At 67.3% G+C, this 57,671-nt stretch carries 45 protein-coding genes (2 of these 45 cut by a window edge); 16 read left to right on the top strand and 29 right to left on the bottom strand.

The features are described 5' to 3' along the window. A protein-coding gene (locus tag AC1DXI_RS03425) for a glycosyltransferase family 2 protein (RefSeq protein WP_476937442.1) crosses the window boundary here: on the bottom strand, positions 1–102 show its 5' end (the start). 654 nt of this gene lie to the left of the window's left edge; the window shows 102 of its 756 coding nt (coding positions 1–102); it begins with the start codon at positions 100–102; its stop codon lies beyond the left edge, outside the window. 96 nt (positions 103–198) lie between these two features. Between AC1DXI_RS03425 and AC1DXI_RS03420 the strand changes: the two genes are divergently transcribed. The 7 genes from AC1DXI_RS03420 to AC1DXI_RS03390 all read left to right on the top strand — a co-directional run bounded on the left by AC1DXI_RS03420 (position 199) and on the right by AC1DXI_RS03390 (position 7,469). Next, positions 199–1,449 (top strand): polysaccharide biosynthesis protein, encoded by a 1,251-nt coding sequence (locus AC1DXI_RS03420; RefSeq protein ID WP_476937441.1) that lies wholly within the window; start codon positions 199–201, stop codon positions 1,447–1,449. 123 nt (positions 1,450–1,572) lie between these two features. Then, positions 1,573–2,325, top strand: coding sequence for a glycosyltransferase family 2 protein (locus tag AC1DXI_RS03415; RefSeq protein ID WP_476937440.1), 753 nt, complete (start codon positions 1,573–1,575; stop codon positions 2,323–2,325). Next, on the top strand, positions 2,325–2,699 hold the full coding sequence (locus AC1DXI_RS03410) for a DUF2304 domain-containing protein (RefSeq protein ID WP_018775228.1): 375 nt from the start codon (positions 2,325–2,327) through the stop codon (positions 2,697–2,699). The genes AC1DXI_RS03415 and AC1DXI_RS03410 overlap by 1 nt, the downstream gene beginning before the upstream one ends. A 9-nt stretch (positions 2,700–2,708) precedes the next feature. After that, the gene (locus AC1DXI_RS03405; RefSeq protein WP_476937439.1) at positions 2,709–3,596 is read left to right on the top strand and encodes a glycosyltransferase; all 888 of its coding nucleotides are present in this window, start codon (positions 2,709–2,711) and stop codon (positions 3,594–3,596) included. Continuing rightward, positions 3,593–4,528 (top strand): glycosyltransferase, encoded by a 936-nt coding sequence (locus AC1DXI_RS03400; RefSeq protein ID WP_476937438.1) that lies wholly within the window; start codon positions 3,593–3,595, stop codon positions 4,526–4,528. The genes AC1DXI_RS03405 and AC1DXI_RS03400 overlap by 4 nt, the downstream gene beginning before the upstream one ends. A 76-nt stretch (positions 4,529–4,604) precedes the next feature. Further along, positions 4,605–5,468: a glucose-1-phosphate thymidylyltransferase RfbA gene (gene rfbA / locus AC1DXI_RS03395; protein WP_476937437.1), complete on the top strand. Its 864-nt coding sequence runs from the start codon at positions 4,605–4,607 to the stop codon at positions 5,466–5,468. 12 nt (positions 5,469–5,480) lie between these two features. After that, entirely contained in the window at positions 5,481–7,469 is a 1,989-nt protein-coding gene (locus AC1DXI_RS03390; protein ID WP_476937436.1) for a DUF6541 family protein, read from the top strand. Between the two features lie 71 nt (positions 7,470–7,540). Here AC1DXI_RS03390 and AC1DXI_RS03385 read toward each other — a convergent pair whose 3' ends face one another. The 5 genes from AC1DXI_RS03385 to glf form a co-directional block, all read right to left on the bottom strand. Next, entirely contained in the window at positions 7,541–9,700 is a 2,160-nt protein-coding gene (locus AC1DXI_RS03385; protein WP_476937435.1) for an acyltransferase family protein, read from the bottom strand. A gap of 130 nt (positions 9,701–9,830) precedes the next feature. Beyond that, entirely contained in the window at positions 9,831–10,556 is a 726-nt protein-coding gene (locus tag AC1DXI_RS03380; RefSeq protein WP_018775222.1) for an ABC transporter ATP-binding protein, read from the bottom strand. Beyond that, positions 10,557–11,438 carry an ABC transporter permease gene (locus tag AC1DXI_RS03375; protein WP_018775221.1) on the bottom strand — a complete coding sequence of 294 codons (882 nt, stop codon included), beginning with the start codon at positions 11,436–11,438 and terminating at the stop codon, positions 10,557–10,559. It lies immediately after the preceding gene. A 1-nt stretch (position 11,439) separates the two neighbouring features. Beyond that, positions 11,440–13,437, bottom strand: coding sequence for a glycosyltransferase (locus AC1DXI_RS03370; RefSeq protein ID WP_476937434.1), 1,998 nt, complete (start codon positions 13,435–13,437; stop codon positions 11,440–11,442). Next, entirely contained in the window at positions 13,434–14,621 is a 1,188-nt protein-coding gene (gene glf / locus AC1DXI_RS03365; protein WP_476937433.1) for a UDP-galactopyranose mutase, read from the bottom strand. Before glf ends, AC1DXI_RS03370 begins: the two co-directional genes overlap by 4 nt. A 347-nt stretch (positions 14,622–14,968) precedes the next feature. Here glf and AC1DXI_RS03360 point away from each other — a divergent pair, with 347 nt between their 5' ends. Next, positions 14,969–19,441, top strand: a complete 4,473-nt coding sequence (locus tag AC1DXI_RS03360) for an FtsK/SpoIIIE domain-containing protein (RefSeq protein ID WP_476937432.1) — start codon at positions 14,969–14,971, stop codon at positions 19,439–19,441. On the opposite strand, the gene AC1DXI_RS03355 is transcribed toward AC1DXI_RS03360, so the two are convergent. Continuing rightward, positions 19,409–19,954: a hypothetical protein gene (locus AC1DXI_RS03355; RefSeq protein ID WP_476937431.1), complete on the bottom strand. Its 546-nt coding sequence runs from the start codon at positions 19,952–19,954 to the stop codon at positions 19,409–19,411. The two genes, AC1DXI_RS03360 and AC1DXI_RS03355, sit on opposite strands and share 33 nt — an antisense overlap. 254 nt (positions 19,955–20,208) lie before the next feature. On the opposite strand from AC1DXI_RS03355, the gene AC1DXI_RS03350 reads away from it, so the two are divergent. Continuing rightward, positions 20,209–20,457 (top strand): WhiB family transcriptional regulator, encoded by a 249-nt coding sequence (locus tag AC1DXI_RS03350; RefSeq protein ID WP_003804966.1) that lies wholly within the window; start codon positions 20,209–20,211, stop codon positions 20,455–20,457. 100 nt (positions 20,458–20,557) lie between these two features. Here the strand turns inward: AC1DXI_RS03350 and AC1DXI_RS03345 are convergent, their stop codons facing one another. Genes AC1DXI_RS03345 through AC1DXI_RS03330 form a run of 4 tightly spaced genes read right to left on the bottom strand, consistent with a single transcriptional unit; the run spans position 20,558 to position 28,962 of the window. Then, positions 20,558–22,027 (bottom strand): sensor histidine kinase, encoded by a 1,470-nt coding sequence (locus AC1DXI_RS03345; protein ID WP_018775216.1) that lies wholly within the window; start codon positions 22,025–22,027, stop codon positions 20,558–20,560. A gap of 36 nt (positions 22,028–22,063) precedes the next feature. Continuing rightward, positions 22,064–26,938: an NAD-glutamate dehydrogenase gene (locus AC1DXI_RS03340; protein ID WP_476937430.1), complete on the bottom strand. Its 4,875-nt coding sequence runs from the start codon at positions 26,936–26,938 to the stop codon at positions 22,064–22,066. 57 nt (positions 26,939–26,995) lie between these two features. Next, on the bottom strand, positions 26,996–28,321 hold the full coding sequence (locus AC1DXI_RS03335; protein ID WP_476937429.1) for a CpaE/TadZ family protein: 1,326 nt from the start codon (positions 28,319–28,321) through the stop codon (positions 26,996–26,998). Continuing rightward, positions 28,318–28,962, bottom strand: a complete 645-nt coding sequence (locus tag AC1DXI_RS03330) for a CpaB family protein (RefSeq protein WP_476937428.1) — start codon at positions 28,960–28,962, stop codon at positions 28,318–28,320. Before AC1DXI_RS03330 ends, AC1DXI_RS03335 begins: the two co-directional genes overlap by 4 nt. 152 nt (positions 28,963–29,114) lie before the next feature. Between AC1DXI_RS03330 and AC1DXI_RS03325 the strand changes: the two genes are divergently transcribed. Then, a complete protein-coding gene (locus tag AC1DXI_RS03325) occupies positions 29,115–29,336 on the top strand; it encodes a helix-turn-helix domain-containing protein (RefSeq protein WP_476937427.1) in 222 nt (73 codons plus the stop codon). A 14-nt stretch (positions 29,337–29,350) separates the two neighbouring features. Here AC1DXI_RS03325 and AC1DXI_RS03320 read toward each other — a convergent pair whose 3' ends face one another. Further along, complete coding sequence (locus AC1DXI_RS03320; RefSeq protein WP_476937426.1) at positions 29,351–29,920, bottom strand: hypothetical protein; 570 nt, start codon at positions 29,918–29,920, stop codon at positions 29,351–29,353. 181 nt (positions 29,921–30,101) lie between these two features. On the opposite strand from AC1DXI_RS03320, the gene AC1DXI_RS03315 reads away from it, so the two are divergent. After that, complete coding sequence (locus AC1DXI_RS03315; protein WP_476937425.1) at positions 30,102–30,911, top strand: LysM peptidoglycan-binding domain-containing protein; 810 nt, start codon at positions 30,102–30,104, stop codon at positions 30,909–30,911. 182 nt (positions 30,912–31,093) lie between these two features. Then, on the top strand, positions 31,094–31,579 hold the full coding sequence (locus AC1DXI_RS03310) for an Rv3235 family protein (protein WP_476937424.1): 486 nt from the start codon (positions 31,094–31,096) through the stop codon (positions 31,577–31,579). A 179-nt stretch (positions 31,580–31,758) separates the two neighbouring features. Here the strand turns inward: AC1DXI_RS03310 and secA are convergent, their stop codons facing one another. The 7 genes from secA to mtrA all read right to left on the bottom strand — a co-directional run bounded on the left by secA (position 31,759) and on the right by mtrA (position 42,308). Continuing rightward, complete coding sequence (gene secA, locus AC1DXI_RS03305; protein ID WP_476937423.1) at positions 31,759–34,497, bottom strand: preprotein translocase subunit SecA; 2,739 nt, start codon at positions 34,495–34,497, stop codon at positions 31,759–31,761. A gap of 103 nt (positions 34,498–34,600) precedes the next feature. Next, a complete protein-coding gene (locus tag AC1DXI_RS03300; protein ID WP_476937422.1) occupies positions 34,601–35,818 on the bottom strand; it encodes a winged helix-turn-helix domain-containing protein in 1,218 nt (405 codons plus the stop codon). 33 nt (positions 35,819–35,851) lie between these two features. Continuing rightward, entirely contained in the window at positions 35,852–36,577 is a 726-nt protein-coding gene (gene hpf / locus AC1DXI_RS03295) for a ribosome hibernation-promoting factor, HPF/YfiA family (protein ID WP_018775207.1), read from the bottom strand. Positions 36,578–36,733: 156 nt separating this feature from the next. Beyond that, positions 36,734–37,699 carry a ComF family protein gene (locus AC1DXI_RS03290; RefSeq protein WP_476937421.1) on the bottom strand — a complete coding sequence of 322 codons (966 nt, stop codon included), beginning with the start codon at positions 37,697–37,699 and terminating at the stop codon, positions 36,734–36,736. A gap of 166 nt (positions 37,700–37,865) precedes the next feature. After that, positions 37,866–39,584: an LpqB family beta-propeller domain-containing protein gene (locus AC1DXI_RS03285; RefSeq protein WP_476937420.1), complete on the bottom strand. Its 1,719-nt coding sequence runs from the start codon at positions 39,582–39,584 to the stop codon at positions 37,866–37,868. Beyond that, positions 39,581–41,509, bottom strand: coding sequence for an MtrAB system histidine kinase MtrB (gene mtrB, locus AC1DXI_RS03280; RefSeq protein ID WP_476937419.1), 1,929 nt, complete (start codon positions 41,507–41,509; stop codon positions 39,581–39,583). Before mtrB ends, AC1DXI_RS03285 begins: the two co-directional genes overlap by 4 nt. A 124-nt stretch (positions 41,510–41,633) precedes the next feature. Further along, positions 41,634–42,308, bottom strand: a complete 675-nt coding sequence (gene mtrA / locus AC1DXI_RS03275; protein WP_026538469.1) for an MtrAB system response regulator MtrA — start codon at positions 42,306–42,308, stop codon at positions 41,634–41,636. 180 nt (positions 42,309–42,488) lie between these two features. Here mtrA and AC1DXI_RS03270 point away from each other — a divergent pair, with 180 nt between their 5' ends. Continuing rightward, positions 42,489–43,220, top strand: coding sequence for a DUF4166 domain-containing protein (locus AC1DXI_RS03270; protein ID WP_476937418.1), 732 nt, complete (start codon positions 42,489–42,491; stop codon positions 43,218–43,220). A 64-nt stretch (positions 43,221–43,284) separates the two neighbouring features. On the opposite strand, the gene AC1DXI_RS03265 is transcribed toward AC1DXI_RS03270, so the two are convergent. The 7 genes from AC1DXI_RS03265 to mnmA form a co-directional block, all read right to left on the bottom strand. Continuing rightward, positions 43,285–44,328: a uroporphyrinogen decarboxylase/cobalamine-independent methonine synthase family protein gene (locus AC1DXI_RS03265; protein WP_476937417.1), complete on the bottom strand. Its 1,044-nt coding sequence runs from the start codon at positions 44,326–44,328 to the stop codon at positions 43,285–43,287. 2 nt (positions 44,329–44,330) lie between these two features. Next, positions 44,331–44,747, bottom strand: coding sequence for a chorismate mutase (locus AC1DXI_RS03260; protein WP_370123190.1), 417 nt, complete (start codon positions 44,745–44,747; stop codon positions 44,331–44,333). 209 nt (positions 44,748–44,956) lie between these two features. Then, complete coding sequence (locus tag AC1DXI_RS03255) at positions 44,957–46,660, bottom strand: ABC transporter ATP-binding protein (protein WP_476937416.1); 1,704 nt, start codon at positions 46,658–46,660, stop codon at positions 44,957–44,959. After that, positions 46,657–47,670, bottom strand: coding sequence for an ABC transporter permease (locus tag AC1DXI_RS03250; protein ID WP_476937415.1), 1,014 nt, complete (start codon positions 47,668–47,670; stop codon positions 46,657–46,659). Before AC1DXI_RS03250 ends, AC1DXI_RS03255 begins: the two co-directional genes overlap by 4 nt. 2 nt (positions 47,671–47,672) lie before the next feature. After that, positions 47,673–48,764, bottom strand: coding sequence for an ABC transporter permease (locus AC1DXI_RS03245; protein WP_026538412.1), 1,092 nt, complete (start codon positions 48,762–48,764; stop codon positions 47,673–47,675). Positions 48,765–48,898: 134 nt separating this feature from the next. Then, positions 48,899–50,527, bottom strand: coding sequence for an ABC transporter substrate-binding protein (locus tag AC1DXI_RS03240; RefSeq protein WP_476937414.1), 1,629 nt, complete (start codon positions 50,525–50,527; stop codon positions 48,899–48,901). 287 nt (positions 50,528–50,814) lie between these two features. Next, a complete protein-coding gene (gene mnmA / locus AC1DXI_RS03235; protein ID WP_476937413.1) occupies positions 50,815–51,927 on the bottom strand; it encodes a tRNA 2-thiouridine(34) synthase MnmA in 1,113 nt (370 codons plus the stop codon). A 256-nt stretch (positions 51,928–52,183) separates the two neighbouring features. Here mnmA and AC1DXI_RS03230 point away from each other — a divergent pair, with 256 nt between their 5' ends. Then, positions 52,184–53,422, top strand: a complete 1,239-nt coding sequence (locus tag AC1DXI_RS03230) for an NAD(P)/FAD-dependent oxidoreductase (RefSeq protein WP_476937412.1) — start codon at positions 52,184–52,186, stop codon at positions 53,420–53,422. A gap of 7 nt (positions 53,423–53,429) precedes the next feature. Here the strand turns inward: AC1DXI_RS03230 and AC1DXI_RS03225 are convergent, their stop codons facing one another. Then, on the bottom strand, positions 53,430–54,671 hold the full coding sequence (locus AC1DXI_RS03225) for a cysteine desulfurase family protein (protein ID WP_476937411.1): 1,242 nt from the start codon (positions 54,669–54,671) through the stop codon (positions 53,430–53,432). Between the two features lie 139 nt (positions 54,672–54,810). Between AC1DXI_RS03225 and AC1DXI_RS03220 the strand changes: the two genes are divergently transcribed. After that, positions 54,811–55,812, top strand: coding sequence for a DMT family transporter (locus AC1DXI_RS03220; protein ID WP_476937410.1), 1,002 nt, complete (start codon positions 54,811–54,813; stop codon positions 55,810–55,812). Here the strand turns inward: AC1DXI_RS03220 and AC1DXI_RS03215 are convergent. Next, complete coding sequence (locus tag AC1DXI_RS03215) at positions 55,754–56,524, bottom strand: helix-turn-helix transcriptional regulator (RefSeq protein ID WP_476937409.1); 771 nt, start codon at positions 56,522–56,524, stop codon at positions 55,754–55,756. The genes AC1DXI_RS03220 and AC1DXI_RS03215 overlap by 59 nt on opposite strands. Before the next feature lie 92 nt (positions 56,525–56,616). Between AC1DXI_RS03215 and AC1DXI_RS03210 the strand changes: the two genes are divergently transcribed. Then, positions 56,617–57,045 (top strand): hypothetical protein, encoded by a 429-nt coding sequence (locus tag AC1DXI_RS03210; protein WP_476937408.1) that lies wholly within the window; start codon positions 56,617–56,619, stop codon positions 57,043–57,045. Between the two features lie 48 nt (positions 57,046–57,093). Here the strand turns inward: AC1DXI_RS03210 and AC1DXI_RS03205 are convergent, their stop codons facing one another. Continuing rightward, positions 57,094–57,671 carry the 3' portion of a diacylglycerol/lipid kinase family protein gene (locus AC1DXI_RS03205; protein ID WP_476937407.1) on the bottom strand. It continues 316 nt past the right edge of the window, so only the last 578 of its 894 coding nucleotides appear in the window; its start codon lies off the right edge, out of view — the gene reads right to left on this strand; it ends in the stop codon at positions 57,094–57,096.

Raw genomic sequence — 57,671 nt, 5'->3', positions numbered from 1 at the left:
GATGGACGCTATCTGCTCCCGGACAAAGGCCGCACCCTTGTAGGTGGCCATGCACACGCTGGCCCTGATCTTCGGCACGCCGGGGCCATTCTCGTCGTTCATGCGAACCACTCTAGGCGACTCCTGGGCCAGGGGCCGGTGCGGGGCAATCGCGTATCATCGTTAGGTCAAGCCCCCCCAGCACGAGGACCGCACCGCATGAGACCCGTTCTGTTCAGGCTTGCAGGCTTCACCCTGTTGCCGCTGCTGGCGCTGGTCCTGCCGTTCCTGCTCCTGCCGGTCGTTTCGCGCGTCGTGGGGGCCGCCGGCTGGTCCAGCATCACCTCCGGCCAGGCCATTGGCATCTTTGCGTCCACCATCATTCTCTGGAGCTGGAACATCTCCGGCCCAGTCGAGATTGCCCGCGCCGGCGCCTTCCCGCTGCGGGCGGCCCTGTATTCCAGGAGCGTCCGTTCGCGGATCCTGATCGCGGTAATCGTCCTGCCCGTCATGAGCGTGATCGTCGCGCTCGTAGCCCGTGAAGGTTTCCGCCTCGATGCCATCACCATGGCCTGGGCCACGGCGCTGACCGGATTCTCGCCCGCCTGGTACGGCATCGGCACCGGCCAGCCCCGGATCCTTGCCGTCTACGACACGCTCCCCCGTTTCTTCGCGGCCGTCATCAGCGCCCCGGTCATCCTTCTCACCGGACAGGTCTGGACGTACGGGCTGGTCTCGGTCGTTACGACGCTGGTGGCATTGGTCGCGTTCCACCGCCGGTTCGGTGAACCCCGGACCTGGCTGCCCCGGAGCCCGCGGAAGGTCGTGCGGGAGATCGTGCCCACCGCGGGCACGGCCGGCATCAACTTCACGGGAAGCGCCTACGGCTCGTCCCCGGTTCCGATCGCGACCGCGACGGTGCCGTCGGCCGCAGCCACGGCGGGTTTCGCCTCGGCGGACGCCATCTACCGCCTGGGGCTCTTCACGATCGTGGCGCTCGGCAACACATTCCAGGGCTGGACCCTGGAACACGACGCCGCCGACCCGCGGCGCCGCCACTTCGTGGCCATGGCTGCCCACGCGGTCCTGGGGCTTGCGGGCGGGATCTTCCTGACGCTGTTCGGCCCGTGGGTCTCCGGCGTGATGTTCGGCGAAGCCGTCCGCGCGGACACCCTGACGTGCCTGTACTACGGTGTGTCCTTTTTCTTCATCTCCTCATCAACGCCCCTGATCCGGAACGTGCTGATCCCCGCCCAGCGCCAGAAGTCGGTGCTGATGTGGACCGCGGTTTCCGCCGTCGTCGGCGTGCTGCTCATGGTGGCGGCCGGACTGGCGGCCAACGTTCCCGGCGTCGCCCTGGGCATGGCCGTGAGCGAAGCCCTCCTGTTCCTGGGCCTGCTGCGTCCCTCCCTCCGGATCCTGCCCGCGGGCGCCCGCGGCCGGGGCCGGAAGGTAGGATCAGCAGCGTGATCGACAGATGCCCGCGGCCGGTCGCCGCCGTCAACGCCGCATTCCGCAGGGTGATCACCAATCCCGAACCGGACGCCGCCCACTCCGTCAGCCGCCTCCGGGCCGTTGATATATTGGAGAACTATGAAAATTCTTGACTCGACCCGTGTGCTGGTCATAATGCCGGCGTGGAACGAAGCCGAGTCCGTGGGGAACACCGTCCGGGAAGTGCTTAGTGTCGGCCGGCCCTACGATGTCCTGGTGGTCAATGATGGCTCCACGGATGCCACCGCGGCGGTCGCGAAAGACGCTGGCGCCACCGTCCTGACGCTGCCGTTCAACCTCGGGGTCGGCGGCGCCATGAGGGCCGGCTTCAAGTACGCCCAGCGCCTCGGTTACCAGCGCGTGATCCAGGTGGACGCCGACGGACAGCATGATCCCCGCAATATCCACGAGGTCCTGGCAGGCCTGGAGCACGCCGACATCTCCATCGGCGCCCGCTTTGCCGACCGCGGCGACTATTCGGTCAGCGGGCCGCGCAAGTGGGCCATGCAGCTCCTCGCCAAGGTCATCTCAGCACTGGCCAAGACCCGGCTCACGGACGTGACCAGCGGCTTCCGTGCCGCGAACAGGCGCGCCATCAACCAGTACCTGGACCACTACCCCGCGGAGTATCTGGGCGACACCATCGACTCCCTGGTGGTGGCGATCCGCTCCGGCTGCCGGGTGACCCAGGTCCCGGTGGAAATGCGCCCGCGCCAAGGCGGGACCCCCAGCCACAACCCCCTCAAGTCCGCCGTCTACCTCGGCCGGTCCGTCTTCGCCCTCATGTTCGCGCTGACCCGTAAGCGGTCCACCATTTCCGACCCCGCGCTGGCCGCCAAAGGAGCCGTCTAATGGGCAACTGGCCCGCCTTTTTCCTTGCCCTGGCGATCGTCGGCGTCGTCTTCGAGATGCTCCGCCGGAAGAAGCTTCGCGAGAAATACGCAGCACTCTGGCTCTTCGTCGGAATCGGCACGCTGGTTCTGGCCGCATTTCCGAGCCTGCTGACGATCGTGGCCGAACGCGTCGGCGTCCAGCTGCCCTCCAATCTGCTGTTCATCATCAGCATCCTGCTGCTGCTCGGTGTCTGCCTGCACTTGTCCTGGGAGCTGTCCGTGGTGGAGGACGAGACGCGCACGCTCGCGGAGGAAGTGGCCATCCTCCGGACGATGGTCGAGGGCATGTCCGCCCAGGACGGCGACGCTCCGGCAACGCCGACGACGAAGTAGGAGGCCCCGGTGGCACTGGACATCTTTATCCCCTACTGGGGCGATGTTAACTACATGAAACGGGCCGTCGACAGCGTCCTGGCCCAGACCAGCCCGGACTGGCGCCTGACGGTGGTTGACGACGCCTACCCGGGTGACGACGTCAGACGCTACGTCGAGGCCGCGGACGATCCCCGGATCACCTATATCCGCAAAGAAAAGAACGAGGGCATAACCGAGAACTTCAGGACTTGCGTCTCGCTGGCCAGCCAGGACGTCCTGGTGGTCATGGGATGCGACGACCTTCTGCTGCCGAACTTCGTGGACGTCGTGCTGCGCGCCCACGCCGAGTTCCCCGACGCCTGGATTATCCAGCCCGGCGTCCAGATCATCGACGAGGACGGCAAACCCTCCGTCCCCCTGGTGGACATCGTCAAGCAGCGGCTGGTCAAGCCGCACGGCACCGGGTCGCGGCTTGTGGGCGGCGAGCGGCTGGCGGTAAGCCTCCTGCACGGCGACTGGCTCTACTGGCCCTCCCTGGCCTTCCGCCGCGACCGGATCCGGGACTATGACTTCCGTGATGGCTTCCCCGTCATCCAGGACCTCGCCCTCGTCATGGACATGGTGCTTGGCGGGGCCGAGCTGTTGATCGTCCCCGATATCTGCTTCGAATACCGCCGGCACACTCACAGCGCGTCGTCCGCGAAACTCGTCGACGGGTCCCGGTTCGTCGGTGAGCGCGACTTCTTCGATCTGGCCGCGGCGCTGTGCACGGCGAAGGGCTGGCGCAAGGCGGCCCGCGCCGCCCGGCTGCGGCTCACGTCCCGGGCCCACGCACTCCTGATCCTCGCCGGCACGCTCCGGCAAAGTGCCTCCGGGACGCTCGGCATCCTCCTGCGGCATTCCTTCGGAAAGTGAGCGATCCCCACGTGACTGGCGAGTCCCCCGTCCCTGCCACGGGCGCCACCGGCGTCACCGGCGTCGTCACCGCGTTCCGGCCGACGGCGGCGCTGATCGGAAACGTCGAATCGCTGCGGGAGCAGGTGGACGCCGTCGTGGTGGTTGACGACGGCGGCGGCCCCGGCTACGAGCCGATCTTCGCCGCGCTGGTCGCGGCCGGCGCAGAAGTGGTGCGCCTCCCGCAGAACGCGGGCATCGGCGCCGCCTTGAACGCCGGCATCCGCACGGCCCGCCGGCACGGCAACCCGGACTACATCCTGACCGTGGACCAGGACTCGCTTCTGCCGGCGGGCTACGTGCAGGCCCTGCGCCGCGCCGCCGCGGACGCGCGGGCCGCCGGCGTCGAGCCAGGGCTCATCTCCCCGTCCAGGATCCACGGAAACCCGGTGCTCCGCGCCGGGACCCGGAACGGCGTCGCCCTTGGCCGGGAGCCGATCCAGTCGGGCCTACTGATCCCGGCCGGCACGCTGGACGTCCTTGGCGGGTTCTGGGAAGAGCTCTTCATCGACCTGGTCGACACCGAGTACTACTACCGCGCACTCGCCGCGGGCCTGCCCACCGTTCTCGCGGCGGCAGAGTTCGACCACTCCCTCGGAACGATGGTGGAGGCCAAGGTGTTCGGCCGGCCCGTCCCGGCGGGCGGCCGCCCGCTGCGGGTCCGCACCGCCGCGACCTGGCGCTACTACTACATCTTCAGGAACCGGCTCGTCACGGGGCGCCGGTACGCTGCCCGATATCCCGCCTGGGTGGCCGGCGGGATGTGGGGCGATCTGCGGCATCTGCTGATCGTGACCCTGCTGGCGCCCGGCCGCTCAGCCCGGCTCGGAGCGGTGCTCCGCGGCACCGCCGACGGTCTCCGCGGCCGGACCGGGCGCCGGCATTCCGCCTGACACCACCCGGGTCCCTGGGCCACCGGGCCCTCCACGGGTTTGGCCGAGTGCAGACTGGTAGGAGAGGATGTATACCATGCGCGGAATAATTCTTGCCGGCGGGACCGGCTCTCGTCTCCATCCCATCACCCACGGCATCAGCAAACAGCTCGTCCCGGTTTACGACAAGCCGATGATCTACTACCCGCTATCGACGCTGATCCTGGCCGGCATCCAAGACATCCTGATCATCACCACCCCGCATGACGCCGAGCAGTTCAAGCGCCTCCTCGGCGACGGTTCACAGTTCGGCATCAACCTGAGCTATGTCCAGCAGGCCTCTCCCGACGGACTGGCGCAGGCCTTCATCCTCGGCGAGGAGCACATCGGCAACGAGACGGTCGCCCTGGTGCTGGGTGACAACATCTTCTACGGCCAAGGGATGGGAACCCAGCTGCGGAAGCACAAAGACATCGACGGCGGCGCCGTCTTCGGCTACTGGGTCAAGAACCCCAAAGCCTACGGCGTCGTGGAGTTCGACGACGCCGGCCAGGCCGTCTCGCTGGAGGAAAAACCGGAGCGGCCCAAGTCCCACTATGCGGTGCCCGGCCTGTACTTCTATGACAACGACGTCGTCGGGATCGCCAAGGACCTGAAGCCCTCGCCCCGCGGCGAGCTGGAAATCACCGACGTCAACCGGACCTACCTCGAGAGAGGCCAGCTGCGCGTCGAAATCCTCCCCCGCGGCACGGCCTGGCTGGACACCGGAACCTTCGATGACCTCAACGACGCGTCGAACTTCATCCGGACGGTCGAGAACCGGCAGGGTCTGAAGATTGGCGCCCCGGAGGAGATCGCCTGGCGCCAGGGTTTCCTGAGCGATGACGAGTTCCGCCAGCGCGCCGAGCCGCTGGTCAAGAGCGGGTACGGCGCCTACCTCCTCGGACTCCTGGAGCCGTAATCTTTCATGTGGATGTCCGTCTTACCGCAGGTCCTGATCGCTTGCGCTGTCCTGGTCCTGCCCGGGCTGATCATCTCCGTTGCCCTGCGATTCAGGGGATTCAGCGCCCTGGCGCTTGCCCCCGCGATGACCGTGGGCGTTGTGGTCATCACGTCCACGTTGGCCCCGTTCCTGAAGGTGAGGTTCGGGCTGCTCCCCGTGGCCGTCGTGGCGGTGGCCCTGTCCCTGCTCGGTTTGTGGGCGGCGCGGTTCCGTCCCTCCGGCCCGGCCGCAACCGGCCTGAATCCGTTGAGGGTGCCGGACGTCCGCGGAGACCTCGCGGCGCTGGCCGGAGCCGTCATCGCCGGAGGGCTCCTCGCCGTCCACACCATCCATCTCATCGGCAGCCCGCAGGCCATTTCCCAGACGTATGACGCCGTCTTCCACCTGAATTCGGTCAGGTTTGCCCTGGATATCGGCCAGGCGTCGTCGTTGACCCTGGGTGCGATGACCGGCGGCGGCGCCTACCCGGCCGGCTGGAACGCTGTCGCCACCCTCGTCGCCATGGCAACGGGCGCGAGCGTCCCGCTCGCCGTCAATATCACCAGCATCGTCCTTGCGGCCGTGTTCTGGCCGTTGGGATGCCTCTTGTTGGCGCGGTCCGTGGCGGGGGGACGCCCGGCCGCTCTGGTCGCCGCAGGCATTGCAGCGGCGTCGCTGGGCGCCTTCCCGCTGCTCATGATGGACTTTGGGGTCCTGTATCCTAACCTGCTGGCCATCAGCGTGTTGCCCTCCAGCGTCGCCCTGGCTGCGGCGTGTGCCGGGTTGACGCCCGGACTTGTCCGCCGCGATCTCGCCTCGATACTGGCCCTGCTGCTGGCGCTCATCGGCCTGATTGTCGCCCATCCCACGACGTTCATGGCCTGGCTGACGTGGACGCTGCCCATGGTGGTGACGCTGGTGTGGCGCTCTGCGGCTGCCCTTCGGCGGAAGCAGGCCCGCGCCCGCTCGTATGTTTTGAGGCTGGCGCTGCCGGTCGCCGGGTACGCCGTCGCTTTCGACCTGCTGTGGACCAATCTGCGCCCACCGCCCGAGGCTTCCTTCTGGGGCCCGTACCAGAGCATTCCGAAGGCCATTGGCGAAGCCGTCACCATCTCGCCCGACGGCCTCGCACTGGCCTGGCTTGTGGCACCGCTCGTATTCCTCGGCCTCTGGGCCTGCTTCCAGGACCGCTGGCAGCGGGTGTGGATCGCAGGCGTCTTCGCATTGTTCACCTACCTGTTCGTCGTGGTCTCCGGCTTTACCAAGTCGGAAACCCGGGACTTCCTCACCGGCGTCTGGTACAACGACAGCTACCGGATTGCCGCCCTACTGCCGCTGGTTGCGGTCCTGCTGGTTGCCGTCGGCGTTGACTGGGCAGGGCGGCGCATCCTGGCGATGCGCGGCCGGTCGAAGGCCATCGAGCTGGCCCTTGACGGCTCTCCGCGCTGGGGGCGTGCCGGAACGGCAGCCTACCGGTCCGTAGGCATCGCCGCCATCGTGCTGGCCGCCATCGCCCTGGGACAGCAGGGCGGCCTGGAGCTGGAGGTCGAGCAGGGCTCGAGAAACTACAGGCTCGCCGGCGATTCGCCGCTGGTCTCCACCGACGAACTCCAGCTCATGAAGCGCCTGCCCCAGACTGTTCCCGAAAATGCGCTGCTGATCGACAACCCGTACACCGGTGCGGCGCTCTCCTACGCGCTGGGCGAGCGCAAGTCCGCCCAGCTCCATGTCATGAGCTACGTCTCCCCGGATGTTCAGCGGATCTACGATTCGATCGGCAATGTGACGACGGACGCCAGCGTGTGCCAGGCGGTCCGCGCGGCGAATGCCTACTACATCCTGGACTTCGGCCCGGTCGAAGTCCACGGCGGAGACCACACTCCCGCCGGCCTGCGCAATCTCGCAGCGAACCCCGGCGTGCAGCTCATCGACAGCCAGGGCGAGGCGAAGCTCTACAAAGTCACCGCCTGCGGGAACTGAACCAGCAGCCTGCCCTGCCGCCGCGGGGCAGGCTCCGCGGCATGCTCCGGCGCCTGCCCTGCGGCCGAGGGCTAGAAGCTGAGCTGCCGGGCCAGCGCCGGTGCCAGCGTCTTGGCAAAGGTGTTGGTCATATGGTTGTCCCGGTACACGAGCACGTTGCCGATGACGGCCGGGCAGATCCCCTGCCGGCAAAAGTAGGCGGACATATCGAGAACCTCGACGCCGGGCACGAGTGCTCCGGCCAGCTGCAGGGGGTCTGCGGCGGCGTCGGATGCCGTGAACTGGCACTCGGGCGAATCCCGTCCGTTGACCTGAACGCAGTCCGGCGCCGAAAAATCCGGATACGGCGTGTCAGGCACAACTGCCACGCGGATCCCGGCTTCCCGGAGCGGCTTCAAGAGCTGGACATAGCCTTTGACGAGTTCTTCCGGGCTGCCCCACGTCCAGTTGAGGGCTTCGCGGTAGCCGGCCGGCGCCATTCCCGATACCACCACCAACCGCGGCCGCAGCTGCAGGATGCGCTGCAACGTGGCCTTGTTCTGTTCGGAGCAACTGCGGTGCACCGTGGTGCCATTCATCGCCGGCGCTGCCGTGAAGGGGCACCCGTTCCGGACCATGGCCTGCACCTTCCAGCCCCCGGCTGCGCCGGCAATCACGAGCGGATCCACGTACTGCGCGGCGTGTGAGTCCCCGACGACGACCACCGTTTGAGTGGCGTCCGGCGCGCCGAAAATGCATTGGTCAGCCCCGGTGACGGCCGGATTGAATTTCCCGCACGTCTCCGTCCAGGTCAGGGGCACATCCTTCATGGCGACGGCGGGATCGGGCCGGACGGGCACGCCGTCGGGGACGGCGGCGGGCCGGACGGGATCAAACGCCGTCGCGCCAGGATAGTCACGCAAATCCAAGGCCCCATTCAGCTGCTGCGACTTGGCTTCGACGACGCCCCACGGCACCGCAGCCGCCACCGTCGACGCCACGAGCAGTCCTGCTGCCAGGACGAAAGCGTTCCGGCGCAGCAATCCCCACCGTCCAGGCCGCGGCGACGGCCCCTGGACGGCCGGCGCGTGCCGGAACTTCTGCTCGACAAGGTGGTACGAGGCGGCCGCCAGCGCCAGGCTGATGGCGACCATGGCGGTGCCCTGGAAGGCGCCCGGGGCCCGGCCGAGGTGGAAGACGTAGAACACGACGACGGGCCAATGCCACAGGTACAAGGAGTACGAAAGATCACCGATGTAGGTCACTGGCCGCAGGCTGAGGACCCGGCTTGCCGAGTAGCCGACCGGGCTGCCCGGAGTGGCCGGTCCGGCCGCCGGCGAACCGGCTGTGAGCAGCAGCAATGTCCCCGCGACGGGCAGGAGGGCGATGCTGCCCGGGAAGTCCATCGCAACAGAGAGGGTCATCGCGGAAAAGACGATCACGCCCAAACCGATCCAGCCCGAAAGCCACGCCCGCACCGGGCCCAGGCGCAATTTGGGAATCAGCAGGGCGCCGATGCCCCCGGCGCCCAGCTCCCAGATCCGCGTGGTGGTCGCAAAGTACGCCATGTCGTGCTGGGCGGACGAGAAGACGACGCTGTGGACGAAGGACGCCACCGACACCACCGCCAAGATCCATAAGGAGACGGTTTCGATCCGGAGGCGACGTTTCACCGTGACGGCCACTCCCGCCAGCAGGATGACGGGAATGATCAGGTAGAACTGTTCTTCCACTGCCAGGGACCAGAAGTGCTGCACCGGGGACACCAGGGCGGTCGCCGCGGCGTAGCTGTCCACGCTGAAGGCCTGGTTCCAGTTCTGCACTTGCAGGGCGGACATGATGACGTCCAGGGAAATGGACTGCCAACGGTTCTGCGGGAGCAGGACCACGGCGCCCAGCATGGTCGCCAGCAGAACCGTGGTGGCAGCGGGCAGCAGGCGCCTGATCCGTTTCGCGTAGAAGATGGAGAGCCGGATGCGTCCGGTACGCGCCAGTTCCTGGACGAGCGATCCCACGATCAGGAAGCCGGAGATGACGAAAAAGACGTCGACGCCGACAAAGCCGCCGGGGAGAATACCGGGCCAGACGTGATAGATGATCACCATGCCCACCGCCAGGGTGCGCAGCCCCTGGATGTCCAGTCGCCGGCCGTTCCTTCCCGCGCTGGAAGCGCCCGCAGGGCTGGCGGGGCCGGTACGCTCGGGGGAACCCTGGGGCTGGGGCAGAACAGCCGCCGACGGCAAAGAGGTCACGGTTCTCTTTCTGTTTTCAAACAACGTCATCGTTATTTTGCGCTATGTGCGCTTGCCGGGAACCTGAAGGGACCATGTCCAGTGGACATGGTCCCTTCAGCTGCGCTGCCGTCACCGGCTGCGGTACCGCCTAGGCCCGCAGCCGGGCAACGGCCTCATCAATAGGTCCGTCGAATAATACGTTGCCATGCTCGAGATAGACACCCCGGGCACAGATGCGCGACACCAGGTCAAGGTCGTGGCTGACAACCACCAGCGTCTTGCCGTGCCCGGCCAGTTCCTGAATCTTGGCTATGCACTTGCGCTGGAACGGTTCATCTCCGACGGCGAGGATCTCGTCGATCAGGAAGACCTCGGGGTCGGTGTGGACGGCCACGGAAAACGCCAGGCGCAGGTACATGCCGGACGAATAGAACTTGACCTCCGTGTCGATGAATTCGCCGATCTCGGAGAATTCGACGATCGCGTCGAAGCGTTCGTTGATCTGCTTCTCCGTCATCCCCAGGATCGCTCCATTGAGGTACACGTTGTCGCGGCCGGACAGGTCAGGATGGAAACCCGCCCCGACCTCGATCAGCCCGGCCACGCGGCCACGTGTATATACGCTGCCGGAATCCGGGAGCATCACGCCGGAGATGTGCTTGAGCAGGGTGGACTTGCCGGAGCCGTTGAGGCCGAGCAGCGCCACGGTCTCCCCCGTTTCCACCATCAGGGAGACGTCCTTCAGGGCGTGGAACTTCTTGGAAAGATCACCCTTGCGGCCCTTCACGAGCCAGACAACCGCCTCTTTGATGGAACGGGTGTGGCGGAGCACGAACTCCTTGCTGACATTGGAAACTTCAATCGCGTTTGCCATTTAGAGCTCCTGGGCAAAGCGGCCTTCAAGCCGCCGAAAAGTTAGCTGTCCCAGAGCCAGGACCACCAGCGAAATGACCATGCCGACCGGCAGCCACAGACTGAACAGGTTCGGCGGCATCGCAGCCGAACCGTCAGTTGTGGGGTACCAGAAGGCATAGTGGAACAGCTCGACGCCCACCGTGATGGGGTTTGCCTGGTAGAGGGCGAAGAACCCCGGGCCCAGCTTTGATTCCACCATCGTCCAGGAGTACATGACGGGCGACGCCCAGGTCGCCACCATCAGGAGCATGTCAACGAGGTTTTCCGAATCACGGAAATACACGTTGGCGGCCCCGAACAACAGCCCGAGCCCAGTGGCCAGGAAGCCCACAATGGCGAATCCGCCTACCGCAGCCAAGAGCTGGAATGCATCCGGATGCCACCCGGCAACGACGCATCCGATCACCAGGACAACGAGCTGGGGGAAGAAATGCACGGCCGACACCCAGACCGACGCCACCGGAAACAGCTCCCGGGGAAGATAGATCTTCTTGATCAGGTTGCCGTTGTTCACGATCGATCGCGCGGAGTTCCCGAGGGCTTCGGAGAAGAAGTTGATCAGCACGATTCCGGAGAAGAGATACACGGCATAGTTCGAGAGGCCGTCCGGGTTGCGTGCACTGCGCTCCAGGCCCAGGAAGACGCCCAAGGCCACATAGAACACGATGAACTGCACGGCCGGTTTCACATAGGACCAGAGGAGACCCAGAACGGAGCCGCGGTAGCGGACTTTCAGTTCCTTCCGGACCAGCAGTTTCAGCAGAAAACTGGACTGGCGAAGATCCCGAAATCCACCACCGAGACCCGGGCGGGTCAATTCCCCGGAAATCGTGGTTGTCACGCTACTTCACTTCGCTCTGGGTGTGTTCTTCGAAGATTTTCTTCCAGGAATCCAGGGACGTGAGCTCCGGCATCGCCGCCTTGTACTGCTTGCTCAGCGACTGCCAGTCCTTGAGCAGGGCAGCGTGCAGGCGGCTGCTCTCGGTGAGCATCTCCCTCACACGCTTGGGGTCCCGCTTGTACCAGGAAGCGCCGGTTCCCTCGGCGTTGGAGACGATGGCGCTGTCGAACTGCGCGATCCGCCACCAACGGTTGTCCTGGTGCGCAATGTTGGTCTGCGGACGCTCCGCACTCGTCTTGGTGACCGGGCGGAACAACTGGCGTGCGACCGTCTTGGCAGCCCAGGGAAGGAGAGTGACCCTGGACGGCTGCGACACGCCGTGCCCGCGGCGCGGCGGCTTGTCCATCTTGGGCGTAGGGAACTCGTCCGCGTCGGCCCGGAAAATCGAGTCCGAGTAGCCTGCCATCATCTTACGGATCTCGGGCAGCTTCGAGGGAAGCAGGTCCGGCAGATCGGACGGGCCCTTGAGCACATCCTCGAGCGCCCAGCCGCGGCCGTGCGCGGTCGCGTACTGCATCGACACGAGGTGCTTGATGTCCGCATACTGCGATTCGCGCACCACGCGGCCGCCGTGCTCGTAAGGGCTGTGGAGCAATGCCGCCACGATCCGGTTGCGGGCGTGGAAGTAGGCCTGCCAGCCCACGAGGTCGTCCTTGTCGATCCAGGACACATGCCATACGGCCGAACCCGGCAGGGAGACTGTCGGGAAGCCGTGCGCCTTGGCGCGCAGCCCGTATTCCGAGTCGTCCCACTTGATGAAGAGCGGCAGTGAGAGGCCGATTTCCCGGATGACCGAGGTCGGGATCAGGCACATCCACCAGCCGTTGTAGTCCACATCGCAGCGGCGGTGCAGCCAGGAGGTCTGGCGCAGGTTCGAGGACAGGAAGTCATGCCCAAGGACCATGTCCTCGCTCGGCAATGACGGCTGGAAGCGGTAGGGGTTGACCACCTCGCCGAACGTGTGGAGAACTGTCCGGTTGTAGAGGTCGAACATGTGGCCGCCGACGATCGTCGGGGTCTTGCAGCGGTCCGCGAACGTGAGCAGGCGGATGATGCTTTCAGGCTCCACCACGATGTCGTCGTCCATGAGCAGGACGTAGTCGCTGCCGTTTTCGACGGCCTCGAACATGCCCCGGGCAAAGCCGCCAGAGCCGCCGAGGTTCGACTGGTTGATGATCCGCAGCTTGCCGCCTAGCGACTCATGGACTTCGGCGAAACCGTCCGCGTCCTCGACCTTCTGCGTGCCCTGGTCAACCAGCAGGATTTCCTGGACATGCTTGAGGGCATCGGGGTTCTCGGCCAGCAGCCGAAGGTTGTTGAGGCAGAAGTCGGTCTTGTTCAGCGTCGTGATCTGCAGGGTGACAGAACCGGGCGTGCTCTCAACAGCGGGGCCCTGCCATTCGGCGTCGACCATCACAAGCGGTTCGGAGCCCGCCACGAGGTCGAACCAGTACCAGCCGCCGTCACCGAAAGGCGCAAGCGACAGCTCGAAGGTGTTCTCGGCCGAGCCCTCGACGCGTCGCGTGTCGACACGCTGAAGGGACCCGCGGGCGTTGGACTTGTAGACGATGACCGATCCGGCGCCCTGGGTGCGGACCTGAAGCCGGATTTTGTCCACGGTCGTCCAGCGCCGCCAGTAGCTCGCCGGGAAGGCGTTGAAGTAGCTGCCGAACGAGACCCGCTCCCCCGAACGGACCTTGGTGGAGTTGCGGGACAGGAAGTCTTCAACGTGGGCTTCCTTGGTGGAGCTGCTGAAGGACTGTGCCCTGGCCTTCTTGCCGTCGCCGCTGCCAACCGTGGGAAGCTGGATGCCGGTCGCGGTGCCCATGTCCATATACAGGGGGACCGTGTCCATCTGGCTGGCGTTGGGCAGGATGACCCGCTGGAGGGTGTCCCACTGCTGGGCGGACTCTACCTGGGTGTCGGTTGCGGCGCTCATGCGTCCACTCCCCCGCTTTCAATCTTGGCGCCGCCCTCGAAGTGCGGGCGGATCTTGTTGTCGAACATGGTCAGGGCCGAGCCGATCGCCATGTGCATGTCCAGGTACTTGTAGGTACCGAGGCGGCCGCCGAAGAGGACATCCTGCTCGGCCGCGGCCAGGTCGCGGTACTTGAGGAGCCGATCGCGGTCCGTAGGCGTGTTGATCGGGTAGTAGGGCTCGTCGCCCTTCTCCGCGGCACGGGAGAACTCGCGCATAATGACGGTCTTCTCCGTCTGGTATTCGCGCTCCGGGTGGAAGTGCCGCGGCTCGATAATGCGGGTGTACGCGACGTCTTCGTCGTTGTAGTTCACTACCGATGTGCCCTGGAAGTCCCCGACGTCGAGCACCTCTTCTTCGAAATCGATGGTGCGCCAGGACAGATCGCCTTCGGCGAAGTCGAAGTAGCGGTCGACGGGTCCGGTGTAGACGACCGGGATGTTGCCGACCACCTTGCTCTTGCTGTACTCGTGGGACTCATCGAAGAAGTCCGTGTTGAGCCGGACCTCGATGTTGGGGTGTTCGGCCATCTTTTCGATCCACGCCGTGTAGCCGTTGGTCGGAAGGCCCTCGTACCTGTCGTTGAAGTACCGGTTGTCGTAGTTGTAGCGCACCGGAAGGCGGGAGATGATGCCCGCGGGCAGGTCCTTCGGATCCGTCTGCCACTGCTTGCCGGTGTAGTGCTTGATGAACGCCTCGTAAAGCGGGCGGCCGATCAGCTGGATGCCTTTGTCGTTCAGGTTCTGCGGATCGGTGCCGGCCAGTTCGCCGGCCTGCTCCTTGATCAGTTCCTGGGCCTGCCCGGGGGTGAGGTTGGCCCGGAAGAACTGGTTGATCGTGGCCAGGTTGATGGGCAGGGAGTAGACCTCGCCCTTGTGCACGCCGTAGACCTTGTGGACGTAGTTCGTGAACGTCGTGAAGCGGTTCACGTACTCCCACACGCGGTCGTTGGACGTGTGGAAGAGGTGGGCACCGTAACGGTGCACCTCAATGCCGGTCTGCTCTTCCTTTTCGCTGTAGGCGTTGCCGCCAATGTGGTGCCGGCGGTCGATGACGACTACCTTCAAGCCCAGCTCAGTGGCGGCCTGTTCTGCGATTGTCAGGCCGAAAAAGCCCGACCCTACGATGACGAGGTCAGCGGTCACAAACTCTCCTGGTTCGAATGCGGGCAGCGCAATGTTGTGCATTGTCTGCTGGTCTAGCCTACCTGAGACCCGGCGGGTACCAGCGAATCGCGCCTCGCCCCACGGTCCGACGCCACGCCTGTCCCGGCTCCGGGAGCCCTGCCTGGCGGGGGTAGCCGCGCCGCTCCGAAGCGTTTTCCACATGGATCATTTTCCCGGACGCGGCCGGGCCGGAGCATCCCTACTGTGGAACCGGACCTGTGGAACCGGACCTGCGGAACCGGACCTGCGGAACCGGGCCTATGGAACCGGACCTATGGAACCGGACCTGCGGAACCGGACCTGCGGAACCGGAAAGGATCTTGCGGATGATTTACCACTGCACTCTCGTGCCCAGCACCCTGATCCAGAGCGCGCCCGCAGCGGGTTCGACGCCGGACGGGCAGCTCATCGAGCTGTCCGTCGAGGTCCCCGACCCGTGCCCGGGCGCGGACCTGGAGGCTGCCGTCGCCCGGCGCTACGGGACCGGTGGGCTGTCGGTCCGGGGAGCGCCGGTCGCCGCGATGACCGTTGGCATGCCTCCCCTGGTCCAGGGTGCCGTACTGGTTGATACGGCGGTGCTGGTTGAGGGTGCCGGGGTGGCTAAGGATGCTGGGCTGGTTGAGGGTGCTGGGCTGGTGAGCGGATCGGTCGCGGCATTCCGCACCGGCCCGGGCAAACCGGACACTGCCACATTGCTGCTCGCCGTGGACAGCGGTCCCGGCGCGGGCATGCTTGTCGCGCTGCGGCGGGGACGGTTCCGGATCGGACGCGGCGGCACCGAGGTCGTGATCCCTGATGCTGCGCTCTCCCGGGAGCACGCACGCCTGGACGTCACGGACTCGGACGTCACGATCCAGGACCTCGGCAGTGCGAACGGCACCAGCGTCGATGGCCGGAAAGTGCGAATGGCCCCGGTGACCACGGCGTCCTCGATCCGCTGCGGCGATTCCACCATCTCGCTCCGGCTCGGGCCGCCGGGCGTACCCCGTGCTGCGGGGGATACCGTGACATCGCTGGCCGGTTCCAGCGTTGCCGCGCCGCTGGTTGTCCGTGGCGCCGCCGCCCCAGGCCACCGGGCCGCAGTGGCGTTGGCCGCGGTGCTGCCGCTCCTGGTCGGCGTCGGCCTGGCACTTCTCACCGGCATGTGGATGTTCCTGGCCTTCACCGCAGTCTCTGGCGTGTCCGTCCTCGTCCCGTTCCTTGCGGGCCGTCGTCAGCGCCGCGAGCTCCGTGCCGCTGTGGCGGAGGCCGCCCTGCAAGACCGGGAACGACGCCGGCAGGCCGCACCCTCCGCGGCGGACCTGGCCATTGGTTGCGCGGCCGCGGTACCCCCGGCGGCCCGTGCACGTCACGGGGAACCGCCGGATGTCTGCCTGCGGCTCGGGCTGGCGGACCAGAGGGCGAATATCCGGCTCGAACCACCCGACTCCAGCTTCCGGCCACCCCCGCTCGGCCAAGTGCCCCTGACCTTGGACCCGGTCCCGGCAGTGGTGACTGTCCACGGCCCCGCGCCCGCGACGGCCGGGCTAATGCGCTCGTTCATCCTGCAACTGGCCGCCTATCCTCTGGCGGGCAGCACGCGCCTGCTGCTGCACGGCCCGAGGGACACGGTGCCGTTGCCAGCGCGTTTCCTGCCCGGCGTCACACTGTCCGCAAATGACGCCACCACCGCGGCCCTGCTGGCTGCCGGTCCGGGCGATCCGGGCGATCCGGGAGGTCCTGCGGGTCAGGGCAGTCCGGGCGGTCAGGGCAGTCCGGGCGGTCCCGGCAGTACCGGGAGTACCGGGAGTACCGGTGGTCCTCCGGGTCCGGGCGCGGGCTTCGACCGCGGGGTTCTCATTCTTTGGGACACTCCGGCGCGGTCCGGCGACCTTTGGGACACTCCGGCGCGGTCCGGCGACGCTGCCGGACCGGGCGCTGCCGGCGCCGGCCCGGCATTCAGGGCAATGGCGGCGGCACACGGGTGGAGGGTGATCGAGTGCTCGCCGGAGCCGGGTCCCGGCGTGCACCCCGGCATTGTCCTCGGACGGCGCGGAGCCCTGATCAGGGCTGGGTCCCCGCCTCTGGACTTCGTCCCGGATCTGGTCCCGGCCGAGGTCTTTGACCGCTTTTGCCGGGGGTTCGGTGCCACACGGCGCGCGCCGGCGACTCCCCCGCCGCCCATCCCGCAGCACTGCAGCCTGGCCGACGTCCTTTCCCTCTCGGCATCGGACATCTCCCGGCGCTGGTCCCGGAGCGGCGCGGAGGCCGGGCTGGGTACGCCCGTCGGCGCGGCGATCCGGGGGACCGTGCGGATCGATCTGAAGGCTGACGGTCCGCACTTCCTGGTCGCGGGGACCACGGGTTCCGGGAAGTCGGAGTTCTTGCGGACTCTTGCCGCCGGCCTCGCGGCCAGCCATCCTCCGGACCGGGTCAACCTGCTCTTCATAGATTTCAAGGGCGGCTCCGGCCTGGGCCCGCTCACCGGCCTTCCGCACTGCGTCGGCATGCTGACCGATCTGGGCGCCGCGCAGGTGGAACGCACACTGGTTTCCCTGCGGGCTGAGGTCCGGCGGAGGGAGGAGCTGCTCGCCCGGGCCAATGCACCGGATCTCGCGGCCTACGAGGCGTTACCGGCCGCCGGACCGCCCGTCCCGTATCTGGTGATCGTCGTTGACGAGTTCAGGATCCTGGTGGACGAAGCGCCCGGCGCCCTCTCCGAACTAATGAGGATTGCCGCCATCGGCAGGTCATTGGGGATCCATCTCATCATGGCCACCCAGCGCCCGCAGGGAGCCCTGAACGCCGACATCAGGGCCAATGTCACCACCTGCATCGCGCTCCGGGTCCAGTCCGGCCCCGAATCGTTCGACCTTATGGGCTCCGGGCTTGCGGCCGCCATTCCCATTGGCCGCCCCGGGCGGGCGTTCCTGATCCGCGGTGCACAAGCTCCGGAGGAGTTCCAGACGGCCGCCCTGACGCCCCGGACCGCCCCGCAGGCAGAGGGAACAATCACGGTTCGCACGGTCACGGACGAGCTGACGCGGCCACCGGCAGCCGCGGGTTCCCGCGGCGGCGGCTCCATCGGACGCGACGCTGACGACGGCGCGGCCCCGACACCGGTCCCGGTTCCGACTCCGGCACAGGGATCGGCCGCGCTCATCGACGCCGCTGTGGCCATCTGGCAGGATCTCGGCGCGCGGCGGCCCCGCCGGCCGGTGGCAGATCCCCTGCCGGCCCTGCTGCCGCATCCAGGTCCCGGGCACGCCGAGCGGGACACGGTCCGGCTGGGGCGGGTGGACCTGCCGGAACTCCAACGCGTCGCGGAGCTGGGCTGGAGTCCTGCCGTGCACGGGCATCTGGGCCTTGTCGGCGCTGAGGCCGGCGCCGGCGATCCTGTATTGGCCCTCGCAGTCGATCAGCTCCTGGCCGGCAGTGTCGAGTCGCACCTGTACATACTTGACGCCGCCGGTGCTTTCAGCGGCGCCGCGGCGGAGCCCCGGGTCGGCGCGGTGGCCGGGCTGCAGGAAGTGCGCCGGGCCGCCAGGGTGTTGCGGCGGGTCGCCGAAGAAGCCACGTCACGGCTGGGGACCCCTGCGGGCGGGCCGCGGCCCGGGCTGGTCCTGGTGCTCAGCGGCTGGGGCGCCTGGGTTTCGGCATTCCGGTCCGGGCCGCTGGCCTGGGCCGAAGACCTCGTTCATGACATCGTGCGGGACGGTTCCCGGGCAGGGATCACTGTCATCGTTTCGGGCGGGCGTGAGCTCGTGACCGCGAGGTTCTTCGCTGGCCTGCCCAACCGGATCTTCTTACCTTTGGGCTCTACCGACGAAGGCCGGCTTGCATGGCCGCGGCTTCCGGCGCTGGAACCCGTCCCCGGCCGCGTGGCCGTGTTCGGCGCCTTTGTTCCCACGCCTCTGGCGACCGGGCATGCGGCCCAGCTGTTCGAACCAGCAGCCGCGGGCGGGCGGCACGCCACGGGTGGAACCGTCTCGACGAGGCCCTTCCGGGTGGACGCGCTGCCTGCGTTGGTGACCGTGGACGAGGTGCTGGCCCAGTGCGGCAGCTCCGGTCCAGGGCAGAGGATTCCGGCGCCTGCTGCCGGGCCCAGCGCCTTGCCCGGCACGGCGGACGTCCCGGTCCCGGCGGCCACGTTGGTCCTCGGGGTCGGCGGCGACGAACTCCGGCCGCAACAGATTCAGTTGCCGCCCGGCGGCGTCCTCGCGGTCCTCGGCGGCCCCGGCTCGGGCAAAAGCACGCTGTTGGCTGCGCTGCCGGGGATGAACCCCGCTTGCGCCTGGCTCGCGCCGCGGCCGGGGCCCTATTCCGGCCAGTACTGGTCCGGACTCCACGCCAGCGCGCTCGCAGGCACCTTGGACCGGTCAGCAATTGCGCTCGCAGACGACGCCGATCTGCTCTCACCCGAGGCCAACAGGGCCCTGGCGTCCCTGAACAGTCTGGGCTGGAGGGTGATCCTCACCGCGGGATTTGGCCCGTCCTTTGGGCAACGGGTGGATCTAGCCGCCACCGTGCGTGGCCAGGGACGGGCGGTCCTGATACGTCCGCGGGGGCTCATGGACAGCGAGCCGTTCGGGGTCCGGTTCGATCCGGAGCAGAGTCCCCCGCCGGGACGCGCCGTCGTCATTTCCGACGGCCGCGCGACGCCGGTCCAGCTGGCTGCGCCCTGTTCTCCTGTTCAGCTGGGACCTGCCGTCCGGCCGGATCCCCTCCGGCCCAACGGCGGGGCCGAACGCATCTCCCCCGGGCGGCACGCCGCACGGGACGGACCGCTACAGGGCGGGCGGGGCTCCGGCTGCCCGTGAGGCGAACGCTATGACCCGCTTGTCGAACAGAAGAACGATCGCCGTCACAGCGGGGATCAGCATCGCCAGTCCGGCCACGGGATAGCCGCCGGTCAGGGTGGGGAACCCAATGGTCAGCAGGAAGAGTTGGGCCACCAGGGCACCGGCCCGAGTCCAGCGGAACCCCCGCAGCAGGAAGCGTGCAACGGCAAAGAGCCAGACGGAGAAGGCCAGCAGGAGGCAGAGCGTAAAGACGGCACCCCAGAAAGAGAGCACCGGCGCCCCGGTCAAAAGCTGGGTCCCGTACCAGGTGGCCGCCACGAGCAGCGCCGTGGCTTCCAGTGCCACGATCACGGCGATGACAACAATTCCCCCTGGCCGCACAGGGCTTCCGGCAGGGGCTTCGCCCGGATTCCGCAGCGAATCTGCTGCGGGATGCCCGCCGGCATTTTCATGGAGACTGTCGCCGGGGTTTTCGCGGGGATTCTCACCGGGGTTTTCGCCGGCATTTTCACGGGGGTCTTCAGGGTTCACAGGGGGCCTTGACACACTGGCACACTACCGGACATAGTCGTCTAGGTGTGAGGACGCCGCTACTGAATGTGATGCATCGCTCACGGTCTCGAGGCATCTTGGCCTCAATTACCCCTTGTTTACACAGCGTTAACATGACACGCTTAATCCAGATGACCGAGGGGGCCCCAATGGGCCCTTTTCTTATGAAACCTCTAGTGAATAATTTCACAAAGGCATTTAACGAGTTCCCAGGAATGGAGTGACTGATCAGCATGGATTGGCGTAACCGCGCAGCCTGCCTTGACAAGGACCCGGAGCTGTTTTTCCCCGTAGGAAACACCGGCCCTGCCCTCCTGCAGATCGAGGAAGCGAAAAGTGTTTGCCGGCGCTGCCCCGTCGTGGACACCTGCCTGCAATGGGCATTGGAATCCGGCCAGGATGCCGGAGTGTGGGGCGGCATGAGCGAGGACGAGCGCCGCGCCCTCAAGCGCCGCGCAGCGCGGGCACGGCGCGCCTCCTAAGCCTGCTGCCGGAGTGCCGGCAGCCATCGTCCTACCCTGCAGCAATGGCCGCGGACCCACAGGTCCGCGGCCATTCTCCGTTTAAGCGGGCGCCAAGCTGTCAGCGCGGCGTCAGGCTCAGGACAATCTGGACTGCCGTTCCCCCGCCATCCCTTCCCTGCCAGTGGATGGTGCCACCGAGTTCACTCATGACCAGTGTGCGGACAATCTGCAGGCCCAGACCCTCGACATACGGCGTGTCCGGCAGTCCGACGCCGTCGTCCTCCACTGTCACCGTGAGAAGTTCATCCCCGTCCTCGCTCTCAGACCGGTCGGCGAGCAGCCAGACAGTGCCGGTCCTCCCCTCCAGCCCGTGCTCGACGGCGTTCGTGACCAGTTCGTTGATGACGAGGGCCAGCGGTGTGGCGAAGTCGCTCGGCAGTTCGCCGAAGAGGCCCGAACGCTGCGTCTTGACCTGCTGCGAAGGCGAGGCGACCTCGGCCGAGAGCCGGAACTGGCGGCCGATGAGTTCGTCAAAATCAACGCTCTGCGTCAGGCCCTGCGAGAGCGTCTCATGCACGAGGGCAATGGTCGCCACCCGCCGCATGGCCTGCTCGAGTCCCTGCTTGGCCTCGTCACTGACCATGCGCCGCGACTGCATCCGCAGGAGGGCCGCGACAGTCTGCAGGTTGTTCTTCACCCGGTGATGGATTTCGCGGATCGTGGCGTCCTTGGTGACCAGCTCCATCTCCCGGCGGCGCAGCTCCGAGACGTCCCGGCACAGGACCAAGGCGCCGAAGCGCTGCTGTTCGTCGCGCAGCGGGATCGCGCGCAGCGAAAGACTCACGCCCCGTGACTCGATTTCACTGCGCCACGGCATCCGGCCGGTGACGACGAGTGGCAGTGTTTCATCAACCATGCGCCGGTCCCGCAAGAGCCCGGCAGTGACCTCGGCCAGGGACCGGCCCTCGAGCGACTCGCCGTCGCCGAGGCGGCGGAACGCCGAGACCCCGTTGGGGCTGGCGTACTGCACGATCCCCTCGGCGTCGAGCCTGATCAAACCGTCACCCACGCGGGGAGCGCCCCGGCGCGAGCCCGTGGGCGACGCGAAGTCCGGCCACAGCCCCAGGGTTCCCATGCGCAGCAGATCGTACGCGCATTGCCGGTAGGTGAGCTCGAGCCGGGAGGGCATCCGCGAACTCGAAAGGTCCATGTGGGAGGTCACGATCGCCAGGGTACGGCCGTTGCGGACCATCGGGACCGCCTCAACCCGCAGCGCCATGTCGCTGCTCCAGTTGGTCTCGTTGGAGCGCTCGATCGCGCGGCTCTCCCACGCCTTGTCGACCAGCGGCTGCAGGTCCGACCGGATCCCCTCCCCCACGAAGTCGGCGTGGAACACCGTGTGCGTGGTGGAGGGGCGGACGTGGGCCAGTGCCACATAGCCGAACTCAGGATGCGGAAACCACAGGGCAAGGTCGGCGAACGCGAGATCGGCGACCATCTGCCAGTCGCCGACCAGGAGATGCAGCCATTCGGCGTCCCCCGGGCCGAAATCAGCATGTTCCCTGATTGGGTCCGTAAAGATTGCCACAGCACCTCCATTTGCGACGCCAGGGACGGCAGCCCCTTAGCGTCGGACGATTGACCTCAAGAGCCTCAATGCTACCGACAGTGAGGCCATGTCATCGGCCTCGAGCGCATTGACCTCGTCAAACATTGACTTCGCCCGGCCCAGCTGCTCCGCGTTCTGGCCCTCCCAGACCGCCAGCCGCTCCTCCGCGGGAGTCCCGGCGGGGGTGCACTCCAGCACCGCCGTCGTCATGTCCGAGACGGTGGAGTAGAGGTCATCGCGCAGGGCTGCACGGGCCAGGGCCTGCCAGCGGTCCTCCCTCGGCAGCTTGGTGATGCGTTCGAGGAGGGAATCTGCATGGAAGCGGTTGAAGACGGTGTAGTACACGTGGGCAATATCGGCCACGGATTCCTTGCTGCCGTGGACGATCTTGGCGATGTCCAGGAGCACGAAGCTCTCGAACAGTTCCGCCCACCGGTGAGCCAGGTCTTCCGGAAGGTCCCAGCTGCGGGCCTTCTCCAGCCATTCGGCCACGCGGGCGCGGTCGTCGCCCCGGAGGTAGTCGAGCAGCCGGGCCCGCATGGGATCCATCAGCGGCTTGAATTCGGCCACGATCTCGGCGATCGGGCGGGACGCCGAGCCCTGGCCGAGAAGCCACCGGACGGCGCGGTCCAGCAGCCGCCGGATGTCCAGGTGGACGGTGCTCCAGTGTTCGGTCGGGAACGACGCCGGCAGTTCGTTGAGTTCCTTGACCATGATGTCCAGCTCGTAGACCTCGCGGAGGGCCACGAACGCCTTGGCGACGGCCGCCTCCGTGGCCGAGGTTTCCTCGATGGCACGGAACGCGAAGGTGATGCCGCCGAGGTTGATCATGTCGTTGGCAACCACGGTCGCGATGATTTCGCGGCGCAGCGGGTGGGTGTCCAGTTCGGCGTCGAACCTCTCCCGCAGCTGCTCCGGGAAGTAGGCCCGCAGCGTCATGCGGAACCACGGGTCATCGGCGAGGTCGCTGTCGCGCAGCGCGGTGGCAAGTTCGATCTTGGCGTAGGCGGCCAGGACCGACAGCTCCGGGGAGGTCAGCCCCTGGCCCTGTTCCAGGCGCTCCCGCAGCGTGTCCGTGGTGGGCAGCGCCTCCAAGTCCCGCTTGAGGTCCGCAGACTTTTCCAGCCAGTCCATGAGCCGTTCGTAGCTGGGGCTCCATTCGGAGACCCGCATCCGGTCGTTGAGGAGCAGGATGTTCTGGTCGATGTTGTCCTCGAGCACCAGCCGGCCGACCTCGTCGGTCATCGAGGCCAGGAAGTCCGCACGCTCGGCGGGCTCAAGCTTGCCTGCCGCCACCATCCGGTCCACGAAGATCTTGATGTTGACCTCGTGGTCCGAGCAGTCCACGCCGGCCGAGTTGTCGATCGCGTCCGTGTTGAGGATGACGCCCTGCAGCGCGGCCTCGATGCGTCCGCGCTGGGTCATCCCCAGGTTTCCACCTTCCCCGACCACCTTGACCCGCAGTTCGCGGCCGTCCACGCGGATGGCGTCGTTGGCCTTGTCACCGACCTCGGCATTCGTTTCAGTGCTGGCCTTGACGTAGGTGCCGATGCCGCCGTTGTAGAGCAGGTCGGCCGGGGCGAGGAGGATGGCGCGCAGGAGCTCCGGCGGGCTCAGCTCCGTGGTTCCCTCCGGGAGGCCGAGGGCGGCGCGGACCTGCGCGGACACGGGGATCGACTTGGCCTGCCGGGCAAAGACGCCGCCGCCTTCGCTGATGAGCGACTTGTTGTAGTCATCCCAGGAGGACCGGGGCAGCTCGAAGAGCCGCTGGCGCTCCGCGTAGGACGTTGCCTCGTCCGGGGTGGGGTCGAGGAAGATGTGCCGGTGGTCGAAGGCGGCCAGCAGGCGGATGTGCTTGGAGAGCAGCATGCCGTTGCCGAATACGTCGCCGGACATGTCGCCGACGCCCACCACGGTGAAGGGCTCGGCCTGGGTGTCGAGGTCCAGTTCGCTGAAGTGGCGCTTGACCGACTCCCACGCGCCGCGGGCGGTGATGCCCATGGCCTTGTGGTCGTAGCCGACGGAGCCGCCGGAGGCGAAGGCGTCGCCGAGCCAGAAGCCGTATTCGCCGGCCAGTCCGTTGGCGATGTCGGAGAAGGACGCCGTGCCCTTGTCGGCCGCGACCACGAGGTAGGAATCGTCGTCGTCATGGCGCACGACGTCGGCCGGGGGCCGGACGGTTTCGCCCGCGGGCGTCACGATCAGGTTGTCCGTGATGTCCAGGAGTCCGCGGATGAACGTTTTGTAGCTCTCGACACCTTCGGCCATCCAGGCGCTGCGGTCTGCCGCGGGGTCCGGGAGCTGCTTGGCGTAGAAGCCGCCCTTGGCACCCGTCGGGACAATGACGGCGTTCTTGACGGTCTGCGCCTTCACCAGGCCCAGGATTTCAGTGCGGAAGTCCTCACGCCGGTCCGACCAGCGCAGGCCGCCGCGGGCCACCTTGCCGAAGCGCAGGTGTACGCCCTCGACCCGGGGCGAGTAGACCMAGATCTCGAACATGGGCCGCGGGAACGGCAGGCCCTCGATCAGGGACGGATCCAGTTTGAAGCTCAGGTGGGGCTTGTTCTGGAAGTAGTTCGTGCGGAGCGTGGCCTGGATGAGGTTCTTGAACGTGCGCAGCACGCGGTCGGCATCGAGGGTCGCGACCTGCTCGATCGCTGCATCCAGGCCGGCGAGGACCTCTACTTCCCTGAGCACACGGTCGGCGTCGCTGAGCGCCGGGTCGAACCGCGCTGTGAACAGGGCGCTGAGTCCCCTGGTGACATCCGGGTTCGCCAGCAGGGTGTCAGCCAGGAATCCGAAGGAGTTGGTGTTGCCCATCTGCCGCATGTACTTGGCGTAAGCGCGCAGTACGACCACCTGGCGCCAGTGCATGCCCTCCCGCAGCACCAGCCGGTCGAAGCTGTCGGATTCCACGGCGCCGGTCACGGCGGCGCCGAAGAACTCACCCAGCAGCTGGCCGGTGGCTTGGGGATCCACGCCGGCGGGGTACTTGAGGCCAAGGTCGTAGAGGAAGAAGTCCCGGTGATCCGCGGTCTCGATCTCGAACGGGCGTTCGTCCAGGACCTCGAGGCCGAGGTTGTGGAAGTACGGCAGGATCTGGCTCAGGCTCTTCGGCTCCAGCATGTAGAGCTTGACCCGGGCGTCCTCTTCCAGTGTGGCTCCGGCGCCATCGGGGAGGTACACGTGGACACCGGGGTGCTCCTTGACGGCTTCGCCGGCACGTTCGGCCGCGGCACCGTACTTTTCGAAGCGGTCGATGTCCTGCAGCGCGTCTTCGATCTCGTAGTCCACCCGGTAGCCGGCCGGGAATGCTTCTGCCCAGACGGCTGCCAGTTCCTTGGCGCCGCTCTCCTTGGTGCCGGCGTCCCCGCCGTCGCCGCGGGCGCGCAGAACTTCGGAAATGCCTTCGCCCCAGGAACGGGCGGCCCGGACCAGGCGCTTCTCCAGCTCGTCGCTGTTGACGTTGCTGACGTCGGCGTCCTTGGGCAGCCGGATCCGGAAGAAGAGGCGGGCCAGAGCGGACTCTGTCATGCGCGCCTCGTAGTCGATGGAGACGGCGTTGAAGGTCTCCCGCAGTTCCTGCTCAATGCGCAGGCGGACGTTGGTGGTGTAGCGGTCGCGGGGCAGATAGACGACGGCTGACATGAAGCGGCCGTAGATGTCGGGGCGGAGGAAGAGCCGCGTCCGGCGGCGCTCCTGCAGCCGCTGGATGCCGGTGGCGATGGCGGCGAGGTCCGGGATTTCGATCTGGAAGAGCTCATCGCGCGGATAGGTTTCAAGGATGCCCAGCAGGTCCTTGCCCGAGTGCGAGTCCGGCGGGAAGCCGGCGTCGCTGAGGACAGCGGCCACTTTTTCCCGGACGACGGGGATATCGCGGACGGAACCGGCGTAGGCGGTCGTGGCGAACAGGCCGATGAAGCGGCGTTCCCCGTTGACGTTGCCGGCGGCGTCGAAGCTCTTGACGCCGATGTAGTCCAGGTACGCCGGGCGGTGCACGGTGGAGCGGGAGTTCGCCTTCGTGATCACGAGCGCGCGCTTCTCGCGGGCCTTCTTCCGGCCGGCCTCGGTGAGGTGCTGGACCTGTCGGGCGTCCGCGCCGGCGCGGAGCAGGCCGAGGCCGCTTTCCTCGCGCAGTTCGAGGACATCCTCGCCGGATTCGTTTACGAGGTCGTATTCGCGGTAGCCGAGGAAAGTGAAGTTCCCGTCATCGAGCCAGCGAAGCAGGTCCTGGGCCTGCCGCAGCTCGGCAATCTGCGCCCGGTTGGCCACCCGGTCCAGATCCGCGGAGATCTCCAGGGCCTTCGTGCGCATCTTGGGCCAGTCTTCGACGGCGGCGCGGACGTCGCCAAGCACGCGGGAGATTCCCTTGACCAGTTCCGCGCGCTTCTCCTCGTCGACGAGGTCGATCTCGACGGCGATCCAGGATTCCATGTGCGAGGCGTTGTCGCCCTCGGCGATCAGGTGGGAGAGGTTCGGCATGGCCGCCGTGTCACCGCTGGAGATGCCCAGGTGAGAGGGGACGCGCGCCACCTTGACGAGATCGCCGGTCTCCCGGTTGCGGGTCACCACGAAAAGCGGGTGCAGCACGAGGTGGATGGGCGCGTTCTGGCGGACCAGCTCGGCGTTGACGGAATCCACGAGGAAGGGCATGTCATCGGTGACGATGTACAGGACGCTGCAGTCGGCCTCGTCACGGAGGGCGATGTTCGCGATGCCCGGCTTCCGCGTCGCCGCGATCTGGCGGTGGGTTTCGGTCCTTGCCGTCAGGACTTCCTGGGGATAGGCCCGGAAATCCTCCTCCGCGAGGTGCTCGTAGTAATCCCCGAGGTAGCTTTCGCTACTACCGATCGAAACGGGCTGATCCTCCACGCTGGACCCAGACGACATCGAAACGCCTCCATAAAAGAAGTTCACAGCCGCCTCTTTGCGGCCCTTACGTTGACACTAACCCTTTGCCCGGCGTCGTGCTGTGGAAGAAAAGACAAAGGATTTCTTGATTCGCTGGGCAGGTGCACAAACCAAAGTGGCGATCGCATGCCGCAGCTCGGATTCAGGGGCGGATTCGAGCAAAAGTGCCCCCGACAGGAGGGCGGCGTCGCTCGCGGCGGGGTCGGAGGGCAGGAACGCCGACAACGGCGCCGAGGGGCCGTACCGCTCCCAGGCGGCCCGCAGCTGACGTTCTGGCGAGCGTCCAACGGCGGAGGTTCTGACTTTATTCAGGACCACGTGGGGCGATGCCTGCGGGACGGCCGTCCGGAGTTCGGCGAGGCCGCGGACGAGCCTCGGCACCCCGATGGAGTCCGCTGCCCCGACGGCAAAGACCGTGTCGGCCAGTTCCAGGCTTCGCAGGGTCGCGGCGTTGCGGCGCGGCGCGCCACTGTCAAAGCCCAGCGCGTCATCGGTTTCGAGGCAGAAGCCGGTGTCCACCACAGTGACATCCGCAATCTCCCGGGCACGGTCCAGCACCAGTGTGAGGGCCGCAGCGCGCAGTTCCGTCCAGCGGTCCGCCCGTGTGATGCCGGTGAGTACCCGCATTGTCCCGGCCTTGGTCGGCACCGTCGTGGCGATCCTGAGCAGGGCATCGGCGTCGAGCAGACCCTGGTCTGCCAGCCGGCAGGCCTGGGCCAGCCCGGCGGCCTCGTCAAGCAGACCCAGGAGGGCGGCCACGCTGGCACCGTAACTGTCGGCGTCGACCAGCAGCACGGATTGGCCTTCCGCGGCCAGCTCCCCCGCGATGTTGGCGGCCACCAGGGTCCGGCCCGGCGCGCCGGCCGGGCCCCAGACCGCAATGATCCGGCCCCTCGCGGCTGGGGTTGCGGTGGCTGGGGGCGCCCCGGAGGACCGCAGCACGTGCCCTGCGGCCGCGACGGCGACGGACGAGGCGCCGTCACCCGCGGCCAGCCCCGGCCCGTCTCCGGCGCCGCTGAGCTGCGCCACCGCCGCGGAAATCCGCGCCGCCAGGGCCGCGGCATCAATGGCGCGGGCTTCCGCTGCCACGCCAATGGTCCGCAGGCGGACCGTTTCCTCAGGGTTGTCGGTCAGGGCGATAACGACGACGCCAACGGCGGACAGCCGGTCCACCAGCGAGGCCGTCAGCTCTTCGCTGCCGGCCGCTACGACGGCGGCGCGGGCCAACCCGCTCTGGCAGGCGGCCAGCAGTTCCGCCAGCTCGCTGCACCGCCGGACAACGGACACAGGCCCGTGCAGCCGCTCGAGTCCGCCGACCAGGTCATCGCGGGAGTCCCCCACGGTCACCACGGGAATGCTCATCGCGCGGTACCGCCCGGGTTCCACACGACCGCGATCTTTGCTTTGTTGGCCTGGGCCCCCAGCAGCTTGGGCATCTGGGCGTCCGGGACGAGCACCATGACCACCGTGGAGCGGGAGGAGCCCAGGGCCGTGCTGCCCGAGGTGATCTGGGCAATTTCGGCGCCGGAGAGGAGCAGGGTGGGCTCGCTGAAGCCGTTGCGGGTATCCGGCAAGGCTACCCAGACATCCACGCGCGAGCCCGCCACGGCCTGGGCGGGAAGGTTCTCCTCGACGGTGACGGCGACCGGCTTGCGGTTCAGCCCGTCCAGTTGCCCGACACTCTCGCGCGGCAGCAACTGGTCCTTGCCGATCCGCTGCACGGCCACGAGTCCGGCATCCAGGCCGGCCTCCGGGGTCAGGTAGTGCTGTTCCAACTCCCCGAGCCGTACCTTGACCCGGTGCAGTTTGTCGGCTGTCAGCGTCTCCCCCACGGCGATCGGCTCCCGCGCTGCATACGCTTCCGTGGTCTGGTCCGCGGCACCGACCAGCGAGACCACGCCCACCACGGATGCCAGGACGAGCAGGATTCCGACGAGGAGCCGGGGGTCTTTCCAGGACGGCCTTTTCAAACGGGCCCCTCCGGCTGCCGCGCTTCCACTCATGCGTCCGCTCCCCCTGTCGTCGCCGTCCGTTCCCGGGATGCCGGGCACCCCTATTGTTGCGCCCGGGCCGCCCTGGTGGAAGATCCAAGGCCAAACAGGCGCAAACTGTGGATAACGGCACCAGTAGGCCTCAACGGTGGCAAAATGGATTCATGCCCCGATTCCTGACTCTCGCTGACGTTGCCGAGCAGCTCCAGATCAACTCTCCGGCCGCCTACGCACTGGTTCGCAGCGGCGAGCTGAAGGCAATCCAGGTGGGCGGGCGCGGCCAGTGGCGCGTCGAGGAGACGATGCTCGAGCAGTACATCCAGGAGCGCTACGCCGAGGCCAGCCGCATGATCGAAGAGGCCAAGGCGAAGTCCGCCGGAAGTTGAACCTGGCGGGCTGACTAGCCGCCTGCGGCACCAACGGATCTGATGCCCGCGAGGGCGCCGAAGGGAATGGCCACCACCTGCCGGGCGTTCGCCGGAGTCCGTTCCCCGCCCTCCCGTGTCACGGCGAGGTCCAAGAAGTCCCTGCCGACTGTGTCAATGACGCCATGGAGCCCGGCATCCGCCCCATCGTGAGCGACAAATATCGTCACCGGCGCACGGTTTCTGGCGAGTCCCCGGAGGGCGCTGCCCAAACCGAGCCGCCGACGGACGATTGACGGTTCGGAGACCGCCACCCGCGAAAGACCCCCATAGTGCGCCACCGCGGCGTAGGGAATGAGTACCTGGTGCTGGGGCTCGTCAAGGACCAGGGCTTCGCTGCCCGCATGGCTCAACACTCCCTCGAACGCCCTCCCCGAGGACAGGTGCACGCGGATACTGAGCCCGAGGGACCCCCGGAGCCGGTCCGCGAGCTCCACTCCCGCAGAGTCCACCAGTGCACGCTCGGCTATTTCGGCCTCAAATTCCAGCCGCTGGCGCCCAGCCAGCTGTCCCTCCATGTCCTCAAACAAGGCATCCCACCGCATGGCGCCAGCGTAGGCGGGCCTCCCGCACCGGTCAATCCGTAGGCAACCCTGTCCACAGGCACGGACTGAACCTAGACAAACGGGACGCAATGGGATCACACTTTGTTAAACAGTATTAAGCATAATCAAACTACATCAAACAGTATCAAAAGATATTCATTCTGACTGGAGGAAACAGCCCATGGACCGGACAGCAACACCGCAACCCGGGGCCCGACCCCTGCCCGGCGCCCTGCCAAGACAGACAGTTCGGGCCGACGCCGCCATGGCCGCCGTCATCCTGCTGCTCGGGATCTTCCTCGCGGCTACGGGAAGTTTCCTCATTCAGCGCTGGCAGTCCGGCTCGGCGCGCCGGCAGTCACTGTCCTTCGAGGACCAGGTGGGGATCGTGGCAAATACGGCCGGGCTGATTGTCATCACCTGGTGGGTGATGTCGCTCGCCATCGCCGTCGCGGCGGCACTGCTGGACCGCTTCGGCAGGACCCGCGCGGCGGCCGCCACGGCCCGGTTCAGCCCGGCGTTCATGCGGCGGCTGGTGCTCGCCGCCGTCGGGCTGCAGCTGCTGACAGCGCCGCTGGCCAACGCGGCCACTGCGCCCGGCGTGGCCGGGCCGGACCGGCCCGGCCCGGCAGCGGTGTCGGCTTCGTGGACACTGTCGCCCGGGCAGGCCGTGGCGCCGGACCCGCAAGGGCCGGGGGCCGGTACCGCGCTGGATCCGCGGTGGAAGCCACTGAGCCCCATCGTGGATGCCGGACCATTGGCTGCACGCCATGTGCGCGCGCGGGACATCCCCGGCGCCCGCAGAGAGGTCACGGTCCGGTCCGGCGATTCGCTGTGGAGCATCGCCGCGGCGGCGCTGGGGCCGTTGGCTTCCGACGCCGACATCGCCAGGGAGTGGCCCCGGCTCTATGCGGGCAACCGCGACGCTATCGGAGCCGACCCGCACTTGCTGCGGCCCGGACAGGTCCTGGTCCTCCCGCCGCCACGCTAGGCGCGCGCCGCACCACGGGCCGCAGCCCCTGCCCCGCGCCCTGCCCCGCGCCCGGCTCCGGCTCCGGCTCCGGCTACACCGAAGACCACAGCACGGGCCGGCCGGAAGTTCATCCGGCACCAGCTGGCCGCACACGCACCAGCCACCCGCATTAGCCATCAGCCATCAGCAAAGGAACCGTCATGAACGCAGTCACCGGGATCCGCTCAGCCGCGGCGACCCCTGTCCCGCACGCCCCCGCCCTCCGGGTCGTGTCCGGCACGGCAACACCAGCGGCCAACCACGCCGCCGCGGCCCCGCCGCCGCTGCGCGTTGTTGACGAGGCCCGCGAGATTTGCGCGATTTCCCGCAGCACCGTGCAGGCAGCGATCGAAGTGCTGGCCGGCACGCGGCCCGCACAGCAGCTCTCCCGGCGCCTGGACCCGCGCTGCCTGGCTGCCCTGCAGCACCGCGCCGCACTCACCCGCCGGGTTGCCTCCGGCAGCTCGCCAACGGCGGGCAGGCTGCACCGCAACCCGTCCGTCCGGTCCGTCCGGGCCTGCCGCGTATCGGATGACGTCTACGAGGCCAGCGCGGTGGTGGTCGAGGAAACACGGGTCCGCGCAGTCGCGCTGCGGCTGGAGCGCGGCACGGCGGCCTGGCGCGTCACCGTGCTGGAGATCGGCTGAACGGCAGGGCCGGAGGCGGAAAGCCGGCGGAAGCCAGTAGCGGGCCGACGGCAGCAATGGGCAGGAACCTGCGGGACCGGCCCCGGCCCGCAAGGAAAAGCCCGGCCTGTCAAGGAAAGGAGGCGCAAACACGGGAGGACCGGAGCAAATGCTCCGGTCCTCCCGTGTTTGCGTCGAGCCTAGCGCCGCTTCTTCTTTGCAGTGCGGCGGCCAATGTCCTGCGCCGCGGCCTTGGCCGGATTTCCCGAACGTCCGGAGACCTTCGCCTCGATCCGGGTCTGGGCGGCACCGTCCTCGCCAGGGGCGGTGTACTGCAGCTGCGCAGGTTTCTCCGGGGCTTCGAGTCCGGCAGCATGGATCTGCGGCTCGTGGTGTTCTGTGTGCTGGCCCTCGGCGTCCGCCACCACAACGTCCTCCGCCGGTGTCACTTCGACGTCGAGGTTGAACAGGAAGCCGACACTCTCCTCGCGGATGGCCTCCATCATGGCCTGGAACATGATGAAGCCCTCGCGCTGGTACTCCACCAGGGGGTCACGCTGGGCCATGGCGCGCAGCCCGATGCCCTCCTTGAGGTAGTCCATCTCGTAGAGGTGTTCCTGCCACTTGCGCCCGATGACGGACAGGACAACCCGGCGCTCCAGTTCGCGCATGCTCTCGGAGCCAATCGCCTGCTCCCTGGCCTGGTACACCAGACGGGCATCGGAGAGGATCTCTTCCCGGAGGAAGTCGACCGTGATCCGGGACTTGCCGCCGGCCTCGTCAATGACGTCGCGCGGAGAGAAGCTCACGGGGTAGAGAGTCTTGAGATTCGACCACAGGAGGTTGAAGTCCCAGTCATCGCCAGTGCCCTCGGCTGTGGCTTCGTCGATGAAGGCGTTGATGGTGTCTTCCAGGAAGTACTGGACCTTCTCGTGGAGGTCATCGCCTTCGAGGATGCGGCGGCGGTCACCGTAGATTGCCTCGCGCTGGCGGTTCAGGACGTCGTCGTACTTCAGCACGTTCTTGCGCTGTTCGGCGTTGCGGCCCTCCACCTGGCCCTGGGCCGAGGCGATGGCGCGCGAGACGAGCTTGGATTCGAGGGCGACGTCGTCCGGTACGGAGCTGTTCATGAGCCGCTCGGCCGCGCCGGAGTTGAACAGGCGCATCAGGTCATCGGTCAGCGAGAGGTAGAACCGGGACTCGCCGGGGTCGCCCTGGCGTCCGGAACGGCCGCGGAGCTGGTTGTCGATGCGGCGGGACTCGTGCCGTTCAGTGCCGAGCACGTAGAGTCCGCCCAGGTTCAGGACTTCCTCGTGTTCGTCCTTGACGGACTGCTTGGCGGCTTCGAAGACCTCGGGCCATGCGGCCTCGTATTCCTCGGAGTTCTCCTCCGGGTCCAGGCCGCGTTTGGCCATTTCGGCGACGGCGGTGAATTCTGCGTTGCCGCCGAGCATGATGTCGGTACCGCGGCCGGCCATGTTGGTCGCGACCGTGACGGCGGCCTTGCGGCCGGCCTGGGCCACGATGGACGCTTCACGGGCATGGTTCTTGGCGTTCAGGACCTCGTGCCGGACGCCTTCCTTGGCCAGCAGCCGGGAGAGGTATTCGCTCTTCTCGACGCTGGTGGTGCCGACGAGGACAGGCTGGCCGTTTTCGTGGCGTTCGGCGATGTCCTTGACGACTGCGTCGAATTTGACGGTCTCGTTCTTGTAGACCAGGTCGGCCTGGTCGATCCGTGTCATGTCACGGTTGGTGGGGATGGCAACAACGCCGAGCTTGTAGGTGCTCATGAACTCGGCGGCCTCGGTCTCGGCCGTGCCGGTCATGCCCGCGAGCTTGTCGTACATGCGGAAGTAGTTCTGCAGCGTGACGGTGGCGAGCGTCTGGTTCTCGGCCTTGATCTCGACGCCTTCCTTGGCTTCGATGGCCTGGTGCATGCCTTCGTTGTAACGGCGGCCGGCGAGAATACGTCCGGTGTGCTCATCGACGATCAGCACCTCGCCGTCGAGGATGACGTAGTCCTTGTCGCGCTTGAACAGCTCCTTGGCCTTGATGGCGTTGTTCAGGAAGCCGATCAGCGGCGTGTTGGCGGACTCGTAAAGGTTGTGGATGCCGAGGTAGTCCTCGACCTTTTCAATGCCGGCCTCGAGGACACCGACGGTGCGCTTCTTCTCATCGACCTCGTAGTCAGTCTCGGCCTGCAGGCGCATGACCACCTTGGCGAATTCGCTGTACCAGCGGTTGGTGTCCCCCTGCGCCGGACCGGAGATGATGAGCGGGGTGCGGGCCTCGTCGATGAGGATAGAGTCCACTTCGTCGACGATGGCGAAATGGTGGCCGCGCTGGACGAGTTCCGAGCTGTCCCACGCCATGTTGTCGCGCAGGTAGTCGAAGCCGAATTCGTTGTTCGTTCCGTACGTGATGTCCGCGGCGTACTGCTCGCGGCGCAGCGCAGGGTCCTGGTTGGAGAGGATGCAGCCGCTGGTGAGGCCGAGGAAGCGGTAGACGCGGCCCATGAGGTCGGACTGGTATTCGGCGAGGTAGTCGTTCACGGTGACGACGTGGACGCCTTTGCCGGTGAGGGCGTTGAGGTAGGCCGGAGCGGTGGCCACCAGGGTCTTGCCTTCACCGGTCTTCATTTCGGCGATGTTGCCCAGGTGCAGGGCGGCGCCGCCCATGAGCTGGACATCGAAGTGGCGCATGCCGAGGGTACGGGACGAGGCCTCGCGTACAGCCGCGAACGCTTCGGGCAGCAGATCGTCGAGCTTCTCGCCGGCCTGGTGGCGTTCGCGCAGACGGTCAGTTTCTTCACGGAGCTCGGCGTCCGTGAAGGTCTGGAAGGAGCTCTCCAGGGCATTGATGGAATCGGCATAGTTCCGCAGTTGCCGCAGGGTTTTTTTGTCACCCGTGCGGAGAAGTTTTTCGATAAGTGATGCCACGTGAAGTTGCTCCCAGTCTCAAGCTGCCGAATTCTGGCGTGTTTAGTCTACGGGAGAGACGCCGCGCCGGTGGCGCCTGTTCCCTCACAGCGGATAGTACGGTTCACCGGGCAGCCATGGCTTCGGCGAGCGCCGGCGCAAGGTTCCCCGTTGGCGAGACAACTACGTCGTCCAGTCCCAGCCACTCTGCCATGAGCTGCAGTTCCGCGGCGAGTTCGACGGCGGTGTCCTCCGGCGCGCCGGGTTCCGCATGGGCGGCCCTGGCCAGGAGCCGCCCGCCGGCCCGGTCCGCTTTGAGGTCGACCCGTGCGACGATCGCGTCGCGGAGCAGGAACGGCAGGACGTAGTAGCCGTACTTCCGCTTCGGCTCGGGCGTGTAGATCTCGATCCGGTAGTGGAACCCGAAGAGCTCCTCGAGCCGCCGGCGTTCGAACACGAGGGAGTCGAAGGGGCTCAGGAGCGCCCGGCCGGTGGCTGAGCGCGGCAGTTTCGCCTCCGTGTGGCGGTACAGGGGCCGGTCCCAGCCGGCTACCGTGACCGGCTGCAGCCGGCCGCTGTCCACAAGGTTCCGGACGGCCACGGCGGCGTCCTTCTGCGGTGTCCGGAAGTAGTCGGCGAAGCACCGCACGGTCCCAATACCGTGGGCCTGGGCTGCGGCGTCGATCAGCCGGTCCATGGCGGCGGCCGCATCCGGTTCGGGTGCCGCCGCTTCCCCGTCCGGTCCGGGAAGCACCCGGGCGGTGAGGGTGTAGCGCCGTTCGAAGGATTCGGTCCGCGAGGATGCGGAGACAAGGCCCTCTTCGAAGAGGTGTTCCAGCACCCTTTTGACGGCGTTCCAGTTCCAGCCCCAGTTGTCCCGCTGCTGGTCCTCCACGTGGCCGAGCCGGGCTGTCAGTTCGGCGGCGGTCAGCGGCTTCCCGCCGGCCAGGGTTTCCAGCACCTTGGCCGCCACCCCGTTGCGCAATTCGGGGTCCATCGCATGCGCGCCCACCCATTTGCGGCTCTGCCACTGCACGAGATCGTGGAAGTGGTCCGGGCGGATGAAGCAGGCTTCGTGGGCCCAGTACTCCATCATCCGGCGCGGGTGGGTCCCCGCCATGCGCGCCAGGATGGTGCGGTCGTAGTTGCCGAGCCGCGAGAAGAAGGGCAGGAAGTGGCTGCGGGACACCACATTGACGGAGTCGATCTGAACCAGGTGCAGCCGGGCAAAGGTACGGCCCACCGCCCGTGCACTCACGGGTCCGGTGGGCCGTTCCTTCTCCAGTCCCTGGGCTGCCAACGCGATCCGCCGTGCCTGTGCCAGGCTCAGCGATGCTTGCACGTTAGTCCCTTCGTCGGAAAAGTCTGCACCAGCTTATGCGCTGGCGGGCTCATCCTCTGAACGGTAGGCCAGGATTTTCTCTTCCAGACTCGAATGTCCGGGCTCGCACGTCTGGTCCAGGGAGATGACCCCGTAGGTCCAGCCGTCACGGCGGTAGACGACCGACGGCGCCTTGGTCTCCTTGTCCACGAAAAGATAGAAGTCGTGGCCCACAAGTTCCATGTTGTCGACGGCGTCATCGAGGGTGAGCTGGGACGCGGCGAACACCTTGCGGCGGATGAGCACGGGCGAGTCGCCGGCCGGAATATCGTTCTCGACCTCATACGGCGACTTCTCTGCCGCCGTCGCCTGGCTCTCCTGCTGCTGCGCCGCCTCGACGTAGAGGGGTTCGCTGGGGCTGGCCGGCTCCAGGGCTGCCGTCGCTTCGGTGACGGACTTGGGGGTATGGCGGCCGTGGTGGACCTTTCTGCGGTCCCTGGCCCTGCGCAGGCGTTCAAGAAGCTTGTTGTAAGCGAGATCGAACGCAGCGAACTTGTCGGCGGCACTCGCTTCTGCGCGGATTACTGGGCCGCGTCCCAGGACTGTCAACTCAACCGTGAGCGATTCGGCGGTCTGGCGGGCCTTGGTCTCTTTGGTGACCTTCGCGTCTACCCTCTGGACCTTGTCTCCCAACGACGCGATCTTTGAGATCTTGTCGTCGGCATATTCGCGGAACCGGTCTGAGACCGTCAAGTTGCGTCCGCTGATCATGAACTCCATGGTGCCCTCCAAATGACTTCGGTGACACGACGGCGGTACTTCCCGGGGGCCGATCTGACTGACAGTCGAGCCCCTTTCCGAGCCGCTATCGACAGGTACATCTGTTCTTGGTACCCATCTTCGACGTTAGTTCATAGACACCTGTTATTCATCCTTTTACGGTTTATTTTTTTGGCTCCCGCCGATCATCCGCGCCGCCGCGGGGCTGGCGGCGCCGACATCAGCGGGAGCCGGCGGGCGTGTCGCGGCCAGCACAACGGCGCCGCTGACAATGGCCCCCGCGGCCCGGAGCGCACGGGCCGCCTCCGCCAAGGTGGCGCCGGTGGTCAGCACGTCATCGACGATGATGCAGGGACGTCCTTCGACTCGCGCAGGCCACGGACCAGACCTGGCCCGCATGGATCCGCGCACGCGCCGGGCGCGCTCACCCCGGCCCAGTCCCTTCTGTCCGCCGGGCAGGGAGCGGGCCCCTGCGGGGCCGGCCCGTAACCGGTCCCACGGGGGCAAAGCCGGCGGCTTCGTGGTCCACGCGGGCGGCACGGATTTCCGCAGCGCGTCCGCGACGGTGAACCCTGCGAGTTCATTGCCGCGGACGAGCCGACGGAGCAGGAGATGGACGGGGCTGAAGCCCCGCATGCGGAAAGCGGCGGCGCTCGTGGGCACGGGGACGAGGACGAGTTCCTGCCCGGGCCCGGCCGCGGCGTGGAGGGCGCGCGCCAGGCCCCGGGCCAGCTCGGCGCCCAGCCGGGCCTGCCCGTGGCTTTTGAAGGACAGCAGGCACTGCGCCAGCTCGGCCCGGTAGGCCCCAGCCGCCACCACGGGCAGCAGCACGGACCCGTCCATGTCCATCAGGGCCGGAGCCTGGGCCTCTGCCCGGAACGGCCTGAGCGTCAGCAGGCGCAGCTTCCGGGAGCACGCGCCGCAGAGTGCCGAGTCCTCCGCCCCGCAGCAGACGCAGTCCACTGGAATGGCCAGGGCGAGTACCTCAGCCGCCGCGTCGGCTGTCCGGTCCCCCAGCCTCGCCAGCGGCCGCGCGTAGCTCCCGCGGTGTCGCGCCGCCCTGGCCGCGGCCGGGGCGAGGTCAGGATCCGCGGCCGGGACGCGGGTGGTGTGGCTGCCCATCCTCCGATCCTGGACCGGGGGCGCCCCCGGTAGTAGCCCGGCGGGCAGCTATGTGGACAACAACCCGGCCGGAACCTTCACCGGATCCGGGTGATGGCGGCCCCGCCGTCGTCGTCGCCGTCGTCGCCGTCGTCGTTGCAGGGGGCGCCGTCCGAGGGAGCGTCGGTTAGCCGGGGAACGAGGGGTCGATGGGGCCCTTGAGCTGCGGTGACCAGCCGTTGCCCAGCCGCTGGAAGATCCCTTCCGCGGACTGGCCGTAGATCTCGGCGGGTCCGTTGCCTGCGCTGAGGGCGGTCAGCCCGGGCCACGGCGCCAGCTGCTGCGGCTGTGCCGAGGTCAGCGACAACAGCTCGGGGGTGACGGCATCGCTGGCGGAGGCCTTCATGACCGCGACTGTGGTGTCATCCACCCAGACGCCTTGATCCGGATCCCGTGGAGTCAGGAGGGTCAGGGGCACGGTCAGGTCCCTAGGGGTGCCGTCCGCGTTCCGGATGATCCCGGTGATCTGGACCTTGCTCTTGCCGTTCTGCTGGGAAATGACAAGGGCACGCGTGCCGTCCCGGGAAATCCGGAACTCCTTGACCGTCCGGCCCGAGAGCCACCCCGGCGACAGGGTGACGGTGGGTACGCTGGCGTTCTCCGCCACACCGACCGGCCGGTAGGCCACCACCTCGGTGGCGCCGCCGGCACCCGGCCCGGCGGTCCAGACCCAGTCGTACCGGCCGAACGAAGGCCGGGACAGCGCGGCCCGGGTGGTCAACGCCCTGGCGGGCTGGCCCGGAACGATCGAGTACAGCGTGGTGCGGGCGGCGTTGAGGAACGCGGCCGCCTGCGACTCGGTGGATTCCGCAGGCGCCCGGGGTGACAGGGCTGCGACGGACCGGACGTCCGGGAGCGGTGAAAGCCTGTTGTTCTCGTACCGGACCAGGTCATTGTTGCTGACGGCGATCTGGTAGGCGGGGACGCTTTCGTTCTGGACCGGAGGCAGGACCGTGCCGTTGTCCTCGACGCGCACCAGATCCTGGTTGGCCCGGAGCTCGACATTGATCACATCGGGCTGGCTGCGGAACGTCAGTGCCAGCTGCGTCTGCATCCGCAGCCGGTCCTCGTTGGAGGCCTCGACCAGGTCCTTGGCGGTGAGATCCACCTGCGCGGCGCCGGAAACCACGGGCACTGACTCGCGGGCCAGCTTGATGCCCGAAGGGAACGCGCTGACGACGGCGCCCTTGAGGTAGGGGGCGGGTCCGCCCAGGAGCGCGCTCGTCATGGCTTTGACGGTCTTCTTGCGGATGAACCACCGGACATCGGGCACCGCGTAGGTGAACGTGGGGTCGTAGAAGTAGATCGGGTAAGCGCCGTAGATGACTTTGAAGGTCTCTTCCGGAATGGCCGTGCCGTCCGGAAGATCGGAGATTCGCCACTCACCGTCCACCTGGGTCACGGTGACGGGTATGTTTTCGGTGGTGCCCTCGGGAAGCTGTGTGGCCACGCCGTCGGCGTCTACCGAATAGGCGAGCTCGAGCTGGTAGTTGAAGACGTTTTCGACGCCGGTGGCCACCACAGTGGCCTTGCGGAACACGAGCGCCCGCTGGTCCGGCTTCCATGTCACCGACGAACCCTGGGTGAGGTATTGCCGGGCCACGGCGTAGTCGTCCTCGTAGCCGCTGCCGGCGAGGTAGAAGTCTTCGATCACCGCTTCGGGTCCGGCGCCGGGACGCGGCGCGGCCGGGAAGAAGACCGGGGCGTTGGGGTTGCCCGCGCTCTCGTCTGTGCTCTTGCCCACCGGCCCCGAGCGCGGAATCTGGGCGCACGAGGTCAACAGAAGCAGGACGAGCGCCAGCAGCGCAGCCCCCACGCGGGTGAACTTGCCCGAAACCCCGCTCATGCCCTGCCCTCCATCCCGGTTCCCCGAGGCCCGGCCGAACCGCCGTCCGGGATTGCCCCGCCGTCGGCACCGCTGCCGCCGTCGCCAGAAAAGTCGCCGTCGAAACCGTCTGCGTATCCGCCCGCGGACCCCTCAGCACTGGTCCCGCGGCCCGCGGTCCGTAGCGGGTCCAGCAACACCACGGTCCGCTGGCGGCCTGCCTCGGGGAGCCCGACGTTGACCGGTTCGAGCTGGAGCGGGGACCTGGTGATCGGCTCGTCCCGGCGCAGGGGAAGGGTCAGGCGGAAGTTCGAGCCGTGTCCCTTGCTCCCCCAGGCCTGCAGCCAGCCGTCGTGGAGCTTGGTGTCCTCGGCGGCAATGGACAGTCCCAGCCCGCTGCCGCCGGTGGTGCGGGCCCGGGCCGGATCGGCGCGCCAGAAGCGGTCGAAAACGCGCGCCGCCTCCGCCGGGGTCATGCCGATACCGTGATCCCGCACGGCGACGGCCACGGCGGTGCCGCTGGCGGCCACGGAAACGTTCACCGGCCGGCCCTCGCCGTGTTCGAGGGCGTTCAGGATCAGGTTGCGCAGGATCCGGTCGATCCTGCGGTCGTCCATGTCGACAATGACGCTGCCGGCCGGGGCGTTGAGGGTAACGGCGGACCCGTATTCGGCGGCGACGGGCGCCACCCCCTCAATGACATGCGCCACAAGCTGCACAATGTCGGTGGGCTCGGCGTCAAGGGTGGCGGCGCCGGCGTCAAAGCGGGAGATTTCCAGCAGGTCCGCCAGGAGCGACTGGAACCGTTCCACCTGGTTGTAGAGCAGCTCCGCGGAGCGTTTGTTGATCGGGTCGAAGTCGTCGCGGGCGTCATAGAGGACTTCGGCGGCCATGCGCACCGTGGTGAGCGGCGTGCGGAGCTCGTGGGAGACATCGGAGACGAACCGCTGCTGCATCTGGGAGAGCGTGGCCAGCTGGGTGATTTGTTCCTGGAGGCTTGCGGCCATGTGGTTGAACGAGGCACCAAGCCGGGCAACCTCGTCCTCGCCTTTGACCACCATGCGCTCCTGCAGCTGGCCGGCGGCGAGCTTCTCGGAGACGACGGCGGCATGGCTGACCGGGCTGACCACGTTGCGGGTCACATACCAGGCGACGCCGCCGATCATGAGCACCAGCAGCGCGCCGCCGGCCAGCAGGACATTCTGGATCTCGTCCAGCGTCTTCTGCGCCGTGTTGAGGTCATAGATGAGGTAGAGCTCGTAGACGGTGCCGTTGAAGGTCACCTTATTGCCGACGGCGATGCCGGGCCGGTCTTCGGTCCCTACCGGGAACTGGGTGGACGCCCAGTACTGGTCCTTGCCCGAGTCCTGCACAGCCTTGCGGAGGTCCGGGGGGATGACGCCGATGGTGAGTTGGTCCGAGGCCCGGGATTCAACCCAACGGTTGCGCGGCTTGGTCTGCTCCGGCATGGCCTCGAAGACGTAGCGCCGCTGGATCACGGATCCGCGGCCTTCGACCGCATTCAGGGTGTCATAGACCAAGGTGATGACGCTGGACTGGTCCGTGACCTGGGCGCCGTCGAACGTATCCTGGACCTGTTTGACGTTGTAACGCGTCTCCGATTCGGCCTGGGCGAGCCGTTCCTGGAACAGGTTGTTGGCGATCTGATTGGACAGGTAGGCGCCCACAACAGCGAACGAGCCCATGGCCAGCATCAGCGTGGTCAGGACGGTCCGGAACTGCAGGGACCGCCGCCACTTCCGCTGCACCGCCCGGAGCAGGTACAGGATGCCGGGCCACAGGCGCTGCATTCCGGTGCGGACCAGCCGCGCGACCCGGACGCCCACGATCCTCGCGCGCTTGGCCCACAACCGGGTCCGGAAGGCGAGACGGCGCAAAGGGTCCGGCCCGCCGCCGGCAGGCGGCGTTTCGGACGCGCGGGGCATCGAGGTGCCTGCTGGTGACTCTGGCGATGGCGCCGCGGATGACTCGGCCGACGGCGCCGCGGATGACTCGGCGGACGGCGACGTATCCGTTGCTATGGCCTGCCGGACACTGCGGTCCGCAGGCTCAGGAACCTGCTTTATAGCCGACACCACGGACCGTCAATACAACTTCGGGGGCTTCCGGGTCGCGTTCGATCTTGGACCTCAACCGCTGGACATGGACATTGACCAGCCGGGTGTCGGCAGCGTGCCGGTAGCCCCAGACCTGCTCCAGGAGCAGTTCGCGCGTAAAGACCTGCCACGGCTTGCGGGCCAGGGCAACGAGGAGGTCGAATTCCAGCGGCGTCAAGGAGATCCGGTCGTTGCCGCGGCTGACCAGGTGGCCGGCCACGTCGATCGTGACATCGGCGATCCGCAGGGTTTCCGGGGCCTTCTGGTCACCCGGGCGGAGCCGGGCCCGGACCCGGGCGACGAGCTCGGCGGGCTTGAACGGCTTGGGCACATAATCATCGGCCCCGGACTCGAGGCCGCGGACCACATCCGAGGTATCCGCCTTGGCAGTGAGCATCACGATCGGGACGTCGGACTCGGCACGGACCTGGCGGCAGACCTCAATGCCGTCCATCCCCGGAAGCATGAGGTCGAGCAGCACGAGGTCCGGCTTGGAGGAGCGGAACACGTCCAGCGCCTGTGCGCCGTCAGCGCAGAAGACGGGTTCGAAGCCGTCGTTGCGCAGCACAATACCGATCATCTCGGCCAGTGCCTCGTCATCATCCACTACCAGAATGCGTGCCTTCATAGTTATATATTCCCCCATTGAATTGGCTTTGTCGTATCGGGCGGCCCGCCGGCATGGTGCAACCGGGCCTGCCACCGCTGCCGGAACCCCGCCGCTGCACGGGACGCTGTGACAATTGCCGCGTTGTCCTGCATGCTGTGGACAGGCCCAGTGAACCGGCCCGGACCGCAGGAGGAACCCGTGAACACCCCGATCTACGAGCGCGCCCTGGGCAGCGCCTTTGCCCGGTTGCAGCCGGAGCTTCAAGAATACTTTGCTTTGGCGCCGGGATCCGGCCACTATGGCGTCGGCGAGGGGGTGTTCGACGTCGTCGGCTGCCGGCAGGCCTGGCTGCGCCCCCTGCTGCGGCTCACCACCGGCGAGCAGGCCTTCTTCCCCGAATACGGCGAGGGCGTGCGCTTCCGGATCGAGAACCACGCCCACCTGGACCCCTTCGGCCGGTCAAGCCTGACCGCCCGCCGGGAAATCTTCTTCCCCGGCACCACCCGGCTGTTCCAGGACACCACCAGCTTTGATGACGGCGATGACGGCAGGCCTGATAACGGCGGGCGCCGGCCAGGGCTCGTGGACTACGTGGGCCGGTACCGGCGGCTGGTCACCGACCTCAATCTCAGCGTCACACCGGAGGGCCGGCTGCGCGGCGTGTCCGAGGCGTCGCGGCTGTTCCTGGGACCGCTCCGGATCCCGCTGCCGGCAGCCCTCGATGCCAAGGCCTACGCCGAGCAGTGGTGGGAGCCGCAGGACGGCGGCCGGCACCGGATCCAGGTCAAGGCGATCCAGCCCCAGCTCGGCCTGGTGCTGGTCTACGCCGGCCATTTCGACTACCGGCTCGAGCCCTACCCCGGCGGTATTGCGACGCCGGGCTACCTGCCCGGGCACGCCCGCCCGGACGGCTGGGAAAGCAGGGTCTGACCGGGTCCCCGTCGGCACCGGGGCCCGGTTGCGGCCCGGGCCGCCGGGGGCTGAAGGTGCCGGGCTAGCCGAGGGCGAGCTGGTTGAGGCCGTCCGCGACCTGGGTCAGGCGGGTCAGGACCGCAGCCGCAGTGGCGGGTGAGTGCCGTGCCAGGCCCTCCGACGGCGTGACCCGGAGGGCCCCGAGCGTGGACGCAGGGAGACCCAGCTGCCGCCATGGGCGCCACACGTCTTCCACGACGTCGCGGACCCTTGGCAGGGACGCGGCAGGGTCAGCCACGTCCAGCGCTCCGGCCCATAGCCGCTTGCCGGCCTCCACCGCGCCCGCGAGTTGTTCCCACTGGCGCGAGGTCAGGGCCCGTAGCGGCACGGCGATTCCATCCGCGCCTGCCGCCAGGATCCGCTCGAACGGCGCCTCGACCTCGGAGACCGCCACTACGGTTTCGACGGCGCCCGCGGCCCGGAGCGCGTCGATCACCAATTGCCAGGACTCGGTAATCTCCCGGCCCGGCACCGAGCGCAGGGTCCGGTAACCGCTGGCGGTGGGAATGGTGCCGGCCAGCACCGAGGCAATTTCAGGCTCGTCGATCTGGACGACGATCCGGGCACCGGGGGCGGCCGCCGCCACCCGCTTGAGGTAGCCTTCCACGCCTGCCGCGAGGGAGTCTGCGATGTCCCGGCGGGCGCCGTAGTCGATCAGGGCCCGCTCACCGTTGTGCAGGTGCAGGCCGGCGGCAAGGCTGAGCGGCCCGCGCAGCTGGATCTTGATATCGTCCGACGGCACTTCCTCGACGCCGATCACGTCCGCCAGGATGTTGATGTCGGTGGACAGGGCCGACTTGGCCCGCTGCAGGTCCTTGCCGGGCCGGTCCACGAACCGCCATCCATGCGGCTGGACGTCGACGGCGAGTTCCACGAGCAATGAGGCGGTCCGGCCCAGGGCATCGGAGCCGACGCCGCGGTCGGGAAGTTCGGCGAGGAACGGCAGGTGCGGGCTGCCCAGTTCACCGCGGATGATGCGCGCGGCCTCGGCCGGGTCCTCGCCCGGCCAGGGGCCAAGGGCTGTCGCGGTCACCTGGCCCGGTGCGGGAGCCTCTGATGCGGCCATGGCTAGGCGCCCGCGGCGCGGGCGGCGTCCGCGGAGCCGGAGGCCTGGGCGGCCTGGTGGTCCTCGGCGATGGCCTCGTGGTGGCGGATGACCTCGCCGATGATGAAGTTCAGGAATTTCTCCGCGAACGCCGGGTCCAGGTGGGCCTCGGCGGCGAGGTGCCGCAACCGGGCGATCTGCGCCGTTTCGCGGCCCGGGTCCCCGGCGGGAAGTTGGTGCGCGGCCTTGAGGAAGCCGACCTTCTGGGTGGCTTTGAAGCGTTCGGCGAGGAGGAAGACCAAGGTGGCATCGATGTTGTCGATGCTGGAGCGGATCGACAGCAGCTCCGCCATGACCGCGGGATCCACGGAACCGGCCAGGGAACTTGCCGCCGGGTCGTAGGAATCGGTTTCGGGAAGATTGGGGTTCTGCTCGGTCATTGACCCAGTCTAGGGGTTCGGGGGCCAACGCCTCCCGCTGTTAAGCACCGTTGCGGGCCGCCCGCGGAGACACCAATGGGCATGCCCACCGTTCATGGCGAACGGTGCGCATGCCCATGTGGCTGCGGCCCTGCCGGAGCCCGGCCCTGCCGGAGCCCGGGCCGCCGGAGCGGGCCGCACTCAATCGGGCCGGTGCCCGGTTCTGGCAGTTAGCTGTGGAGCACGGCCTTGAATGCCTCGCGGCGCCTTGCCTGTTCGTCGGGATCCGGAACGGGCAGCGAAGCGATGAGTTTCTTCGTGTAGTCGTGCTGCGGGTTGCCCATCACCTGGTTGCCGAGGCCCTGCTCCACCATCTTGCCCTTGTAGAGCACCCCCACCCAGTGGGAGAGCATGTCCACCACGGCGAGATCGTGGCTGATGAACAGGCACGCGAAACCGAACTCCTGCTGGATCTCCTTGAACAGTTCCAGCACCACGGCCTGCACGGACACGTCCAGGGCCGACGTCGGCTCATCGGCGATGAGCAGCTTCGGGTTCAGGATGAGCGCCCGCGCCAGGGAGGCGCGCTGGCGCTGCCCGCCGGAGAGTTCGTGCGGGAACCGGTCAGCGTACGACGCCGGCAGCTGTACGGACTCGAGCAGCTCGCCGACCCTCTTGCGCGCCTCGGCCGCGGTCGGGTTGGAGTGGATGATCAGCGGTTCCGCCACGCAGTCGCCGATGGTCAGCTGCGGGTTGAACGAGGCCGCCGGGTCCTGGAACACGAAGCCGATCTCCTTGCGGAGCGGCTTGAAGGTGCGCTCCTTGAAGTTCAGCATCTCGTAGCCCAGCACCTTCAGGCTGCCGCCCGTGGTGCGGTTCAGGCCGGCGATTGCCCGGCCGATGGTGGTTTTGCCGGAGCCGGACTCCCCCACGAGGCCGAAGACTTCGCCTTCGGAGACGGTGAAGCTGACGCCGTCGACGGCCTTGAACGCCGGGCTGCCGAGCCGCCCCGGATACTCGATGGTCAGGTTCTTTGCCTCGACCAGCACCTTGCCGCCCTGGTGGGCGCGTTCGACCATGCCCTCCGAGGCGGAGTTGCGGCCCAGGTGCGGGACGGCGGCGAGGAGCTTCTTGGTGTAGTCCTCCTTGGGCTCGGCGAACAGCACCCGTGAGGATGCCTCCTCCACGACGTCGCCCTGGTACATGACCACGACGCGGTCGGCGAGGTCGGCGACGACGCCCATGTTGTGCGTAATCAGCACGATGGAGGTCCCGTAGTTGTCGCGCAGGTCCCGCAGCAGTTCAAGGATCTCGGCCTGCACGGTGACATCCAGGGCGGTCGTGGGCTCGTCGGCCACGATGAGGCCGGGGTTCAGGGCCAGCGCGGCGGCAATCACGACGCGCTGTTTCTGGCCGCCCGAGAACTGGTGCGGGTAGTAGTTGACCCGCGTCTCCGGGTCCGGGATGCCCACCTTGCGGAGGGCCTCAATTGCCCGCGCCTTGGCCTCCTTGGCCGAGACCTTGCTGCGGCCGCCGCTGCCGGCGTGTGCGCGGATGCCCTCGGCAATCTGCCACCCCACGGTGAAGACCGGGTTCAGGGCGGTGGATGGCTCCTGGAACACCATGGCCACGTCGCGGCCGCGGATCTCCCGCAGCTTGGCTTCACTGACGCTGATGACGTTGTTGCCGTTGATCAGGACAGCGCCCTGGCTGATGGCCGTCTCCGGCAAAAGTCCCAGGATGGTCTTGGCCGTCACGGTCTTGCCGGATCCCGACTCGCCAACAATGGCGACGACTTCGCCGGGGTTGACCTCGAGGCTGACGTCCTTGACGGCGTACACATCCCCGGCGTCGGTCGCGAAGGTGACTTTAAGGTGGTCGATGTCCAGGACCGGGCCTGCGCCTGCGCCCGGCTTGTCGATGTTGATGGTCATAGAACTCTCGATTCTGCTTCGAGTGCAGCCTGGGTGCCGGCGGTGGAGTCCGGTCCGCCTTTGCCTGCCACAGCCTTCTTGCGGCCCCGCAGGCGGGGATCGTTGAGGTCGTTGATGCTCTCACCGACGAGGGTCAGCCCAAGCACGGTCAGGACGATCGCCGTACCGGGGTAGACACCGGTCCACCAGATGCCCGAGGAGGCGTCTGCAATGGCCTTGTTCAGGTCATAGCCCCACTCGGCGGCGGAGGTCGGTTCGATGCCGAACCCCAGGAAGCCAAGGCCCGCCAGGGTCAGGATGGCCTCGGACGCATTCAGCGTGAAAATCAACGGCAGCGTGCGGGTTGCGTTCTTGAAGATGTGCCGACCCATGATGCGGATGCTGGAGGCACCTACCACCTTGGCCGATTCGACGTACGGCTCCGCCTTCAGCCGGATGGTCTCGGCACGGATGACGCGGAAGTACTGCGGGACGAACACCACCGAGATGGAAATGGAGCAGGCAACAATGCCGCCCCAGAAACTGGACTGGCCGTGGCTGATGACGATTGACATCACGATGGCCAGCAGCAGGGACGGGAAAGCGTAGATCGCATCGGCGACCACCACGAACACCCGGTCGAGCCAGCCGCCGAAGTAGCCGCTGACGAGTCCGAGGGCTACGCCGAGGAAGATCGACATCGCGACGGCGACGATGATCACCACGGCGGCCGTCTGGGCACCCCAGAGCACCCGCGAATAGACGTCATAGCCACCAACCGTGGTGCCCCAGATGTGGGCCGGGCTGGGGGGCTGCTGTGTCGGGAAGGGACCGGCGGCGTCGCTGAGCTGGGCAAACCCGTAGGGCGCGATCCACGGCGCAAACACGGCGACGAGCAGGAAGACGGCGGCCAGCACCATGCCCGTGACGAGCATGAAGCGTTGCAGCCCGACGCTCGAGCGGAAATGCGAGATCACCGGCAGCCGGTAGATGAGGGGCTGCTTGCGCCCGCTTACTTTGGTTGCATTCATGGCTAGTACCTCACTCGCGGGTCGATCAGGGCTGCGACGACGTCCACGATGAAGTTCGTGACGGCAACGATGACCGCCAGCATTACGACGATCCCCTGGACGGCCACGAAGTCGCGGGCGTTCAGGTATTGCACCAGCTGGTAGCCGAGGCCCTTCCACTCGAAGGTGGACTCCGTGAGGACGGCGCCGCCGAGCAGGAGGGCAATCTGGAGCCCCATGACCGTGATGATCGGGATGAGGGCAGGCTTGTAGGCATGCTTGGTCACGAGCCGGTAATTGCTGACGCCACGGGACCGGCCGGCCTCGACGTAGTCCTTGCCGAGCGTGCCGATGACGTTGGTGCGGACCAGCCGCAGGAAGACCCCTGCCGTCAGAAGCCCGAGGGTGAGCGCGGGGAGGACTGAATGGGCCGCGACGTCGCCGAACGCGGCCATGTTGCCGCTGCGCAAGGCATCCAGCCAGTAGATCCCGGTCGGTGCGGCCAGGCTTCCCATGGCCAGTTCGGTCCTGGTGGAGGCCCGTCCTGCGACGGGCAGCCAGCCGAGCCAGACGGAGAAGGCCAGCTTCATCAGCAGGCCGGCGAAAAACACCGGGGTGGCGTAGCAGAGGATGGCGAAGAACCGCAGGACGGCGTCGGGTGCCTTATCGCGCTTGTAGGCGGAGATAAGCCCGAGCGGGATGCCGACCAAGAGCGCCACGATGAGGGCATTGATGGCCAGTTCCAGGGTTGCCGTGCCAAACGTGATGATCATTTCGACCACGGGCCGGCGGTCGGTGATGGTGGTGCCGAAGTTGCCGGTCGCCACCTGGCCAACGTATTCGAGGTACTGCACGAGGATCGGGCGGTCGTAGCCGGCGTCGTGGATGCGCTGCGCGAGCGCCTCCGGGGGAAGCCTGCCGCCCTGGGCGGCGGTGATGGGGTCGCCGATGACCCGCATCAGGAAGAAGACCAACGTCACCAGAATGAATATGGTCGGAATGATCAGGAAGAACCGGATCAGGATGTAGGTCCCCAAGCCCCCACCCGAGGATTTTTTCTTGGACGGAAGAAGTCCGTCGGCGTCGTTTAGCGGCGCCTCAGTCAATGTTGTCATTGGTACCTAAGATTGTGCTGTCGCGGCCTTGGGCGGGCCGGCGTGGACTGCAGGGTGCGGCAATGACCAGCAAAGGCGGGGCGCCTCGAGGGCGCCCCGCCTGGCAGGCTGGTCAGGTCAGCACAGGTGCAGCCTTACTTGGAAATAGTTCCCAAACGGAACTTGAAGGAGGCATCGAGGGTGGTATCGACACCCTTGACACCGCTGCCGGAGATGGCAACCTGCGCGCCCTGGAGCAGCGGAAGCGTGGAGATGTCCTTGGCGAGGGCATTCTGCGCATCCTTGATCGTGGACTCGCGTTCAGTCTTATCGACGGTGGTGAGCTGCTTGCTGATCAGGTCGTTGACGGTCGGGTTGTTGTAGTGGTTCTTCAGGAAGCCACCCTCCGGGAAGAACGGGGTCAGGTAGTTGTCGGCGTCGCTGAAGTCCGGGAACCAGCCGAACTGGAACAGGGGGTATTCATCGGCGCGGCTGGCCTTGCTGTAGGTGACCCATTCGGTGGACTGCAGGTTGACCTTGAACAAACCGGACTTCTCCAGCTGGTCCTTGATCATGGCGTACTCGTCGCCGGAGGACTTGCCGTAGTGGTCCGGGTTGTACTGCAGGTTCATCGAGACGGGGGTCGTCACACCGGCGTCGGCCAGGACCTTCTTGGCCTTGTCCAGGCTCGGCTTGCCGGCGTCGCCGTAAGCGTCCTTGAACGATTCATTGGCACCGAGGAAGCCGCTGGGAACGTTGGAGTACAGCGGCAGGTAGGTGCCCTTGTAGACCTGGTCCGCGATGGACTGGCGGTCAACGAGGTTCGCGATGGCCTGGCGGACGGCGAGCGCCTTGGCCGGATCGGCGTCGGCAGCCTTGGCACCGAACGGCATGGTGTCGTAGTTGAACGTGATGTAGCGGATTTCGCCGCCGGGGCCAACGTTGACCTTGACCTTGGAGTCCTTCTTCAGGTCATCGACGTCGGTGGCGCTCAGGCTGCGGTTCGCGACGTCGATGTTCCCCTGCTGGATGTCCAGCTTCATGTTGGTGGGGTCGGCGTAGTACTTGATGGTGGCGGCGTCGTTGGCCGGCTTGCCGAGGACACCCTGGTAGTCCGGGAATGCCTTGAAGCTGACCAGCTCGTTCTTCTTGTACGTGTCGATCACATACTGGCCGTAGAAGGCCTTGGCCTTGACGATCGAGTCGTCGTCAAGCAGCTTGTCGGCCGGGAAGACTTCATCGTCTACGATCGGCGCGGCGGGGCTGCTGAGGATCTGGGCGAAGGTCTGGTCGTTCGCCTGCTTCAGCTTGAAGACCACGGTGTTCGCATCGGGGGCGGTGATGCTTTCGATGTTGGTCAGCAGGCTTGCGGGACCGGCGGGATCGTTGATCTTGGTCTGCCGGTCGAAGGAGAACTTGACGTCCTTGGAGTCGAGCGTGTGGCCGTTGGCCCACTTGAGGCCCGGCTTGAGCTTGACCGTGTATTCGGTCGGCGAGGTGAAGGACGCGGACTCGGCCAGGTCCGGCACGGGATCTGCGCTGCCCGGCTTCGAGTTGAGGAGGAAGGAGTAGATCTGGTTCATCACCATGAACGAACCGTTGTCGTAGGCGCCCGCCGGATCCAAGGCTGTGACCTTGTCCGTGGTGCCGTAGGCGATCGGACCGCTTGCTGCGGCTGATGACCCGCCAGCGCCGCCGGTCGGCCCGGTGCAGGCCGTCAGTGCAAAGGCGGAAACCCCGGCGAGCGCGATGACGCTCTGCCAGGCCTTTTTGTTCATTGCCATCTGTGAACTTTCTGTTCGATGCGTTCTAGCGCAGCCCGAAGTGAAACGAAGGACTCGTCGGGCGGCACGCTTTGCTGATCCCTAGATTCAACCAGACAATCATTCGGTGAAACGTTGCATTTTGTGAGTTGAGACACAAAATTTACACGATTCGAAGGTTTCTCTCATTTTCTTCAGGATTCCACCCGGATCTTCGGCAGGGTCGCTGGCCCGCCGGCCGTGGGGTGAAACGACGAAGGGCCCCGCTAGATGGCGGGACCCTTCGCTGGATTCGGTGTGGCGGGCGGCTAGAGAGCGGCCCGCTGCAGTGAGCGCGCGGCATCGATGGTGGCCTGGCCGAGCACGCGGCTGCCCTGGTAGAGCACGACGGTCTGGCCGGGGGCCACGCCGCGCAGCGGCTCGGTGAGGGTGACCACCAGCTCGTCGCCCGCCGTGTGTGCGCGGGCCGGGACGGGGTCGCCGTGGGCGCGGACCTGGGCGTAGCAGTCAAACTCTTCGCCCGTTGCCACCTCGGCGATGGGCAGCCCCGCCCAGGACACCTTGATGCCTCGAATTTCGTCGATGGCGAGCAGCGCCTCCGGGCCCACCACCACCTTGTTCTCCTTGGGCCGGATCTCCAGCACGAACCGCGGCTTGCCGTCCGCGGCCGGGGTGCCGAGCTTCAGCCCGCGCCGCTGGCCCACGGTGAACGCGTTGGCGCCCGGGTGCTCGCCGACCTTCGCGCCGGATTCGTCCACGATGTCCCCCGTGGTCATTTCAATCTTCTCGGCGAGCCAGCCGGCGGTGTCGCCGTCGGGGATGAAACAGATGTCGTGGCTGTCCGGCTTGTTCGCCACGGAGAGGCCGCGACGCTCCGCCTCCGCGCGGACCTCAGCCTTGGACGGCGTCTCAGCCAGCGGGAACATCGAGTGCTTGAGCTGTTCGTGGGTCAGTACCCCGAGCACATAGCTCTGGTCCTTGGCCCAGTCCGCAGCGCGGTGCAGTTCGGGGTTGCCGTCGGCGTCGGTGATGACCTTGGCGTAGTGGCCGGTGCACACGGCATCGAAGCCCAGGGCGATGGCCTTCTCCAGCAGGGCGGCGAACTTGATCCGCTCGTTGCAGCGCATGCAGGGATTGGGGGTGCGGCCCGCGGCGTATTCATCGATGAAGTCCTGGACGACATCTTCCTTGAACCGCTCGGAAAAGTCCCAGACGTAGTACGGGATCCCGAGGATGTCGCAGGCACGCCAGGCGTCACGGGAGTCCTCGATCGTACAACAGCCTCGGCTGCCGGTTCGCAGGGTGCCCGGCATCCGGGACAGCGCGAGGTGGACGCCGACGACGTCGTGCCCCGCCTCAACGGCGCGGGCGGCGGCAACGGCGGAATCGACGCCGCCACTCATGGCTGCAAGAACTCGCATACTGGCTTTCTCTAGGGTTCGGGGTGTCGCAGGCTCCGGGGATGCTGTTCACAAGCTGCAGTACTGCTGGGCTTCACAACTGGGCTCAACGGCGCTGGTACTGCTGGCCCCCGGAAATAGCACAATGCCTGCCCCGCCATTCTATCGCCACGCCGAATCCTCCCCAAAAGGCCTTGACGGGGCCGCGTCCCCCTTCTAGCGTCAGGATAAGCGGTTTTAGAAAACGGGAATGCGCACTCGCGGGAATCGAGCGGACATGGCTGTCGGGAACATCATGATCGTGGGCGGCGGGCTGGCCGGTGCCACCGCCGCCAAGACGTTGCGGGCGGAGGGATTCGGCGGCCCCGTCGTGCTGGTGGCCGCCGAGTCCCACCCGCCTTACCTGCGCCCGCCGCTGTCCAAGGAGTACCTGCTGGGCAAGGCCGGCGACGACACCCTGCCGGTGGTGCCCGAGGACTGGTACGACGCGAACGACGTCGACCTCCGGCTCCGCGTCCAGGCCACGGCGCTGGACCCGGCGGCCCGGGCCGTGGTTCTGGAGGACGGGCAGCGGCTGGAGTACGGCTCGCTCCTGCTCGCCACGGGAGCGCGGCCCAGGACCATCCCGCTGCCCGGCAGCGGGCTCGACGGCGTCAGCACGTTCCGGACGGTGGAGGACAGCCGGCGCCTGCACGCCCGCCTCGCCGAAGGTGGCCTGAACGTGGTCATGGTCGGGTCCGGCTGGATCGGGATGGAACTGGCCGCCGCTGCCAGCACCTTTGGAAACACGGTCACCCTGATGGGGCTGGAGGACGTGCCGCTGGGCGCGGCGATCGGCCCGGACTTGGGTGGCTTCTTCCGCGAGCTGCACGAGGCCCACGGTGTACGGTTCAGGCTTCCGGCGTCTGCTGCCGGGATTCAGGGGCAGTCGGGACGGGCGACGGCAGTGGTCACCGATGCCGGCGAAATGCTGCCCGCCGACCTGGTGGTCATCGCCGTCGGCGTCGTGCCGGAGGTCGGCTTGGCCGAGGCGGCCGGCCTCGGGATCCGCAACGGCATCCTCACCGACGCGTCGCTGCGGACTTCGGCGCCCGGGATCTTCGCCGCCGGCGACGTCGCGAATGCCCTGCACCCGTTAACCGGCGAGCACCACCGCAGCGAGCACTGGTCCAATGCCCTCAATGGCGGCAAGGTGGCAGCCAAGGCGATGCTCGGCCTCGACGCCACGCTGGACACCATCCCGTACTTCTACACGGACCAGTACGACGTCAGCATGGAGTACTCGGGCTTCCCGACGCTCGTTGCCGGCCCGCCGGTCATCCGCGGCTCACTGGCGGACAAGGAGTTCATTGCCTTCTGGCAGCAGGAAGGCCGGGTGATCGCCGGAATGAACGTCAACTGGCCCCGCGCCGCCAAGCCGCAGAAGGCGATCAAGTCGCTCATCAACGCACGCACCGCCGTGAGCCCGGACCTGCTTGCCGACTCCTCGGTACCCTTGGATCAGCTCCTGGATTAGCTCTGGATCAGCTCCTGCCGGAAGCCTGACGGGCAGACTCCCGCGCGACCGTTCCCGCGGTCTGGATGCTGGACTCATGCCCGGCCATGCCCGCCTGGCGGGCCCGCGCATAGGCTCCCGGCAGCGCAGCGAGCAGGGCATCGACGTCGGCGTCGGTCGAGGAATGCCCGAGCGTAAAGCGCTGCGCCCCCCTCGCAGTGTCCTCATCCAGGCCCATCGCCAGCAGCACGTGGGAGGGCCTCGGAACACCCGCGGTGCAGGCGGAGCCCGTGGAGGACTCGACGCCGGCGAGGTCCAGCAGGAACAGCAGCGAGTCCCCTTCGCAGCCGGGGAACGTGAAATGCGCATTGCCGGGCAGCCGCCCGGGGCCCGGGGCACCCCGCAGGACGGCCTCGGGGACGGCAGCACGGACCCCCTCAATCAGCCGGTCCCGAAGGGCCGCGATCCTGGCCGCTTCCTCGGGGAGTTTCGCGGCAACGGCCTCGGCGGCCGCGGCAAACGCGGCGATCGAGGCGGTGTCCAGCGTCCCGGAACGGACGTCGCGTTCCTGCCCGCCGCCATGCTGGACGGGGGTCAGCTTCACCGCCCGGCCCAGGATCAGCGCACCGACGCCGACCGGTCCGCCGATCTTGTGCCCGGAGACGGACATGGCGTCCAGGCCCGTCCCGCGGAAGTCAACGGACAGGGAGCCGAAGGCCTGGACGGCGTCGGAGTGGACCGGTACGCCGGCAGCGTGGGCCAGTTCCACAACCCGGGCGACGGGCTGGATGGTGCCGACCTCGTTGTTGGCCCACATGACGCTCACCAGTGCGATCGAGCCCGGATCCCGGGACAGCTCGGCTTCGAGCACGGCCAGGTCCACGACGCCCGCGGCATCCACCGGGAGCCAGCAAACCTCGGCGCCCTCATGCCGTTCGAGCCATTCGACGGTGTCCAGCACCGCGTGGTGTTCGACGGCGGAACACAGGATGCGGTTACGCGCAGGATCCTCGGCACGGCGGGCCCAGTACAGGCCCTTGACCGCCAGGTTGTCCGCCTCGGTCCCGCCTGAGGTAAAGATGACCTCCGAGGGATGGGCGCCCGCGGCCGCCGCGAGTACTTCCCTCGCGTCCTCCACGGAACGCCGGGCACGGCGGCCCGCTCCATGCAGCGAGGAGGGGTTGCCGGTCCGGGCCAGTTCGCGCGTCAGTGCGGCCAGCGCTTCCGGGGCGAGGGTGGTGGTGGCGGCGTGATCGAGGTAGACAGGCACAGCCCAATTCTACCTGCGCTCACCCGGGCCGCCGCGGCGCCAGGGCGAAGGCGCAGCGTTAAGGCGAAGGCATAGGCCCGGGGCGGAGGGACGGGGCGAAGGGACTGTGAAGAAAACAGTGCTGGTGTACATTCAAGCGGTGAAAGCGCCCCTCTGCCTTGTGCTGGCCGCACTGTTCTGGTCCGGCAATTTCGTCGTCGGACGGGCCGCCGTCGCCTCCATGACCCCGCTGGAGCTGACCTTCTGGCGCTGGACCCTGGCCGCCGTGCCGCTGCTGGTCCTGGCCCACTTCATCGAAAGGCCCGACTGGGCCGCCGTGCTGCGCCACTGGCGAGTGCTCTTGCTGCTGAGTGTCCTGGGCATGAGCGGCTATACGCTGCTGCTCTACGGCGCGCTCGGATTCACATCCGCGATGAACGCCTCCCTGATGACGGCTGCAAACCCGGCCCTCATCGCGGTCATGGCGATCGTCCTGCTCGGCGAGAAGACCACACGGCTGGGCTGGCTCGGCATCTGCCTTGGCCTGCTGGGTGTGCTGCTCGTCCTGACCCAGGGCGACCTGGCCCGCGTGGTCAGCCTCTCCATCAACACCGGTGAGCTCATGATGATCGGCGCGATCATCGTCTGGGGCTTCTACACGATCATTGCCCGCCGGCTGACTGTGCCGCCCATCGCCGCCACAGCGGTGCAGGTAGTGATCGCGACCGTGACGCTGGCGCCGTTTGCCCTCGCCATGAAAGTGCAGTTTCCCGACACCGCGGCCGAAGGCTGGTCAATGGCGTACATCGCCCTGTTCCCGTCCCTTGGTTCCTATCTCCTCTGGAATCTGGCGCTGAAAACCACCCCGCCCGGGACCGCGGGAAACTACCTCAACCTGATGGTCGTCTTCACCGCGATCATCACCGTGCTGCTCGGGACGCCGCTCACCCTCGTGCAGATCGTAGGCGGCCTCTTGGTGATCGCCGGCGTCCTGCTGACCGGAATCAAGGGCCAGGCCCGCAGTGCCGGCCGGCCCACCGGCAGGGCCCCGGCCGGGACGGTCGCCGCCGATTCAGGCAGGGCGGGTCACGCAGGCAGCCCGGTCACGATGGCAGAATACGGGCACAGCACTGCCCGGGCTGCGCGCCGCCCTGCTCCCTGAGATCTTCGATGGCGAGCGCTTCGATCCGGCCCGGGTCGATCCCCAGGGCCATTGAGGCCCCGCCGAGGAAGGCGCCGCTCATGGCACACACCACGTCTGCGTGCCCGGCAGCGAGGCGATGGAACGGGCAGTTCAGCAGCACCAGTCCCCCGCCGCCGTCGTCCGCCGGGCAGTAGCCCTGCCCCGCCAGGAAGTCTGCGAACGGACCGGTGCCATCGGGACCGCCGGCGGAGTCCGCCTCCGCCGCCCCGGCGGCCCCCTCCGGCTCGCGGCCGGCTGCGCGGGCTGCCGACTCACCCACTGACTGCCCCCTGGCGCGGGCAGCCCGGAGCAGGGCCTCACGCGGCGATCCGCCGCCGCTGGTTGCGTCCTCGATCGCGGACACCAGCAGTTCGGCGGCGAGGTCATAGTGGCGGTCGGGAACGGAGGCCGCGACCTCGTCCACGGCGGCCCGGTACAGCTTGGCGGGCCGGCCGGAACCGGGGCCCTCCCGCCCTCCTAGCTTGCGGAACTCTACGGCCAGCAGCCCGTCTTTCACCAGCCGGTCCAGATGGAAGGAGGCGGTGCTCCGCGCCAGGCCCACGGCCTGGGCTGCATCGTCCCGGCCAACGGCATCCGCCGCTGAGGCGACGAAGTCAAACAGCCTCCTGCGGCTCTCGTCTCCCAGCGACGCGACCGCCGCAAGCCTTTTGTTCCACGGAAGCTTGGTCATGAGACAAGAATATCTCTAAAAACAAGAATCATTGCTTAATCCTCGTGCGGCCCTCTAAAATCGAAGTATCCATTTTTAGAAGGAGTAATGCCATGAAAGTTTCCCCAGCCCTCGCCACTCCGACGCATCAGCTCGCAAGGGACCGCCAGGCCTTCCTGTTGCTGCGGACCGTCTTCACGGTTGCGCCGATCCTGTTCGGCCTTGACAAGTTCACGAACCTTTTGACCGACTGGACCATGTATCTGGCCCCCGTGGTGACCCAGGTGGTCCCGCTGCCGGCCCAGACGATCATGTACATCGTTGGCGTGGTGGAAATCGCCGCCGGTGTAGCCGTGGCGCTGCGCCCGCGCTTCGGATCGGCGCTTGTGGCCGCCTGGCTGCTGGGCATCATCATCAACCTGATCATCCTCGGCGGCTTCTACGATGTCGCTCTGCGTGACTTCGGGCTGCTCGTGGGCGCCCTGGCACTGAACAGGCTGTCCCCGCGCAAGGCCGCGCCGGCCGCTACGCCGGGCAGCTAGGCCAATCGGCTGGTCCTCAGCAGTTAAGCGAAGACGCCGGGCACGCCACTACGCCAAAACGCAGACGGCCCGCGGAACGACCTCGATGGTCATCGGGAGCGCCCCGATCCGCTCGCCGTCGGCGTAGGCCACGATGTTGCTTGCCGACAGTTCCACGGTGCGGACCCGGCGAAGCTGCACGGCGGGGTGGCCCACGTGCTTGCCGGCAAACACTTTCGGGAACACGGCCAGCAGCCCGGTCCGGGACAGCCGGCTGACAATGAAGAGGTCCAGGTAGCCGTCATCGAGGACGGCTTCCGGGACAATCCTCATCCCGCCGCCGATCGACTGGCCGTTGGCGACGGAAATCAGCATGGCGCCCTGTTGCCACCGCTCGCCGTCGGCCGTGACCGTGTAATCGATGGCCCGGAACGACGCCAGTTCCCGAAGCATGGCGAGCTGGTAGCGGATCTTGCCGCGCGGCCAACGCCAGTCATTGGCCCGCTCATTGACGGCGGCATCGAATCCGGCCGAGACGACGCCCGCAAACAAGCGGGAGCATCCTCCAGCGGTGATCCTGCCGGCGTCGATCATCCGACCGCCGTCGGCCAAAGACTCCAGCGCCCGTTCGCAGGCCGCCGTGAGGT

It is taken from the genome of Arthrobacter sp. P1_H7, assembly GCF_056405215.1.
Note: the sequence above shows the minus strand (reverse complement) of the source record. Positions and strands in the feature narration are given on the sequence as shown.

Coding starts and splice junctions, on each gene's coding strand:
- AC1DXI_RS03420 (WP_476937441.1), top strand. CDS start 199: ATGAGACCCGTTCTGTTCAGGCTTGCAGGCTTCACCCTGTTGCCGCTG.
- AC1DXI_RS03415 (WP_476937440.1), top strand. CDS start 1,573: ATGAAAATTCTTGACTCGACCCGTGTGCTGGTCATAATGCCGGCGTGG.
- AC1DXI_RS03410 (WP_018775228.1), top strand. CDS start 2,325: ATGGGCAACTGGCCCGCCTTTTTCCTTGCCCTGGCGATCGTCGGCGTC.
- rfbA (WP_476937437.1), top strand. CDS start 4,605: ATGCGCGGAATAATTCTTGCCGGCGGGACCGGCTCTCGTCTCCATCCC.
- AC1DXI_RS03390 (WP_476937436.1), top strand. CDS start 5,481: ATGTCCGTCTTACCGCAGGTCCTGATCGCTTGCGCTGTCCTGGTCCTG.
- AC1DXI_RS03380 (WP_018775222.1), bottom strand. CDS start 10,556: ATGGCAAACGCGATTGAAGTTTCCAATGTCAGCAAGGAGTTCGTGCTC.
- AC1DXI_RS03370 (WP_476937434.1), bottom strand. CDS start 13,437: ATGAGCGCCGCAACCGACACCCAGGTAGAGTCCGCCCAGCAGTGGGAC.
- AC1DXI_RS03360 (WP_476937432.1), top strand. CDS start 14,969: ATGATTTACCACTGCACTCTCGTGCCCAGCACCCTGATCCAGAGCGCG.
- AC1DXI_RS03350 (WP_003804966.1), top strand. CDS start 20,209: ATGGATTGGCGTAACCGCGCAGCCTGCCTTGACAAGGACCCGGAGCTG.
- AC1DXI_RS03335 (WP_476937429.1), bottom strand. CDS start 28,321: ATGAGCATTCCCGTGGTGACCGTGGGGGACTCCCGCGATGACCTGGTC.
- AC1DXI_RS03330 (WP_476937428.1), bottom strand. CDS start 28,962: ATGAGTGGAAGCGCGGCAGCCGGAGGGGCCCGTTTGAAAAGGCCGTCC.
- AC1DXI_RS03325 (WP_476937427.1), top strand. CDS start 29,115: ATGCCCCGATTCCTGACTCTCGCTGACGTTGCCGAGCAGCTCCAGATC.
- AC1DXI_RS03320 (WP_476937426.1), bottom strand. CDS start 29,920: ATGCGGTGGGATGCCTTGTTTGAGGACATGGAGGGACAGCTGGCTGGG.
- AC1DXI_RS03315 (WP_476937425.1), top strand. CDS start 30,102: ATGGACCGGACAGCAACACCGCAACCCGGGGCCCGACCCCTGCCCGGC.
- AC1DXI_RS03310 (WP_476937424.1), top strand. CDS start 31,094: ATGAACGCAGTCACCGGGATCCGCTCAGCCGCGGCGACCCCTGTCCCG.
- hpf (WP_018775207.1), bottom strand. CDS start 36,577: ATGGAGTTCATGATCAGCGGACGCAACTTGACGGTCTCAGACCGGTTC.
- AC1DXI_RS03290 (WP_476937421.1), bottom strand. CDS start 37,699: ATGGGCAGCCACACCACCCGCGTCCCGGCCGCGGATCCTGACCTCGCC.
- AC1DXI_RS03285 (WP_476937420.1), bottom strand. CDS start 39,584: ATGAGCGGGGTTTCGGGCAAGTTCACCCGCGTGGGGGCTGCGCTGCTG.
- mtrB (WP_476937419.1), bottom strand. CDS start 41,509: ATGCCCCGCGCGTCCGAAACGCCGCCTGCCGGCGGCGGGCCGGACCCT.
- mtrA (WP_026538469.1), bottom strand. CDS start 42,308: ATGAAGGCACGCATTCTGGTAGTGGATGATGACGAGGCACTGGCCGAG.
- AC1DXI_RS03265 (WP_476937417.1), bottom strand. CDS start 44,328: ATGGCCGCATCAGAGGCTCCCGCACCGGGCCAGGTGACCGCGACAGCC.
- AC1DXI_RS03260 (WP_370123190.1), bottom strand. CDS start 44,747: ATGACCGAGCAGAACCCCAATCTTCCCGAAACCGATTCCTACGACCCG.
- AC1DXI_RS03255 (WP_476937416.1), bottom strand. CDS start 46,660: ATGACCATCAACATCGACAAGCCGGGCGCAGGCGCAGGCCCGGTCCTG.
- AC1DXI_RS03250 (WP_476937415.1), bottom strand. CDS start 47,670: ATGAATGCAACCAAAGTAAGCGGGCGCAAGCAGCCCCTCATCTACCGG.
- AC1DXI_RS03245 (WP_026538412.1), bottom strand. CDS start 48,764: ATGACAACATTGACTGAGGCGCCGCTAAACGACGCCGACGGACTTCTT.
- AC1DXI_RS03240 (WP_476937414.1), bottom strand. CDS start 50,527: ATGGCAATGAACAAAAAGGCCTGGCAGAGCGTCATCGCGCTCGCCGGG.
- mnmA (WP_476937413.1), bottom strand. CDS start 51,927: ATGCGAGTTCTTGCAGCCATGAGTGGCGGCGTCGATTCCGCCGTTGCC.
- AC1DXI_RS03230 (WP_476937412.1), top strand. CDS start 52,184: ATGGCTGTCGGGAACATCATGATCGTGGGCGGCGGGCTGGCCGGTGCC.
- AC1DXI_RS03215 (WP_476937409.1), bottom strand. CDS start 56,524: ATGACCAAGCTTCCGTGGAACAAAAGGCTTGCGGCGGTCGCGTCGCTG.
- AC1DXI_RS03210 (WP_476937408.1), top strand. CDS start 56,617: ATGAAAGTTTCCCCAGCCCTCGCCACTCCGACGCATCAGCTCGCAAGG.